Here is a 56728-nt window from a genome sequence, read left to right on the forward strand (position 1 = left end):
TCAGTCATGTGAAAGAAGTGACAATTACCAAACCACTCACATCTCAGAGTAGTAATACCCAAGGGGAGGTGAGATAGTATGGTCAAAGTAGCAACTAAGACACCAATTATCAGTCTCTTCTTGCTGATTTTATCGCTGGAAACATCTTTCATTCCTTCGATTGCTCTAAATCTTTCGGTAGTCGCATTTTGTATTCTCTTTATGCTCTATTACCGTCGATTTAAAGTATTGGCTTGGATGATTCTGCTTGCCATTTTGCCATCCTTTGCCAACTACTGGGCAGTTCAGTTACATGGAGATGCTTCGCAGGCAGTCATGCTTGGAACGAGGGCCTTTGTGACCGTTTGTATTGGTCTTGTTTTTGTTTCCTCTATTTCCCTAAAAGAGCTTCTCTTGTACTTGGCTCAAAAGGGGTTATCACGCTCTTGGGCCTATGCCTTGATTGTGGTATTCAATTCCTTCCCCCTTATTCAGCAAGAAATCAAGTCCCTCAAAGAAGCTTGTCTATTACGTGGTCAAGAACTGCATGTTTGGTCTCCCTTGATTTACAGCAAGGTTCTGATGACAGTCTTTAGGTGGCGTCATCTTTATCTGAGAGCTCTGTCAGCGCATGGATATGACGAACATGCACAGGTGGAGAATCGCTATCGGACTTTTTATATTGCTAAAAAAACAAAATTCATCTACCTGCTGTTCTTTTTATTGCTTCAAACCAGTCTATTTTTATAAAGGAGTTATTATGGAATTTACAGATATTGCGATGGAATTATCCAAGGAAGCTTGGCAGGCTTCCTTTCATCATCCCTTTGTTTTACAGTTGCAAGAGGGAAATTTAGACCCGTCCATCTTTCGCTATTACTTGATTCAGGATGCCTACTATTTGAAGGCCTTCTCAGAAGCCTATCACCTCTTGGCTGATAAGACTTCAAACCAAGAGATGAAAAGACTCTTGAAACAAAATGCTCAGAGTTTAGTGGAAGGTGAGTTATTTATCCGCCAACAATTTTTCAAGGAATTGGAAATCAGCGACCAGGAAATGGAGCAACATCTAATCGCTCCAACCTGCTATCATTATATCTCTCACATTTATCGTCAATTTGAAGAAGCAAATCTAGCCATTGCTTTTGCGAGCTTGCTGCCTTGTCCTTGGTTATACCATGATATAGGCAAATCACTTAATCTTAAACCATCACCAAATCCTCTCTACCAACAATGGATTGAAACTTATATTACGGATGAGTTGGAGCAGCAGATCAGAGAGGAGGGAGCGCTAGTCAATCAACTCTATCGCGAAAGTGATGAGACAGACAAGAAAAAAATGCTAGATGCCTTCCACATCAGTGTTCATATGGAAGCTAAGTTTTGGGAAATGGCCTACCAACACCAGACATGGAAGAGCGATTTACAGTCTTTAGAAACAGGAGAAGAATAGAAACATGAGAAAGCACCAATTACAGGTTCACAAATTAACCATTTTATCCATGATGATTGCCCTTGATGTAGTCCTTACTCCTATCTTTCGGATTGAGGGAATGGCACCGATGTCCAGTGTAGTCAATATTCTAGCAGGAATCATGATGGGACCTGTTTATGCCTTGGCTATGGCTACAGTGACAGCCTTTATCCGTATGACGACTCAAGGGATTCCGCCTTTAGCTCTCACAGGAGCGACTTTTGGAGCCCTTCTAGCAGGTCTCTTTTATAAGTATGGTCGAAAATTTTACTTTTCTGCCTTGGGAGAAATTTTGGGAACAGGTATCATTGGTTCTATTGTCTCCTATCCTGTTATGGTACTCTTTACAGGATCGGCCGCTAAGCTTAGCTGGTTTATCTACACTCCTCGATTTTTCGGAGCAACCTTGATTGGTACAGCGATTTCCTTTATTGCCTTTCGATTTTTAATCAAGCAGGAATTCTTTAAAAAAGTGCAGGGATATTTCTTTGATGAAAGGATAGACTGATGCAGGAATTGACAAATCCTTTTCCTATAGGCTCTAGTTCCCTCATTCACTGTATTACCAATGAGATTTCTTGTGAGATGCTAGCAAATGGGATTTTGGCTCTGGGATGTAAACCTGTCATGGCAGATGATCCCCGTGAGGTTCTTGATTTTACCAAACAGAGCCAGGCTCTCTTCATCAATTTGGGGCATTTGTCAGCTGAGAAGGAAAAAGCAATCCGTATAGCAGCTTCTTATGCAGCTCAACTTTCTCTCCCAATGGTGGTAGATGCGGTTGGCATAACGGCTTCAGTCATTCGTAAGAGCTTAGTTAAAGACATTTTAGACTATAGACCTACGGTCCTTAAAGGAAATATGTCGGAAATCCGGAGTCTTGTTGGCTTAAAACACCACGGCGTTGGGGTCGATGCGAGTGCTAAAGATCAAGAAACTGAGGATTTACTTCAAGTCTTGAAAGACTGGTGTCAGACCTATCCTGGTATGTCATTCTTAGTTACTGGCCCTAAGGACCTCATCGTTTCGAAGAGTCAGGTCGCTGTACTGGGAAATGGCTGTACAGAATTAGACTGGATAACAGGAACAGGAGATTTAGTTGGAGCTTTAACAGCTGTTTTTCTCAGCCAGGGAAAAACTGCCTTTGAAGCTTCTTGCCTAGCGGTTTCTTATCTCAATATCTCTGCTGAGAGAATAGTTGTTCAAGGAATGGGATTGGAAGATTTTCGATACCAAGTACTCAATCAGCTTTCGCTCCTCAAAAGAGATGAAAACTGGCTAGATGCTATCAAAGGAGATGTTTATGAACAGAGAGGCGCTTAGACTGTATCTGGTAACCAATCGCTACCAAGATTCCGTGGAAAGCTTTCTTGCAAAAGTTGAGACTGCCTGCCGTTCAGGTGTTACCATAGTCCAATTACGAGAAAAAAATCTCACAACCAATCAATATTATCAACTGGCGAAACAAGTCAAGGAAATAACAGATGCCTATCAGGTACCCTTGATAATCGATGATCGCTTGGATGTCTGTCTTGCGGTTGATGCTGCAGGTCTGCATATCGGCGACGATGAACTACCAGTTTCGGTTGCCAGACAAGTCTTGGGTCCTGAAAAAATCCTTGGTGTCACAGCTAAAACTGTAACAAGAGCCCTCGAGGCAGAAGAAGGAGGTGCGGATTACTTGGGGACAGGAGCCATTTTCCCGACTACGACCAAGGAAAATGCGCCTATCACCCTGATTTCAACCTTGAAAACAATTTGCCAAAGAGTCGCTATTCCAGTAGTTGCTATCGGAGGTTTGACGTCAGATAACATTGAACAGCTTATTGGTACTGGCATAGCTGGAGTAGCTGTAGTGCGTGATTTGATGCAGGCAGAAGATATAGAGGCAAAAACACAAGCTTTTTTGACAAAGTTGGATGACATTATTTTCTAATTAATACTCAATGAAAATCAAAGAGCAAACTAGGAAGCTAGTCACAGGTTGCTCAAAGCACAGCTTTGAGGTTGCAGATAAAGCTGACGTAGTTTGAAGAGATTTTCGAAGACTATAAAAACTCTCTAATTCCCTTAAAGTGGGAACTAGAGAGTTTTTTTAATCTTTAAAGCTTGTATGGTTGACTGGGCCAGAACCATGACCGAGTTGAGGGGCGTCTTGGATGGCTTTCGTGATAAAGGCCTTGGCTTTATCGACTGCTTGATAGAGGGTTTTCCCCTTGGCTAGTTCAGCCGTAATCACTGCAGCAAAGGTACATCCAGTACCATGTGTATGACAGGTTTGAATTCGTGGACTTTCCCAGACAAATTGGTCCTCCTTGGTAAAGAGGAAATCCTTGGCACCGCCTTCGAGATGCCCACCTTTGATGACCACAGACTGAGGACCAAATTCTTTTAAAATCAGGCGACCGGCACGCTGCATGTCTTCAGGATCATGGATTGAAAAACCAACAATTTCTTCTGCCTCAGGAAGATTCGGAGTGATAATACTTGCAAGTGGAAGCAGATTTGTTTTTAGGTAGCTTCTGGCACTGGTATCAATCAGGGTGTCACCGCTTGTTGCGACCATAACAGGGTCAAGGACGTAGGGACAATCTAGCTTTTTAAGATAGGGCTGGATGATTTCCATAATTTCAGTAGTTGCCAACATCCCAGTTTTTACAGCCTGAGGTGGGATATCCGAAAAGACACTCTCTAATTGGGCTTTCAACATTTGAGGAGAAACGTGTTCGATCAATTGAACGCCGCTGGTATTTTGAGCGACAAGACTTGTCACAACAGCCATTCCATAGACATCTCTAGCTTGGAATGACTTTAAATCTGCCATAATGCCAGCACCGCCACTAGGGTCAGTCCCTGCAATGGTCAAAGCAACGGGTAAATAAGTCATCTAAAACCTCCCAACCAACTGAAGTTTGTATTCTTAAGAACAAGCTGGTCTGTTTTAGAAAGGTAATAGAAGACTGCTAGTCCACATTATCATTTCCACTTCCATCAGCTAGCATTACCTAGATTGAGTCAAAGGGATCTAACAGTTGTTAATCTCAGCTTTACGCACCCCTAGTGGTTGTTTTCTTTTTTCTTTAGTATAGCATATTTTTATAGTTTATATAGTAAAAAATGACTGCAAATTGTTTTTCAAATGATTAAAATTCTATTTTTCGAAGAAAAGATTAATTTTATAATTGACAAATGTAGATTTTAAGAGTATACTGATAATTGTAATTGACAAATGTAGATTTTGGAGGTGTGCTAATGCAGATTTCAGATGCAGAATGGCAGGTCATGAAGATTATTTGGATGCAAGGAGAGCAGACTAGTTCAGATTTGATTAGGGTTCTGGCGGAGCGGTTCGACTGGTCCAAGTCGACCATTCAAACTCTTTTGGCTCGTTTGGTTGATAAAGAGTGTTTGACTCGGAAAAAAGAAGGCAAGTCCTTTGTCTATTCAGCCCTTTTAACTTTGGACCAAAGTCGAGATTTGCTTGTCCAAGATATCAAGGACAAGGTTTGTTCTCGTAGGATTAAGAACTTGTTAGCTGATTTGATTGCTGAATGTGATTTTACTCAGGCTGACTTGGAAGACTTGGAAGCTGTGATTTCTGAGAAGAAATCAAGCGCTGTAACAGAAGTAAGATGTAATTGTATGTAAAGGAGACGTCATGTTAAATAGTATTGTAACCATTGTTTGTATTGCCCTTATCGCCTTTATCTTGTTCTGGTTTTTCAAAAAGCCTGAAAAATCTGGACAAAAGGCCCAGCAAAAAAACGGCTACCAAGAGATTCGAGTGGAGGTCATGGGGGGCTATACGCCTGAGTTGATTATCCTCAAGAAATCAGTGCCAGCCCGCATTGTCTTTGACCGCAAAGATCCTTCACCATGTTTGGATCAGATCGTATTTCCAGACTTTGGTGTACATGCGGATCTGCCAATGGGGGAAGAGTATGTAGTGGAAATCACGCCTGAGCAGGCTGGAGAGTATGGTTTCTCTTGTGGCATGAATATGATGCACGGTAAGATGATTGTAGAATAGGAGAATGATATGACTGAAATTGTAAAAGCAAGTCTTGAAAATGGTGTTCAAAAAATCCGTATCACGGCAGACAAAGGCTACCATCCAGCCCACATTCAACTGCAAAAAGGGATTCCAGCTGAGATTACCTTTCATCGAGCAACTCCTTCAAACTGTTACAAGGAAATTCTGTTTGAAGAAGAAGGCATCTTGGAACCAATCGGCGTAGATGAGGAGAAAGTCATTCGTTTTACACCTCAAGAATTAGGTCAACATGAATTTTCTTGTGGTATGAAGATGCAAAAGGGAAGTTATACAGTTGTTGAGAAGACTCGAAAATCTCTATCACTTTTACAGCGTTTTTGGATTACTAGTATCTTTACTGTGCCTCTTGTAATCCTCATGATTGGGATGTCGACAGGAGGAATCAGTCACCAAGTCATGCGTTGGGGCACCTTTTTAGCCACAACACCGATTATGCTAGTAGCAGGTGGTCCTTATATCCAAAGTGCTTGGGCTAGTTTTAAAAAGCACAATGCCAACATGGATACCTTGGTTGCTCTGGGAACCCTAGTGGCCTATTTCTATAGCTTAGTTGCCCTCTTCGCTGGCCTCCCCGTTTACTTTGAAAGTGCTGCCTTTATCTTCTTCTTCGTTCTTATGGGAGCCGTTTTTGAGGAGAAAATGCGGAAAAATACTTCCCAAGCTGTGGAGAAATTACTTGACTTGCAGGCTAAAACTGCAGAAGTCTTGCGTGAGGATAACTATGTTCAAGTCCCTTTGGAGCAAGTCAAGGTAGGTGACCTGATTCGAGTGCGTCCCGGTGAAAAGATTGCGGTTGATGGTGTCGTAGTAGAAGGTATCTCTAGTATTGATGAGTCTATGGTGACAGGTGAGAGTCTGCCTGTGGACAAGACAGTTGGAGATACCGTCATTGGTTCAACCATCAATAATAGTGGAACACTTGTTTTTAGAGCAGAAAAAGTTGGTTCAGAGACTGTTTTGGCTCAGATTGTGGATTTTGTGAAGAAAGCTCAGACCAGTCGTGCGCCGATTCAGGACTTGACGGATAAGATTTCAGGGATTTTTGTCCCAGCAGTTGTCATTTTAGGGATTGTGACCTTTTGGGTTTGGTTCGTCTTGCTCAGGGATAGTGTAGTTGTGCTTGGAGCGAGCTTTGTGTCTTCGCTTCTCTATGGAGTAGCAGTTCTGATTATTGCCTGCCCTTGTGCATTGGGACTTGCAACACCGACAGCCCTTATGGTGGGGACAGGTCGCAGTGCCAAGATGGGAGTTCTCCTCAAAAATGGAACGGTTCTACAGGAAATCCAGAAAGTCCAAACCATTGTCTTTGATAAGACCGGAACTTTGACTGAAGGGAAACCTGTGGTCACAGATATCATCGGCGACGAAGTAGAAGTGCTTGGATTGGCAGCTTCCTTGGAAGAAGCTTCTCAACACCCACTGGCTGAAGCCGTTGTGAAACGAGCGAGTGAAGCTGGACTTGAGCTTCAAACTGTTGAAAATTTCCAAGCCTTGCACGGAAAAGGTGTCTCAGGGCAAATCAATGGAAAACAAGTTCTGCTTGGAAATGCTAAAATGCTGGATGGCATGAACATTTCTAGCACTTATCAAGAAAAACTAGAAGAACTGGAAAAAGAAGCTAAGACAGTTGTGTTCTTGGCTGTTGAGAATGAAATCAAAGGCTTGCTTGCTCTGCAAGATATTCCTAAGGAAAATGCTAAGCTTGCCATCAGTCAGTTGAAAAAACGAGGTCTTAAAACAGTCATGCTGACAGGAGACAATGCTGGTGTGGCGCGTGCTATTGCAGATCAAATCGGAATCGAAGAGGTCATTGCAGGTGTCTTGCCAGAAGAAAAAGCTCATGAAATCCATAAACTACAAGCGGCTGGCAAAGTAGCCTTTGTTGGGGACGGTATCAATGACGCTCCTGCGCTTAGTGTAGCAGATGTGGGGATTGCTATGGGAGCTGGAACGGATATCGCTATCGAGTCAGCAGATTTAGTGTTGACAACCAATAACCTCCTAGGCGTGGTTCGTGCCTTTGACATGAGTAAGAAAACCTTTAATCGAATTCTGCTCAATCTTTTCTGGGCCTTTATCTACAATGTCGCCGGAATTCCGATTGCAGCAGGAGTCTTTTCTGGTGTTGGACTGGCCCTCAATCCAGAACTGGCAGGTCTAGCTATGGCCTTTAGTTCTGTATCCGTTCTGACTAGTTCACTCTTACTAAACTTTAGTAAAATAGATTAAAAGCGGGCTTGCTCGCTTTTTATTATAAAACAGAAGCTAAAAACGTTTTCAAACTGTACTGTAATAGAGAATAAAAACTTCTGAGCAGATTCTTAGTAAAGTCAAAATAAATGTGATAAATTAGTATTGTAAAAATTTACTGAAACGTTTTCAAAAACTATATGAAACCTTTTTTAGTAGATTTAAAAATATTTGAAGGAGAGTTATCATTATGACTCAAGGGAAAATTACTGCATCTGCAGCAATGCTTAATGTATTGAAAACATGGGGCGTAGACACAATCTACGGTATCCCATCAGGAACACTCAGCTCATTGATGGATGCTTTGGCTGAAGACAAAGATATCCGTTTCTTGCAAGTTCGCCACGAAGAAACAGGTGCTCTTGCAGCGGTTATGCAAGCTAAATTCGGCGGCTCAATCGGGGTTGCAGTTGGTTCAGGTGGTCCAGGTGCGACTCACTTGATTAACGGTGTTTACGATGCAGCTATGGATAACACTCCATTCCTAGCAATCCTTGGATCACGTCCAGTTAACGAACTCAACATGGATGCTTTCCAAGAATTGAACCAAAACCCAATGTACAATGGTATCGCTGTATATAACAAACGTGTAGCTTACGCTGAGCAATTGCCAAAAGTAATTGACGAAGCTTGCCGTGCTGCAGTTTCTAAAAAAGGTCCAGCTGTTGTTGAAATCCCAGTAAACTTCGGTTTCCAAGAAATCGACGAAAACTCATACTATGGATCAGGTTCATACGAGCGTTCATTCATCGCTCCTGCTTTGAACGAAGTTGAAATCGATAAAGCTGTTGAAATCTTGAACAATGCTGAACGTCCAGTTATCTATGCTGGTTACGGTGGTGTGAAAGCTGGTGAAGTGATCACTGAATTGTCACGTAAAATCAAAGCACCAATCATCACAACTGGTAAAAACTTTGAAGCTTTCGAATGGAACTATGAAGGTTTGACAGGTTCTGCTTACCGTGTTGGTTGGAAACCAGCCAACGAAGTGGTCTTTGAAGCAGACACAGTTCTTTTCCTTGGTTCAAACTTCCCATTTGCTGAAGTTTACGAAGCATTCAAGAATACTGAAAAATTCATCCAAGTGGATATCGACCCTTACAAACTTGGTAAACGTCATGCCCTAGACGCTTCAATCCTTGGTGATGCAGGTCAAGCAGCTAAAGCTATCCTTGACAAAGTGAACCCAGTTGAATCTACTCCATGGTGGCGTGCAAACGTTAAGAACAACCAAAACTGGCGTGATTACATGAACAAAATCGAAGGTAAAACTGAGGGTGAATTGCAATTGTATCAAGTTTACAATGCAATCAACAAACATGCTGATCAAGACGCTATCTATTCAATCGACGTAGGTGACACTACTCAAACATCTACTCGTCACCTTCACATGACACCTAAGAACATGTGGCGTACATCTCCACTCTTTGCGACAATGGGTATTGCCCTTCCTGGTGGTATCGCTGCTAAGAAAGACAATCCAGATCGCCAAGTATGGAACATCATGGGTGACGGTGCATTCAACATGTGCTACCCAGACGTTATCACAAACGTTCAATACGACCTTCCAGTTATCAACGTTGTCTTCTCAAATGGTAAATATGCCTTCATCAAGGACAAATACGAAGACACAAACAAACACTTGTTTGGTTGTGACTTCCCTAATGCTGACTATGCAAAAATCGCTGAAGCTCAAGGAGCTGTTGGATTTACAGTTGACCGTATCGAAGACATCGATGCAGTTGTTGCAGAAGCTGTTAAATTGAGCAAAGAAGGTAAAACTGTTGTTATCGATGCTCGCATCACTGAACACCGTCCACTTCCAGTAGAAGTACTTGAATTGGATCCAAAACTTCACTCAGAAGAAGCAATCAAAGCTTTCAAGGAAAAATACGAAGCAGAAGAACTCGTACCATTCCGCCTCTTCTTGGAAGAAGAAGGGTTGCAATCACGCGCAATTAAATAATTCCTTCGTGGAACTTAAAAAGATCGGAGCAATCCGGTCTTTTTATGGAGGATAGTAAATGAATTTAAATCAATTAGATATTATCGTTTCCGATGTTCCCCAAGTCTGTGCTGACTTGGAGCGTATTTTGGATAAAAAATCCGATTATGTTGATGACAGTTTTGCTCAGTTTACGATTGGCAGTCACTGTCTGATGCTATCCCAAAATCATTTGATTCCTTTGGAAGATTTTCAGTCAGGAGTCATTCTTCATATCGAGGTTGAGGATGTAGACCAGAACTACAAACGGTTGAACGAGCTTGGTATCCAGGTTTTAAACGGTCCAACTGTAACCGATTGGGGAACAGAGTCCTTATTAGTTAAAGGTCCAGCTGGTCTAGTGCTTGATTTTTATCGTATGAAATAGGACATAGTAGAGTTTGATCGCCAACAAAAGTTATAGCATAAGAAGGGTTTTATTCACTATTTTTATAAAATCTTCTCCCTACTTTATAAGATGTGAAAAAGAGTTCAACTGGAACTCTTTTTTTGCTATAATGAGGGGAGAAAAATCAGATAGGAGATCGACATGTCAGAACCATTATTTTTACAATCAGTTATGCAAGAAAAAATTTGGGGTGGTACAAAGCTACGTGATGAGTTTGGATACGACATCCCAAGTGAAAAAATAGGGGAATACTGGGCCATCTCAGCTCATCCAAATGGAGTTTCAAAGGTGGTCAATGGTCGTTACGAGGGAACAGACCTAGCCACTTTGTATGCGGAACACCGTGAATTGTTTGGCAATCGTCCTGAGCCTGTATTTCCGCTTTTGACTAAGATTCTGGATGCCAACGACTGGCTCAGTGTTCAAGTTCATCCAGACGATGCTTACGGACTCGAGCATGAAGGCGAACTTGGAAAAACAGAATGCTGGTACATCATCGCTGCGGATGAAGGTTCAGAGATTATCTACGGTCACAATGCCAAGTCAAAAGAAGAACTCCGCCAGCAAATCGAGGACAAGAACTGGGATGCCTTGTTGACAAAAGTACCAGTTAAAGCTGGAGATTTCTTCTATGTGCCGAGTGGCACCATGCATGCTATTGGTGCAGGTATTTTAATCCTTGAAACACAACAATCTAGTGACACAACCTACCGTGTCTATGACTTTGACCGTAAGGATGATAATGGTAACTTGCGTGAACTTCACCTTGAAAAATCCATTGATGTCTTGAACATCGGCGAGCCTGCAAATAGCCGTCCTGTAACTGTTAAAGCAGATGATTTGCGTTCCACTCTCCTTGTATCCAATGATTTTTTTGCAGTTTACAAGTGGGAAATCACTGGAAAAGTTGATTTTGAGAAGACAGCTGATTACAGCTTATTCAGTGTCTTAGCTGGTCAAGGTCAACTGACTGTTGACGGAAAAAACTATCAAATCCAAAAAGGCAGCCACTTTATCCTACCAAGTGATGTTGAAGCTTGGACCTTGGAAGGACAAGATTTGGAATTGATTGTTAGCCATCCATAAAAAAGAAAGGGCCTGAGTTCATTACTCAAGTCCTTTTTGATTACATAAATTGGGCGATAAAGACCACGATGATGATGATTGGAATGATGAAACGAAGAAGGAAGAGCCAGACTTGGAACAGTCCCTGTTTCCATGCTCTTTCATCGAGATGGAGTTCCTCCATTGCAAGAGCCTTTTTAAAGATATAGCCTGTAAAAAGTGAAAGGCAGAGAGCTCCAAATGGCATGAGGAGATTGGAAACCAAGAAGTCCATAGCGTCAAAGAAGGTCTTCCCAAAGATGTGAACATCTGCCATGACACCGTAAGATAGGGCTGAAGGAATTCCAAAGACAAAGGTCAAAATTCCTAAAATCACACTCCATTTAGCACGCTTGCTGTTGTCCTGATTGGTGATATTGCCCACATTGATTTCCAGCATAACAACGGAAGAAGTGACTGTCGCAAAGAGGAAGAGCAAGAGGAAGAGGATGTAGAAAATGGTTCCAAAAGGCATCTTGTCAAAGAGTTGAGGCAAGACGATAAAGAGCAGGCTTGGTCCCCCTTCAGATTGGATATTGAAGGCTGACATAGCAGGGAAAATGGCTAGACCTGCCATGATGGACACCGAGATGTTCATTGCTACAATAGAAATTCCTGACTGGACTAGATTGGTTTTCTGATCCAAATAAGAAGCATATGTCAGCATGGCTGTAACCCCTAGTGAGAGGGCAAAGAAAGATTGTCCCAGAGCATAGAGGAGACCAGCACTGGTCAGTTTTGAAAAGTCTGGTTTGAGGAAGTAGAGAACGCCTTCCATGGCATTTGGCAAACTGAGAGAGCGTCCGATGATGACAACAAAGATGATAAAGAGTAGGGGCATCATGACCTTAGAAGCTCTTTCAATTCCTTTTTGAACCCCACGTGATACAATAAAGATATTCAATAAGATAAAGGCAGCTTGAGCTCCTAGTGCAATGGTTGGATTTGAAATGATTGAAGTAAATAGTTGCGCGTAATCACCCGTTCCACCAAGTTGGAACAATTTTCCAAACTCAATGCCTAGATAGACTAAAATCCAGCCGCCAATAACACTGTAGAAAGATAAGAGGATAAAGAGGGCAAAGGCACCAATCCAACCGATAAAGTTGTATTTGCTATTCTTTCCTAGTTTTCCAAAGGTTTTAATCCCAGAGACACCAGCGCTTCGGCCGAGGGCAAATTCAGCTAGCAAAAGGGGGAAACCTATTAAAATAGTGGAGATGAGAAAGACCAGTAAAAAGCCTCCTCCGCCATTAGCAGCAGTCATATAGGGGAATTTCCAAACTGCTCCAAGTCCGATGGCTGAACCAGCAGATGCTAGGATAAAGCCCAGTTTAGAACCCCATTGCGATTTTTCAGACATAGTTAAACTCCTAAAATTAATGTTACAAAAGAAAAAGCTACTGCCCTTGGCAAATAGCCGCACAAGTACTCAAGATGAGCCTTTCTTTTGCTTGATAGACTTGACTATCCTATCATGTTTTCTAAGGTCTGTCAAGAAAACCATTTTCAAGCTTTTAGCCCCTTCTCAAAAAGTTTAAAAATTTCGCAAAAACGCTTGACTCTGACCTAAGGTGAGGGGTTATACTATCAATGTAAGGAGGAAATCATGTACCATATAAAAGAAGCTGCGCAGCTTTCAGGTGTCTCTGTCAAGACCCTGCACCACTACGACAAGATAGGACTCTTGGTTCCCTTAAAGTCGGAAAACGGCTATCGAACATACAGCCAAGAGGATTTGGAACGCCTACAGGTCATTCTTTACTACAAATATCTAGGTTTTTCTTTAGAAAAAATAGCAGAGCTGTTAAAGGAAGATAGATCAGATTTATTGCCTCACTTGACTAGACAGTTGGACTATTTGACTCGAGAAAGGCAACATCTGGATACCTTGATTTCCACCTTGCAAAAAACCATTCAAGAACAAAAAGGAGAAAGAGAAATGAGCATTCAAGAGAAATTCGCAGGATTTAACTATCAAGACCATCAAAAATACCACCAAGAGGCGGTAGAGAAGTATGGACAAGATGTGATGGACCAAGCGCTCGAGCGCCAAAAAGGTCACGAAGACGAAGCTACGGCTGCCTTCAATCAAGTCTTTCGAGCCTTGGCACAAAATCTTCAAGCTGGTTTGCCTGCAACAGCAACTGAAAACCAAGAGCAAGCAGCCAAGCTCTTGCAAGCCATCCGTACTTATGGATTTGATTGTACTATTGAAGTATTCGGTTATATCGGTAAAGGCTACGTTTATAACCCAGAGTTTAAGGAAAACATTGACAAATTTGGACCTGGAACAGCCCAGTACACATCAGATGTGATCGCTCATTATGTCCAAACTCAGACAAAATAAAATCGGAGGAGTATTCTTCCGATTTTTACTAAATTAAAGCACTACTTGCTTAATAATTTTTCTACTACATTTAGTTTTCGCATTGTCAAATCTACATTAAAAAGCTTTTCAAGATAGTTGGTACTGAGCTTTTTTCGTTTTGCAGTTCTAGGGAGATAGAGGTAAAGACAATGGTTACCGATACAAATTTCTTCTTCACCGTAATCAATTTTCAATTTTTCTAAAGGGAGACTTTGAATAGATTCTTGATAAAAAATCACATGTATACGGTCATAAAGATAGTGTTCTCCAAACGGGTTTTCTTGGACAATTTTTTTAAAATCACTTTTGTTCTTGATAACCATTTTTAAGTCGGCCCCAATTTTTTCCTTTATCAGAGTATGAACACATTCTCGTATTTCTTCTAAATCTAAATCACTTTCAAGAATGATATTCCCACTTTGAATATAGGTTCGAACGTGTTGAAAACCAGCTTCTGTTAAAATATCTACCAAATAAGACATTTTCGGGATAGCATTTTTTCCATTAGGAGTAACACCTCTTAGTAAAATAATATGTTCCAAAGGACTTCCTTTCTTATTTTGTATTTTAGTCATTCAATTATTTATATATTTGATTTGAGCCTGCCACCCAACCGGTACAGAGGGCTGAAGTGATATTAAAGCCACCCGTGTGGGCATTGATATCCATGACTTCGCCAGCAAAGTGAAGGCCAGGTACCAGCTTACTTTCAAGGGTTTTAGGGTTGATTTCCTTAAGACTGACACCACCCTTGGTAACAAAGGATTTGGCGAGAGACATTTTACCAGTCACAGGGATTTTGAGGGTCTTAATAGACTGGAGAAGTTGTTCTTGTTCCTTTTCACTCAACTGTTTGACTTTGTCAGGATAGCCTTGAACAAAAAAATCTGCCAAGCGTTCTGGAAGCAAAGTTTTTAAGGCATTTTTCAAGGATTTTTCCCGATTTTCTTCTAGAAATGTAGTCAAGTCATTTTCAGAAAGATGAGGCAAGACATCCAGTGAAAGGATTTCACCACCCTTGACAAAACTAGACATACGTAGGGCAGCAGGGCCAGACAAACCAAAGTGGGTAAAGAGCAAATCGTGAGTGATGACATGCTTACCATAGCTTAGGGTCACATCGTCCAGCGAAATACCCTGCAAGACCTTGTGTGGAAAATCTGTCAACAAAGGACTCTCAGCGGCCTCAAGTTCGGTGATGGTGTGCTTAAAATGACGGGCAATCTCGTGACCAAACCCAGTTGAACCAGTCGAAGGATAGGATTTCCCACCTGTTGTGACAATGAGTTTCTCACAAGTGAAGGTTTGGTCTGCGGACTTAAGGACAAACTGGTCGTCTATCTTTTTAACCGAAACAATCTCCGTTTGAGTAGCAACTCGACCACCGAGTTCAGTGATTTTCTTTTCCAAGGCCTCGATAATGGTCCGAGACTTGTCACTAGCAGGAAAGACGCGTCCGTGGTCTTCGACCTTAAGTTTAACACCATTTTCTGTAAAAAAATTAATGATATCATGGTTATCAAATTGGGAGAAGACACTGTAGAGAAAGCGCCCATTTCCAGGGATGCCAGCTAGTAGGTCATCTAGAGTTCCGTTGTTGGTTACATTGCAACGTCCCCCGCCAGTACCAGCTAATTTTTTTCCAAGTTTCCGATTTTTTTCGATGAGGAGGGTTTTCTGTCCATAAAAGCTACTGGAAATCGTAGCCATCATACCAGCAGGACCTCCACCAATGACGATAGTATCAAAATGTTTCATAGCTCTATTGTACCACAAAAAAACAAGAGATGAAGTCACCTCTTGTCAAGAATGCAATTAATCAATTTCATACCCCATCAGCAAACCACCATCTTCTGCATAAAAACTGCAGAGACCAGATGTTGGGAGAATTTTAATATCCGCCTGTGGGAAATTTTCGCGGATTCGCTCTGAGAGCTGTTGGCAACATTTCTCGTTATTGCGTTGGGCCATGACAATACGACCACCAGCATATCCAGCTTTAATGATTTCATCATAGGCAGCTTGAACTGATTTCTTTGGTCCTCGTGCTTTTTGTAGCAATTCGAGAGTTCCAGTTTCACTAGCTTCTCCGACCATACGGATATTGAGAAGGCCAACGACCGTACCGATAAGCTTGCTCAAACGGCCGTTCTTCACCAAGTTATCGACTTTAGCTAGGACAAAAAGTAACTTGGTTTTTTCTTGATAGGCAGTGATAGATTCAACCACTTCTTCAAAAGATAAGCCCTGGTCGATCAAGTCATTCACTTTTTCTACGAGCAAGTCAACTTCCCCACCAGCAGACAAACTATCAATTATATGAATTTTAGTATCAGGATGTTCTTCCAGATAAATATTTTTTGCTAGTTGAGCACTATTGTGGCTTCCAGAAAGAGTACCAGTGATGGTTACTATGAAAATGTTTTTGGCTCCTTCAAATGCTCGCAAATAATCATCTGGGCTTGGACAAGCTGATTTTGAAGCTTCTGCAGTTGCATACATGGTTTCCATCATTTGGTCAATGTCAAGACTGGCATCATCAACAAAGACCTGATCAGCTACTTGAATGGTTAAGGGCACACTTACAAAGGTCGTGTCAATAGCTGGTCTTGCCAGCTGACGATAATCACAACCAGAGTCAGCAATAATCTTCCAAGTCATAGAAATTCTCCATCTTTGTCAGTTATACATTGACAAAGGTTCTGTCTTTTTTTACAATTATATCATGAAAGCCCTTGAAACAAAAGCCTCATCCGTCTGTTGTGACAAGTAGAAAGAAAATGTTATGTCTGAACGTAGAATCTCTGAAAAGTCTCTTGAAAATCTCAGAAAATCAAACCAAGAATCCAATTTATTAACTAGAGAAGCCATCGAAACAGCCCTCTTGCAGCTCTTGGAAAAAAAGGACTTGACCAAGATTAGTATTTCTGAATTGGTCAAACGTGCAGGCGTTTCTCGTGCAGCCTTTTACCGTAATTATGATTCCAAAGAGGAGATTTTAGAAAGCGTCTTTAAACGAACTGTCCACAACATTATGGAACAGTTGCATCATTATGATTTAAAGACAGACCTTTATCTGGTCTGGGTTCACCTTTTCCGAGAAGCAAGAAAGGAAGCCAGAGTGATTCAATTGGCCTTAGATTACCATCTGGAAAAAATCTTTGTCCAAGCCATGCAGGAGTTTCTGGAAAAATACCATGGAAAATCAAAAGGTGTCAGCTCTTATCTTCATTCCTTCTGGAGTTCAGCCATCGTCTCAGTCCTTTTAAAATGGATCAAGGATGGCATGAAGGTACCTGCTGAAAAGATTGCAGATTTACGGTTACCATTTTTTAAAAAATAGAGAAAAAGGAGAAGAGATATGACTGAAAAAAGACTGGCCTGGGATGAGTATTTTGCAGCCCAAGCATTACTAATTGCCAATCGTTCCACTTGTAAACGTGCCAAAGTGGGCGCGATTCTGGTTAAGGATAATAAGGTAATTTCAACTGGTTACAATGGTTCAGTGTCAGGAACCGAGCATTGTATTGACCACGAATGTCTAGTCATTGAAGGACACTGTGTTCGCACCCTTCACGCTGAGGTCAATGCTATCCTTCAAGGTGCAGAACGTGGTGTTCCTAAAGGTTTCACAGCCTATGTAACCCATTTTCCTTGTCTGAATTGTACCAAACAATTATTGCAGGTCGGCTGCAAGCGCGTGGTTTATATCAACCAGTACAGAATGGACGACTACGCCCAATACCTTTATCAAGAAAAAGGAACAGAATTGACCCATCTACCACTTGAGACAGTACAGGCAGCTCTTAAAGAGGCAGATTTAATGTAAAAATTATCAAAAATAAATAGTTTGGAAAGATTTTTAAACCGTTTTTTGGTATAATAAGAAGAATAAATTGAAAGAAGGAATTCCAAAAATGGGAAAAATTGAAGTTATTAATCATCCACTGATTCAACACAAATTGTCAATCTTGCGTCGTACAGATACTTCTACAAAAGCTTTTCGTGAGCTAGTAGATGAGATTGCAATGTTGATGGGGTATGAAGTACTTCGTGATCTTCCACTAGAAGATGTGGAAATCGAAACACCAATCACAAAAACAGTTCAAAAACAATTGGCAGGTAAGAAATTGGCCATCGTTCCAATCTTGCGTGCAGGTATCGGGATGGTCGATGGGCTCTTGAGCTTGGTTCCAGCTGCTAAAGTTGGCCACATTGGTATGTACCGTGATGAAGAAACGCTTCAACCAGTTGAGTACTTGGTGAAATTACCTGAAGATATTGACCAACGTCAAATTTTTGTGGTAGACCCAATGTTGGCAACAGGTGGATCAGCAATCTTGGCTGTTGACTCTCTTAAAAAACGTGGTGCATCAAATATCAAATTTGTCTGCCTTGTATCTGCTCCAGAAGGTGTTAAAGCCCTTCAAGAAGCTCATCCAGATGTAGAAATCTTTACAGCAGCCTTGGATGAACGCTTGAACGAACACGGTTATATCGTTCCAGGTCTTGGAGATGCTGGAGACCGCTTGTTCGGTACGAAATAAGATCGAAAAGAAGAATGACTTGGAAAAGAAGCTCCAGTCACGAAAGGAGGTTGAATTTTTGTTTCTGTCTGATGAAAACAGAGCAAAAATTTGACCTTTTTTGACCAAGATATTATAATAGTCTTATCTTCAGTCATTTGACCAACAAAATTAAAACTCAAAAGGAGAAATAAATGATTCCTGTAGTTATTGAACAAACAAGCCGTGGAGAACGTTCTTACGATATTTACTCACGTCTTCTCAAAGACCGCATCATTATGCTGACAGGCCCAGTTGAAGACAATATGGCCAACTCTGTTATTGCCCAGTTGCTTTTCTTGGATGCCCAAGATAGTACAAAGGATATTTACCTTTATGTAAATACACCTGGTGGTTCCGTTTCAGCTGGTTTGGCAATCGTTGATACCATGAACTTTATCAAGGCAGATGTCCAAACCATTGTTATGGGAATGGCAGCATCTATGGGGACGGTCATTGCATCAAGTGGAGCAAAAGGCAAACGTTTCATGCTTCCAAATGCAGAGTATATGATCCACCAACCAATGGGTGGTACAGGTGGAGGTACTCAGCAAACCGATATGGCGATCGCTGCAGAACACTTGCTTAAAACTCGTAATACCTTGGAAAAAATCTTGGCTGAAAATTCAGGTCAGTCAATCGAAAAAGTTCACGCAGATGCAGAACGCGATAACTGGATGAGTGCCCAAGAAACACTTGAATATGGCTTTATTGATGAAATCATGGCCAACAATTCATTGAATTAATGATGAAAGAAGGCAAACTCGACTGGGTTTGCTTTTTTTGGTATAATAGGGAGAGATTTCTTAGAAAGAGGATTTATCATGTTTGAAAAAGTCAAACGATCTGGCTTGATTATCTATCTTTACTATAATCGTGATGCCAAAAAATTGCAGGATTATGGAGATATTACCTATCATTCCAAGAAACATCGTTACTTACAACTCTATGTTCCAACTCAAGAAATGGAGCAATTGGTCGGGCGCTTGGGCAAGGAAAAGTTTATAAAAAAAGTCAGGGTTTGTCATATCCAAGAGCTGGAAACACCTTTTGTGGGCAATCTTCATCGAGAGGAAAACGTTATCATCGAAAAAGTTCAAGAAAAGTGTTGACAATTTTCTGATAATTCGGTATATTCTTAACATGCTATTTAAGAAATAAGGAGACAAAAAAAGATGAAGAAAAAATTTGCCCTATCGTTTGTGGCGCTTGCAAGTGTAGCACTTCTTGCAGCCTGTGGAGAAGTGAAGTCTGGAGCGTCAAACGCTGCTGGTAACTCAGTAGATGAAAAGACAATCAAAATCGGATTTAACTTTGAAGAAACTGGTGCCGTAGCAGCTTACGGTACATCTGAACAAAAAGGTGCCCAACTTGCTGTTGATGAAATCAATGCAGCAGGTGGTATCGACGGAAAACAAATCGAAGTAGTTGATAAAGATAATAAATCTGAAACTGCTGAGGCGGCTTCAGTAACAACTAACCTAGTAACCCAATCTAAGGTATCAGCAATCGTAGGACCTGCGACATCTGGTGCAACTGCAGCTGCGGTAGCGAACGCTACAAAAGCAGGTGTTCCATTGATTTCGCCAAGTGCGACTCAAGATGGATTGACTAAAGGTCAAGATTACCTCTTTATCGGAACATTCCAAGATAGCTTCCAAGGAAAAATTATCTCAAACTATGTTACTGAAAAATTAAACGCTAAGAAAGTTGTTCTTTACACTGACAATGCCAGCGACTATGCTAAAGGTATTGCTAAAGCCTTCCGTGAAGCTTACAAAGGTGAAATCGTTGCAGATGAAACTTTCGTAGCAGGTGACACAGACTTTCAAGCAGCCCTTACAAAAATGAAAGGGAAAGACTTTGATGCTATCATCGTCCCTGGTTACTACACTGAAGCTGGTAAAATTGTAAACCAAGCGCGTGGTATGGGAATTGATAAACCAATCGTTGGTGGTGATGGATTCAACGGTGAAGAGTTTGTACAACAAGCAACTGCTGAAAAAGCATCAAACATCTACTTTATCTCAGGCTTCTCAACTACTGTAGAAGTTTCAGCTAAAGCAAAAGCTTTCCTTGATGCTTACCGTGCTAAGTACAACGAAGAGCCTTCAACATTTGCAGCCTTGGCTTATGACTCAGTTCACCTTGTAGCAAACGCAGCAAAAGGTGCTAAAAACTCAGGTGAAATCAAGGATAACCTTGCTAAAACAAAAGATTTTGAAGGTGTAACTGGTCAAACAAGCTTCGATGCAGACCACAACACAGTCAAAACTGCTTACATGATGACCATGAACAATGGTAAGGTTGAAGCAGCAGAAGTTGTAAAACCATAATAGAAAAATGTTGAAATAGGGAATGAGCCTCTGACTCACTCCCTGTTTCGGTGTTTAAGAACCTATCAAAAAGTGAGGGGAAACCCTCAAAATTATAAATAGAAAGAGTGAATCTTATGCTCCAACAACTAGTAAATGGTTTGATTCTAGGTAGTGTTTATGCGCTGTTAGCCCTAGGATATACCATGGTTTACGGAATTATCAAGCTCATCAACTTCGCCCACGGTGATATTTATATGATGGGAGCCTTTATCGGTTATTTCTTGATTAATTCTTTCCAAATGAATTTCTTTGTAGCGCTTATTGTAGCTATGTTAGCGACAGCCATTCTTGGTGTCGTGATTGAGTTCCTTGCTTACCGACCTTTGCGTCACTCTACTCGTATTGCTGTTTTGATTACAGCTATTGGGGTTTCTTTCCTATTGGAATATGGGATGGTCTATCTGGTTGGTGCTAATACCCGTGCCTTCCCTCAAGCGATTCAAACAGTTCGCTATGATTTGGGACCAGTTAGCCTAACAAACGTGCAGTTAATGATTTTGGCCATTTCCTTGATTTTGATGATTTTGTTACAAGTCATTGTCCAAAAGACTAAGATGGGGAAAGCCATGCGTGCAGTATCCGTAGATAGCGATGCAGCGCAATTGATGGGGATCAATGTAAACCGTACTATCAGCTTTACCTTCGCTTTGGGGTCAGCTCTTGCGGGTGCGGCTGGTGTTCTGATTGCCCTTTATTATAACTCTCTTGAGCCTTTGATGGGGGTTACTCCAGGTCTTAAGTCTTTCGTTGCCGCAGTACTTGGTGGTATCGGAATTATTCCTGGTGCGGCTCTTGGTGGCTTTGTGATTGGTCTATTGGAAACCTTTGCGACAGCCTTTGGAATGTCAGACTTCCGTGATGCCATTGTTTATGGAATCCTGTTGTTGATCTTGATTGTCCGCCCAGCAGGTATTCTTGGTAAAAATGTGAAAGAGAAGGTGTAAACGATGAAAGAAAATTTAAAAGTTAATATTCTATGGTTACTCCTTTTGTTAGCTGGCTATGGCTTGATTAGTGTATTGGTTTCAGTTGGAGTACTAAACCTATTCTATGTACAGATTTTACAACAAATTGGAATTAATATTATTCTGGCTGTTGGTCTCAACTTAATCGTTGGTTTTTCAGGACAATTTTCACTTGGGCATGCTGGTTTCATGGCGATTGGTGCCTATGCCGCTGCTATTATTGGTTCTAAATCACCAACCTACGGTGCCTTCTTTGGAGCCATGCTTGTAGGGGCTTTACTTTCAGGAGCAGTTGCCTTGCTTGTCGGAATTCCAACCTTACGCTTGAAGGGGGATTATCTTGCGGTAGCGACTCTTGGGGTTTCTGAAATTATCCGTATCTTTATCATCAATGGTGGAAGCCTTACAAACGGTGCGGCAGGTATCTTGGGAATTCCAAACTTTACAACTTGGCAAATGGTTTACTTCTTTGTCGTGATTACAACCATTGCAACCTTGAACTTCTTGCGTAGTCCAATTGGTCGTTCAACCCTATCCGTTCGTGAGGATGAAATCGCTGCTGAGTCAGTTGGGGTTAATACGACTAAAATTAAAATCATCGCCTTTGTCTTTGGTGCTATTACTGCAAGTATTGCAGGGTCACTTCAGGCAGGATTTATCGGGTCTGTTGTACCGAAAGATTACACATTCATTAACTCAATCAACGTATTGATTATTGTTGTATTTGGTGGACTTGGTTCCATTACAGGTGCCATCGTTTCAGCTATTGTTCTTGGAATTTTGAATATGCTTCTCCAAGATGTTGCCAGCGTGCGTATGATTATTTACGCTTTGGCCTTGGTATTGGTAATGATTTTCAGACCAGGTGGACTCCTTGGAACATGGGAATTGAGCCTATCACGTTTCTTTAAAAAATCTAAGAAGGAGGAACAAAACTAATGGCATTACTTGAAGTAAAACAGTTAACCAAACATTTTGGCGGTCTAACAGCTGTTGGAGATGTGACTCTTGAATTGAACGAAGGGGAACTGGTTGGACTAATCGGTCCAAATGGAGCTGGGAAAACAACCCTTTTCAACCTCTTGACGGGTGTTTATGAACCAAGCGAGGGAACAGTAACACTAGATGGTCATCTTTTGAATGGAAAGTCACCATATAAGATTGCTTCTTTGGGACTTGGACGTACATTCCAAAATATCCGTCTCTTTAAAGATTTAACAGTTTTGGACAATGTTTTGATTGCTTTTGGCAATCATCACAAACAACATGTTTTTGCTAGTTTTTTGCGCTTACCAGCTTTTTACAAGAGTGAAAAAGAATTAAAAGCTAAAGCTTTGGAATTGCTTAAAATCTTTGATTTAGATGGTGATGCAGAAACTCTTGCTAAAAATCTTGCCTACGGACAACAACGTCGTTTGGAAATTGTTCGTGCCCTTGCTACGGAACCTAAAATTCTCTTTTTAGATGAACCAGCAGCAGGTATGAATCCACAGGAAACAGCAGAATTGACTGAGTTAATTCGTCGTATCAAAGATGAATTTAAGATTACGATCATGCTGATTGAACACGATATGAATCTGGTCATGGAAGTAACAGAACGTATCTACGTACTTGAATATGGTCGTTTGATTGCTCAGGGAACTCCAGACGAAATTAAGACCAATAAACGCGTTATCGAAGCTTATCTAGGAGGTGAAGCCTAATGTCTATGTTAAAAGTTGATAATCTTTCTGTGCATTACGGTATGATCCAAGCAGTCCGTGATGTAAGCTTTGAAGTGAATGAAGGAGAAGTCGTTTCCCTTATCGGTGCCAATGGTGCAGGTAAGACAACCATTCTCCGTACCTTGTCTGGTTTGGTTAGACCGAGTTCAGGAAAGATTGAATTTTTAGGTCAAGAAATCCAAAAAATGCCAGCTCAAAAAATCGTGGCAGGTGGTCTTTCACAAGTTCCAGAAGGACGCCACGTCTTCCCTGGCTTGACTGTTATGGAAAATCTAGAAATGGGAGCTTTCTTAAAGAAAAATCGTGAAGAAAATCAAGCTAACTTGAAGAAAGTTTTCTCACGCTTCCCACGTCTTGAAGAACGCAAGAACCAAGATGCAGCTACTCTTTCAGGGGGGGAACAACAAATGCTTGCCATGGGACGCGCTCTTATGTCAACACCAAAACTTCTTCTTTTAGATGAACCATCAATGGGACTTGCCCCAATCTTTATCCAAGAAATTTTTGATATCATTCAAGACATCCAGAAACAAGGAACAACCGTCCTCTTGATTGAACAAAATGCCAATAAAGCACTTGCAATCTCTGACCGAGGATACGTACTGGAAACAGGAAAAATCGTTCTATCAGGAACAGGAAAAGAACTCGCCTCATCAGAAGAAGTCAGAAAAGCATATCTAGGTGGCTAAAACAATCCAGTGGATTGTTTTAGTCGGCAGATGAAAATTACGAAGTAATCATCATTTCCAGTAGATTATTTTAGTTGACATATTTAGATTGCAAACAAATCTACATCTACACTGAAAGATGAATTTCTAATAATTGAAAAAATCGAATGAAACGTTTCCTATCTTCATTCACAGAGCTCGATTTCAGAGCTCTTTTTGCTAGCTTATTCATACTTTTCTGAATTTTGAAAAAGAAATGTAAGCGTTTGATTGATTTACAAAAAGATTGTATAATAGGGATGAGAATAGAAAAGGAGAAGTCTCATGGCAGTTAAAGATTTTATGACCCGCAAGGTAGTATATATTAGTCCAGATACAACAGTATCTCATGCAGCAGATTTGATGAGAGAGCAAGGGTTGCACCGCTTGCCTGTTATCGAAAATGATCAATTAGTTGGTTTGGTAACTGAAGGAACCATTGCCCAAGCTAGTCCATCAAAAGCAACCAGTCTTTCTATCTATGAGATGAATTATCTTCTAAATAAGACAAAAGTAAAAGATGTGATGATTCGCGATGTTGTCACTGTTTCAGGCTATGCGAGTCTAGAGGATGCAACTTATTTGATGTTGAAAAACAAGATTGGTATTCTTCCTGTCGTAGATAATCATCAAGTCTATGGGGTTATTACGGACCGTGACGTTTTCCAAGCCTTTCTTGAAATTGCTGGTTATGGCGAAGAAGGGATTCGTGTACGCTTTGTTACAGAAAACGAAGTTGGCGTTCTTGGAAAGATTGTTTCTTTGATTGTAGAAGAAAATTTGAATATCTCGCATACAGTCAATATTCCGCGTAAAGATGGTAAGGTGATTATCGAAGTTCAAATCGATGGATCAATTGATTTACCAGCTTTGAAAGAAAAATTTGAATCAGAGAATATTCAAGTAGAAGAGATTACTCGTACTTCAGCAAAAATTTTGTAAGAAGGGAAGCCGAAAGGCTTCTTTTTACGTGTAATAAGGGAGTAGAGCAAAAGATGGAAAGAAATGATAGATTATGGTATAATAAAACGATATAAAAAAGGAGTATTTATGGACATTTCAGAAATTCGTCAGAAAATTGACGCAAATCGTGAAAAATTAGCTTCTTTCAGGGGGTCTCTTTGACCTCGAGGGTCTAGAGGAAGAGATTGCCATCTTGGAAAACAAGATGACAGAACCTGATTTTTGGAACGATAATATCGCGGCCCAAAAAACGTCGCAAGAATTAAATGAATTAAAAAACACCTATAACACCTTCCACAAAATGGAAGAGTTGCAGGATGAAGTCGAAATTTTATTAGACTTTTTAGCTGAAGATGAGTCGGTTCATGAAGAATTGGTAACGCAGTTATCCGAACTTGATAAGATGATGACCAGTTACGAGATGACCTTGCTCTTGTCAGAACCTTATGACCATAATAATGCCATCTTGGAAATCCATCCAGGATCCGGTGGTACTGAGGCTCAGGACTGGGGTGATATGTTGCTTCGTATGTACACTCGCTATGGAAATGCTAAAGGCTTTAAAGTGGAAGTATTGGATTACCAAGCAGGAGATGAAGCTGGTATCAAGTCAGTAACCCTATCATTTGAAGGGCCCAATGCCTATGGTCTTCTCAAGTCAGAAATGGGTGTACACCGTTTGGTGCGAATCTCGCCATTTGACTCTGCCAAACGTCGCCATACCTCTTTCACATCGGTGGAAGTAATGCCAGAATTGGATGATACCATTGAAGTGGAAATCCGTGAAGATGATATCAAGATGGATACCTTCCGTTCAGGTGGTGCTGGTGGACAAAACGTCAATAAGGTTTCAACTGGAGTACGTTTGACACACATTCCTACGGGAACTGTTGTTCAGTCAACGGTAGATCGTACCCAGTATGGAAATAGAGATCGTGCCATGAAGATGTTGCAGGCTAAGCTCTATCAAATGGAGCAGGAGAAGAAAGCTGCGGAAGTCGATTCCCTCAAGGGTGAGAAAAAGGAAATCACATGGGGAAGTCAAATTCGTTCTTATGTTTTCACGCCATATACTATGGTAAAAGACCATCGAACTAACTTTGAAGTTGCACAAGTAGATAAGGTTATGGATGGAGACCTAGATGGTTTTATTGATGCCTATCTCAAGTGGAGAATCAGCTAAGATAGAAAGGAACTCACATGTCAATTATTGAAATGAGAGATGTCGTCAAAAAATACGACAACGGAACGACTGCCCTACGTGGTGTTTCGGTAAGCGTTCAACCAGGGGAATTTGTTTACATCGTAGGACCTTCAGGAGCTGGGAAATCAACCTTTATTCGTTCTTTGTATCGCGAAGTAAAAATCGAAAAAGGAAGCTTATCTGTTGCTGGTTTTAATCTGGTTAAAATTAAAAAGAAAGATGTTCCTCTCCTACGTCGTAGTGTTGGGGTTGTCTTCCAAGATTATAAACTGTTACCAAAGAAAACCGTTTATGAAAATATTGCTTATGCAATGGAGGTAATTGGAGAAAGTCGCCGTAATATCAAAAAACGTGTTATGGAAGTCTTAGACTTGGTTGGATTGAAGCATAAGGTTCGTTCTTTCCCAAATGAACTTTCAGGGGGAGAACAGCAACGGATTGCAATTGCACGTGCCATTGTAAACAATCCAAAAGTATTGATTGCGGACGAACCAACAGGAAACTTGGACCCAGATAATTCATGGGAAATTATGAACTTGCTGGAACGCATCAATCTCCAAGGTACAACTGTCTTGATGGCTACCCACAACAGTCAGATTGTAAATACCTTGCGCCACCGTGTCATTGCCATTGAAAATGGCCGTGTCGTTCGTGACGAAGCTAAAGGAGAATATGGATACGATGATTAGTAGATTTTTTCGTCATTTATTTGAATCGTTAAAAAGTTTGAAACGAAATGGCTGGATGACAGTAGCTGCTGTTAGTTCAGTTATGATTACTTTGACCTTGGTTGCAATATTTGCATCTGTTATCTTTAATACGGCTAAACTAGCTACAGATATCGAAAATAATGTCCGAGTAATGGTATACATTCGTAAGGACGTAGCTGATAATAGTGAGACGATTGAAAAAGAAGGTCAAACTGTTACAAATAACGACTACCATAAGGTATATGATGCTTTGAAAGGTATGTCAACCGTTAAAAGTGTTACGTTTTCAAGTAAAGAAGAACAATATGAAAAGTTGACAGAAACAATGGGGGACAACTGGAAAATCTTTGAAGGCGATGCCAATCCTCTTTATGATGCATATATCGTTGATACAAATACACCCAGTGATGTAAAGACAGTAGCAGAAGAAGCTAAAAAAATCGAAGGTGTATCAGAAGTTCAAGATGGTGGTGCTAATACAGAACGCTTGTTTAAGTTAGCCTCATTTATTCGTGTCTGGGGACTAGTTATCGCTGGATTATTGATTTTCATTGCGGTGTTCTTGATTTCTAATACTATACGTATCACCATCATTTCACGAAGCCGTGAAATTCAAATCATGCGTTTAGTAGGTGCTAAGAATGGCTATATCCGCGGACCTTTCTTGCTTGAAGGTGCCTTCATTGGTTTGCTTGGAGCAACACTTCCATCAGTTCTGGTATTTATTGTCTATAAAATGGTTTACCAATCGGTTAATAAGTCATTGGTTGGTCAGAACCTTTCAATGATATCACCAGAAGTATTCAGTCCACTGATGATTGCCTTATTATTTGTGATTGGAATTTTTATCGGTTCAATCGGATCAGGAATTTCAATGCGCCGATTCCTGAAAATCTAAAATAGAAGTATATTTGAGGAGATTTTAATATCTCCTTTTTTACTACAAAAATTTTAGAAAAAAGTCTACTTTTTTTTATAAAAGCCTTTACAAAAAAAATTAAAGTGGTATAATTGAATTATAGAAAGTGCAAACGTTTTCGTAAAACGTTTGCCTAAATAAAAATAAAGGAGATTTGAATGATGAAAGATACATTCAAAAATGTCTTGTCTTTCGAGTTTTGGCAAAAATTCGGTAAGGCTTTGATGGTGGTTATCGCGGTTATGCCGGCTGCTGGTTTGATGATTTCAATCGGTAAGTCACTTGTGATGATCAACCCTAACTTTGCCCCACTCGTTACTACTGGTGGTGTACTAGAGCAAATCGGTTGGGGAGTCATCGTTAACCTTCATATCTTGTTTGCCCTCGCTATTGGAGGAAGCTGGGCTAAGGAACGCGCTGGTGGTGCGTTTGCGGCAGGTCTTGCCTTTGTCCTAATCAATCGTATCACTGGTACAATCTTTGGCGTATCAGGAGATATGTTGAAAAATCCAGAAGCTATGGTAACAACTCTCTTTGGTGGATCAATCAAAGTTGCTGATTACTTCATTAGTGTTATGGAAGCTCCAGCACTTAACATGGGTGTCTTCGTAGGGATTATTTCTGGTTTTATTGGAGCAACTGCTTACAACAAATACTACAACTTCCGTAAGCTTCCTGATGCACTTTCATTCTTTAACGGAAAACGTTTTGTACCGTTTGTAGTTATTCTTCGTTCAGTAATTGCTGCAATCGTACTTTCAGCTTTCTGGCCACTTGTGCAAACTGGTATCAATAGCTTTGGTATCTGGATTGCTAACTCACAAGAAACTGCTCCAATCCTTGCACCATTCTTGTATGGTACATTGGAACGCTTGCTCTTGCCATTTGGTCTTCACCACATGTTGACTATCCCAATGAACTACACAGCTCTTGGTGGTACTTATGAAGTCTTAACTGGTGCAGCAAAAGGTAGCCAAGTATTTGGTCAAGATCCACTTTGGCTTGCATGGGTAACAGACCTTGTTAACCTTAAAGGTACAGATGCAAGTCACTACCAACAATTGTTAGATACTGTTCACCCAGCTCGTTTCAAAGTTGGACAAATGATCGGTTCGTTCGGTATCTTGATGGGTGTGATTGTGGCTATCTACCGTAATGTCGATGCTGATAAGAAACATCAATATAAAGGTATGATGATTGCGACAGCTCTTGCAACATTCTTGACAGGGGTTACTGAACCAATCGAATACATGTTCATGTTTGTAGCAACACCTATGTACCTTGTTTACTCACTTGTTCAAGGTGCGGCCTTCGCTATGTCTGATGTAGTAAACCTACGTATGCACTCATTCGGTTCAATCGAGTTCTTGACTCGTACACCTATTGCGATTAGCGCTGGTATTGGTATGGATATTGTTAACTTTATCTGGGTAACTGTTCTCTTTGCCGTAATCATGTACTTTATCGCAAACTTCATGATTCAAAAATTCAACTACGCAACTCCAGGACGTAACGGAAACTACGAAACTGCTGAAGGTTCAGAAGAAGCTAGCAGTGAAGTGAAAGTTGCAGCAGGTTCTCAAGCTGTAAACATTATCAACCTTCTTGGTGGACGTGCAAACATCGTTGATGTTGATGCATGTATGACTCGTCTTCGTGTAACTGTAAAAGATGCTGACAAAGTCGGTGATGCAGAACAATGGAAAGCAGAAGGAGCTATGGGTCTTGTCATGAAAGGACAAGGAGTTCAAGCTATCTACGGTCCAAAAGCAGACGTATTGAAATCTGATATCCAAGATATCCTTGATTCAGGTGAAATCATTCCTGAAACTCTTCCAAGTCAAATGACAGAAGCACAACAAAACACTGTACACTACAAAGGTGTAACAGAGGAAGTTTACTCAGTAGCTGACGGTCAAGTTGTTGCTTTGGAACAAGTAAAAGATCCAGTATTTGCTCAAAAAATGATGGGTGACGGATTTGCTGTAGAACCTGCAAATGGAAACATTGTATCTCCAGTTTCAGGTACTGTATCAAGCATCTTCCCTACAAAACATGCTCTTGGTCTTGTGACTGAAGCAGGTCTTGAAGTACTTGTTCACATTGGTTTGGACACAGTAAGTCTTGAAGGAAAACCATTTACTGTTCATGTAGCTGAAGGACAAAAAGTTGCAGCAGGTGATCTTCTTGTCACAGCTGACTTGGATGCTATCCGTGCAGCAGGTCGTGAAACTTCTACAGTAGTTGTCTTCACAAATGCTGAAGCTATTAAATCAGTTAAATTAGAACAAACAGGTTCTCTTGCAGCTAAAACAGCAGTTGCTAAAGTAGAATTGTAATACACTTGAGGTTGGAAGCTGTTTTCCAACCTCTTGTTTTGGGAGAAAAGCATGAAATTTTTAACACTCAATACTCATAGCTGGATGGAAAAAGAAGCCGAGGAAAAATTCCAGCTCTTGCTTGAAGATATTCTTGATAAAGACTATGATTTGATATGTTTCCAAGAAATCAATCAGGAGATTACTTCGCCAGAGGTGGAGGTTAATGACCTTTATCAAGCTTTGCCAGCTGCTGAGCCTATTCATCATGATCACTATGTTAGACTCTTGGTTGAAAAGTTGTCAGAGCAAGGGAAAGATTACTACTGGACTTGGGCCTATAACCATATTGGTTATGACCGCTACCATGAAGGTGTGGCTATCTTGTCTAAAACACCTATTGAAGCAAGAGAAATTTTGGTTTCAGATGTGGATGATCCAACAGACTATCATACTCGCCGTGTCGCCCTGGCTGAAACTGTAGTCGATGGTAATGAACTTGCAGTTGCCAGTGTCCATCTTTCTTGGTGGGATAAAGGTTTCCAAGAAGAATGGGCACGATTTGAGGCTGTCTTGAAAGAATTGAACAAGCCACTTTTGCTGGCTGGAGATTTCAATAACCCAGCTGGTCAGGAAGGTTACAAAGCTATTTTAGCTAGCCCATTAGGTTTACAAGACGCATTTGAAGTTGCTCAAGATAAAAGTGGTAGCTATACTGTTCCACCAGAAATTGATGGCTGGAAGGGGAACACAGAACCCCTTCGAATCGACTATGTTTTTATTACCAAAGAGTTAGCGGTGGAAAATTTACATGTCGTATTTGATGGCAACAAGAGTCCACAAGTTAGTGATCACTATGGCTTGAATGCTATTTTAAACTGGAAATAATGACTGAAAAGAGGTTGGAATTATAACATTCCAGCCTTTTTCTGACTAGAAAAGCTACTGAAAGTAAGCTCTATAAGTGAGACTACTGAAATGGAATAAAATATGGTATAATTGATAGGATAGATAGAATCGAGGATATTATGTCATTTACGAAATTTCAATTTAAAAAATATATTAGTGAAGCCTTGGAGGAGTTGAAATTTACAACTCCAACAGAGGTGCAAGACAAGTTGATTCCTATTGTTTTGGCAGGTCGTGACCTAGTCGGTGAATCAAAAACAGGTTCGGGTAAGACTCATACTTTCCTATTGCCGATTTTCCAGCAATTAGATGAAGCCAGCGATAGTGTTCAAGCAGTCATTACTGCACCGAGCCGTGAATTAGCTACTCAAATTTACCAAGCAGCCCGTCAGATTGCAGCCCACTCAGAGGTAGAAATTCGTGTGGTTAATTATGTGGGTGGTACAGATAAGGCTCGCCAGATTGACAAATTGGCAAGTAACCAGCCTCATATTGTTATCGGAACGCCTGGCCGTATTTATGACTTAGTTAAGTCTGGTGACCTAGCTATTCACAAGGCTAAGACCTTTGTGGTCGATGAGGCAGATATGACCTTGGATATGGGATTCTTGGAAACTGTTGATAAGATTGCTGGAAGCCTTCCAAAAGACTTGCAATTCATGGTCTTCTCAGCGACTATTCCACAAAAACTGCAACCATTCTTGAAAAAATACTTATCAAATCCTGTTATGGAGAAAATCAAGACCAAAACGGTCATTTCTGATACCATTGATAATTGGTTGATTTCGACCAAGGGCCGAGATAAGAATGCTCAAATTTACCAGTTGACTCAGTTGATGCAACCGTATTTGGCAATGATTTTTGTTAACACTAAAACGCGTGCTGATGAATTGCATTCATATCTGACTGCTCAAGGCTTGAAGGTTGCAAAAATCCATGGGGATATTGCCCCTCGTGAGCGCAAACGTATCATGAACCAGGTGAAAAATCTGGATTTTGAGTATATTGTCGCAACAGATTTGGCGGCGCGTGGAATTGATATTGAAGGTGTCAGCCATGTCATCAATGATGCTATTCCGCAAGATTTGTCTTTCTTTGTGCACCGTGTTGGTCGAACTGGGCGTAATGGCCTACCAGGTACAGCTATTACCCTTTATCAGCCAAGTGATGACTCGGATATCCGTGAGTTGGAGAAATTGGGAATCAAGTTTACTCCTAAGATGGTCAAAGACGGGGAATTTCAAGATACTTATGACCGTGATCGTCGTGCCAACCGTGAGAAAAAACAAGATAAACTTGATATCGAAATGATTGGTTTGGTTAAAAAGAAAAAGAAAAAAGTCAAACCAGGTTATAAGAAAAAAATTAAATGGGCGGTTGATGAAAAACGTCGCAAGACCAAGCGTGCTGAAAATCGTGCTCGCGGTCGTGCAGAGCGTAAAGCAAAACGCCAAACATTTTAATAGAAAAAGTTGGAGTACTGAGCTCCAATTTTTTTATTTATGAGAACGAACTATCTAAATAGAAACACTACATTAAAGACTGCAAATTGCGCTAAAAAATGGTATAATGATAAAGTTATATAGTCCCGATAAGATGGTAGGTATTTATCACTAAGAGTTTTCCCATCAGTACTTTGTAATTCGCAAAGAATGACGGCTCTAAAGTAGTCGCTCGTCATTTTACGGTTGTCGCTATAGGGCGGTCACCCTATGCGCCTTACTAGCTTCAGAAATAAAAAAGTATCGTTTTTATTTCTTACGCGTTGTAACTCTTAGAAAATGAAAATACCTATCAGTACTTTGTAACTCTATAACACTATTTTTAAGGGGGGACATTTTTATGTCAGAACGTAAATTATTCACGTCTGAATCTGTATCTGAGGGGCATCCAGATAAGATTGCAGACCAAATCTCAGATGCGATTTTGGATGCTATTTTAGCCAAGGATCCAGAGGCGCACGTTGCTGCGGAGACAGCTGTATATACTGGTTCCGTCCACGTTTTTGGTGAAATTTCTACAAATGCCTATGTGGATATTAACCGTGTGGTTCGTGATACCATTGCAGAGATTGGGTATACTAATACTGAGTATGGATTTTCTGCTGAGACGGTGGGAGTCCATCCGTCACTTGTTGAGCAGTCACCAGATATCGCCCAAGGTGTTAACGAAGCCTTGGAGGTTCGTGGGAATGTAGACCAAGATCCACTTGATTTGATTGGTGCTGGAGACCAAGGTCTCATGTTTGGCTTTGCAGTGGATGAAACAGAAGAGCTCATGCCATTGCCGATTTCACTCAGTCATAAGTTGGTTCGTCGTTTGGCAGAACTTCGCAAGTCTGGTGAAATCAGCTATCTTCGTCCTGATGCTAAATCACAAGTTACAGTTGAGTATGATGAAAATGACCGTCCAGTACGTGTGGACACAGTCGTGATTTCAACTCAGCACGATCCAGAAGTCAGCAACGAACAAATTCACAATGATGTCATTAACAAGGTTATCAAAGAGGTTATTCCAGCCTCTTACTTGGATGAGCAAACAAAATTCTTCATCAATCCTACTGGTCGTTTTGTAATCGGTGGACCTCAAGGGGACTCAGGTTTGACTGGTCGTAAGATTATCGTAGATACTTATGGTGGCTACTCTCGTCACGGTGGTGGTGCTTTCTCTGGTAAAGATGCGACTAAGGTAGACCGTTCTGCGTCATATGCGGCTCGCTATATTGCCAAGAATATCGTTGCAGCAGGTCTTGCTAAGAAAGCAGAAGTGCAATTGGCCTATGCTATCGGTGTTGCTCAACCCGTCTCTGTTCGTATCGATACCTTTGGTACAGGAATAGTAGCTGAAAGCAAGCTTGAAAAAGCAGCCCGTCGAATCTTTGACCTTCGCCCTGCAGGAATTATCCAAATGCTGGACCTCAAGCGTCCAATTTACCGTCAAACAGCGGCTTATGGACACATGGGACGTACAGATATTGACCTTCCATGGGAACGTTTGGACAAGGTAGATGCTTTGAAAGAAGCAGTAAAATAAGATTTTAAGAGGGAGTTCCCCTCTTTTTAATATACTATTTCCTCTAAAATAATTGAAATTATAGCCTGAATTTGATATGATATCTCTATGGATAAAAGTAGAGCAAAACGTGTTGAGCACGATAAAAAGAGAATCGGTTTAATAGCCCTGGTAGCTATCTTTTCGGTAAGTATTTGCGTCCTTGGTTCAATGATTGGATACAAAGTATATACAAAGCAAAGTTTTGAACAAAGAATTGAATCTCTCAAAAAAGAGAAAGATGATCAATTAAGTGAGGGAAATCAGAAAGATCATTTTCGTAAGGGACAAGCAGAAGTAATTGCCTATTATCCTCTCCAAGGGGAGCAAGTGATTTCATCTGTAAAAGAAATCATGACACAGGATATTAAGGAAAATCTGGAAGACAAGGAAAATCTGGTTTTTTATTATACGGAGAAACAGGATTCGACTTTAAAAGGGATTGTCAACCGAAGTGTGATGAAACAAGTCTATGATTTAACTTCGTCAAAAGTTGAAGAGACTGAAAAAACTAGTCTGGCAAAAGTACATTTGACAGAAGATGGTAAACCTTTTACACTTAATCAATTATTTTCAGATGCTAGTAAAGCCAAAGAGCAGTTGTTAAAAGAAATCACCTCTTTCTTACAGGATAAGAAATTGGAGCAAGAAAAGATTGATCAAGTTGTTAAAGGCTTCTCTGACCAAGACTTGTCTGCATGGAACTTTGATTATAAGGATAGCCAAATGATTTTTTATCCGAGTCAGGCAGTGGAAAATTTAGATGAGATTGCCTTGCCAGTATCTAGTTTCTTTGAAGTTATTCAGTCCTCTTATTTATTAGATAAGGATGCAGAGCTATATAAGGCTTATTATGAAAAGAAAAATCGTAAAGTAGTGGCCTTGACTTTTGATGATGGACCAAATCCTACGACGACAAATCAAGCATTAGATACTCTTTCCAAGTATGGTATCAAGGCAACTTTCTTTGTTTTAGGTAAGAATGTTTCTGGTAATGAAGAGATTTTGAAACGCATGAAATCGGATGGACATATCATTGGAAACCATAGTTGGAGTCATCCAGTGCTTTCAAAACTTTCCCTTGATGAAGCTAAAAAACAAATTACTGATACTGAGGATGCGCTAACTAAAGTGTTGGGTTCTAGTTCCAAACTCATGCGTCCGCCTTATGGAGCCATTACAGACGACATTCGCAATAGCTTAGATTTGAGCTTTATTATGTGGGATGTAGATAGTCTGGACTGGAAGAGTAAAAATGAAGCATCTATTTTGACAGAAATTCAGCGTGAAGTCAAGAATGGTTCTATTATTCTCATGCATGATATCCATGCTGAAACAGTGAATGCTTTACCAAAGGTCATTGACTATTTGAAAGGTCAGGGTTATGACTTTGTGACAATTCCAGATTTGTTAGACTCTCGTCTTAAAGCTCATCAGCTCTATTACGACCGCAATCAATAATACACAAAATCTAAAGAGAAAAGTTTTCCTTGAAAATTTGGCTCTTTGGATTTTCTTCTCATAGAAAGGAAAAATAATGAAATCTTATACTTTAAACAATGGTGTTACAATTCCAGTACTGGGATTTGGAACCTGGAAAGCTGAAAATGGAGAGATTGCCTATCAAGCTGTACTAGAGGCTTTAAAGGCAGGCTATCGCCATATCGATACGGCAGCTATTTATAAAAATGAAGAAAGCGTTGGTCGTGCCATTCAAGATAGTGGCGTTCCGCGTGAGGAAATTTTTGTAACCAGTAAATTGTGGAATACAAATCATAGCTATGAGCAATCTCGTCAGGCTTTTGAAGAGTCTTTAGAGAAGCTGGGCTTGGAATATTTGGATTTGTATTTGATTCATTGGCCAAATCCAAAACCGCTCAGAGAAAATGACCAATGGAAAATCCGAAATGCAGAAGTTTGGAGAGCGATGGAAGACCTCTATCAAGAAGGCAAAATCCGTGCTATTGGAGTTAGTAATTTCCTTCCCCATCATTTGGATGCCTTGCTTGAAACAGCAAAAATTCTTCCAGCGGTCAATCAAATCCGCTTGGCGCCAGGTGTGTATCAAGAGGAAGTCGTAGATTACTGTCGAGAAAAAGGAATTTTATTGGAAGCTTGGGGACCTTTTGGTCAGGGAGAACTGTTTGATAGCAAGCAAGTGCAAGAAATAGCGCTAAATCACGGAAAATCGGTTGCTCAAATAGCCTTGGCCTGGAGCTTGGCAGAAGGATTTTTACCGCTTCCGAAATCTGTCACAGCATCTCGTATTCAGGCTAATCTTGATTGCTTTGGAATTGAATTGAGTCATGAGGAACGTGAAACCTTAAAAACAATTGCTGTTCAGTCTGGTGCTCCACGAGTTGATGATATGGATTTCTAGAAAATCATAAAAAGAATTGTACATTGTTCCAATTTTTGATATAATAGTCAGCAGGAAAGAAAGTCTTATGGCGTTCTTCAAGCGAGCTTGGGATAGTGGGAGCCAAGTAGGGCAAAATAAAGAACTGGCGCTTTCTGTAGTATTTTCAAAAACAATGAAGTAATAAATTAGGGTGGAACCGCGTTTCTGACGCCCCTAGTCGCAAGGCTTGGGTGTTGAAATTCGGTTCTTTTTGAATTCGTCTAATGCCTAAGTAGAAAGGAGCATAATGCTTAAAGGATCTTGTTTATGTAAAGCAGTGACCTACACTCTAGATGAGGAATTATCGGAATTAGTTTTTTGTCATTGCTCATTTTGTCGGAAAGCAACTGCGTCTGCCTATACAGTTAATGCTAAAGTTAGCAGTGAAAAGCTAGTATTGCATGGAAAAGAAAAGCTTGTTTCCTATAGTTCTTCTCCAGGAAAACAGCGTTATTACTGCCAGAACTGTCATAGTCAAATTTTCACTGTTCAAGAAAATATACCAGAAGTCTGTGCTTTGAAATTAGGTACAATAGATGAATGCGATCAGAATTTACAAACTGTTCCTAAACGTCATATTTTTCAGGACCCAGCCTTTTCTTGGTTGCTTGATAAATAAACCTAAGAAGATAATATAATTTAAAGGAGTAAACAATGTCTAAAAAATTAACATTTCAAGAAATTATTTTGACTTTGCAACAATTTTGGAATGACCAAGGTTGTATGCTTATGCAGGCTTATGATAATGAAAAAGGTGCGGGGACAATGAGTCCTTACACTTTCCTTCGTGCTATCGGACCTGAGCCATGGAATGCAGCGTATGCAGAGCCATCACGTCGTCCTGCTGACGGTCGTTACGGAGAAAATCCTAACCGTCTTTACCAACACCACCAATTCCAAGTGGTTATGAAGCCTTCTCCATCAAACATCCAAGAACTTTACCTTGAGTCTTTGGAAAAATTGGGAATCAATCCTTTGGAACACGATATTCGTTTTGTTGAGGATAACTGGGAAAACCCATCAACTGGTTCAGCTGGTCTTGGTTGGGAAGTTTGGCTTGATGGAATGGAAATCACTCAATTTACTTATTTCCAACAAGTTGGTGGATTGGCAACTGGCCCTGTGACTGCGGAAGTGACCTATGGTTTGGAACGCTTAGCTTCTTACATTCAAGAAGTAGATTCTGTCTATGATATTGAGTGGGCTGATGGTGTAAAATACGGAGAAATCTTTATCCAGCCTGAGTACGAGCATTCAAAATATTCATTTGAAATTTCGGACCAAGAAATGTTGCTTGAAAACTTTGATAAGTTTGAAAAAGAAGCTGGTCGCGCTTTGGAAGAAGGCTTGGTTCACCCCGCCTATGACTATGTTCTCAAATGTTCACACACCTTTAACCTGCTTGACGCGCGTGGTGCCGTATCTGTAACAGAGCGCGCAGGCTATATCGCTCGTATCCGTAACTTGGCCCGTGTCGTAGCTAAAACCTTTGTCGCAGAACGCAAACGCCTAGGCTACCCGCTTTTGGATGAAGCAACACGAGCTAAACTCCTAGCAGAAGACGCAGAATAAAGAAAGTGACAAATTACGAAAATGGGCGAACAGTGTGAGCCCTGAACCAGTTGCCGCAGTGATGAAGGTATCCTTAGTGAAGCTAAGGATACTAGGCAAAATTGGAGACTTTTGGCTCCAATTTTAGCAATGAAACAATGAAGTTGGTTGCTTGCGTGCCAATCACATAAGGCAAACTGGAAAATAAAAAGATATTTTTCGGAGAAAAAACATGACAAAAAACTTATTAGTAGAACTCGGTCTTGAAGAATTACCAGCCTATGTTGTCACACCAAGTGAAAAACAACTAGGCGAAAAAATGGCAGCCTTCCTCAAGGAAAACCGCCTGTCTTTTGAAGCTGTTCAAACCTTCTCAACACCACGTCGTTTAGCTGTTCGTGTAACTGGTCTTGCAGACAAACAGTCTGATTTGACAGAAGATTTTAAGGGGCCAGCAAAGAAAATTGCCTTGGATAGTGATGGAAATTTCACCAAAGCAGCTCAAGGATTTGTCCGAGGAAAAGGCTTGACTGTTGAAGATATCGAATTTCGTGAAATTAAGGGTGAAGAATATGTCTATGTTACCAAGGAAGAAATTGGTCAAGCAGTTGAAGCCATTGTTCCTGGTGTTGTAGATGTCTTGAAGTCCTTGACTTTCCCTGTCAGCATGCACTGGGCTAACAACACCTTTGAATATATCCGCCCTGTTCACACTTTAACTGTTCTTTTAGATGAAGAAGAGTTTGATTTGGATTTCCTTGATATCAAGGGAGATCGTGTCAGCCGTGGTCATCGTTTCTTGGGACAAGAAACTAAGATTCAGTCAGCATTGAGCTACGAAGAAGACCTTCGTAAGCAGTTTGTAATCGCGGATCCTCGTGAACGTGAGCAAATGATTGTTGACCAAATCAAAGCAATCGAAACTGAGCATGGTGTACGTATCGAAATTGATGCTGATTTGCTTAATGAAGTCTTGAACTTGGTTGAATACCCAACTGCCTTTATGGGAAGTTTTGATGCCAAATACCTTGAAGTTCCAGAAGAAGTTTTGGTGACTTCAATGAAAGAACACCAACGTTACTTTGTTGTTCGTGATCAAGACGGTAAACTATTGCCAAACTTCATTTCTGTTCGTAACGGAAACGCAGAGTATTTGGAAAATGTCATTAAAGGAAATGAAAAAGTCTTAGTAGCTCGCTTAGAAGACGGTGAATTCTTCTGGCGTGAAGACCAAAAATTGGTGATTTCAGATCTTGTTGAAAAATTAAACAATGTCACCTTCCATGAGAAGATTGGTTCCCTTCGTGAACACATGATTCGTACGGGGCAGATTGCTATTCTCTTGGCAGAAAAAGCTGGTTTGTCAGCGGATGAAACGATTGACTTAGCTCGTGCAGCAGCCATTTACAAGTTTGACTTGTTGACAGGTATGGTTGGCGAATTTGACGAGCTCCAAGGAATTATGGGTGAGAAATATGCCCTTCTTGCTGGTGAAACTCCAGCGGTGGCAGCTGCTATTCGTGAACACTACATGCCTACTTCAGCTGAAGGAGAACTTCCAGAGAGCAAGGTTGGAGCCATTCTAGCCATTGCAGACAAATTGGATACGATTTTGAGTTTCTTCTCAGTAGGCTTGATTCCATCAGGTTCTAATGACCCTTATGCCCTTCGTCGTGCGACCCAAGGTGTTGTTCGTATCTTGGATGCCTTTGGTTGGCACATTGCTATGGACGAGCTGATAGATAGCCTTTATGCATTGAAATTTGATAGCTTGACTTATGAAAATAAGGCAGAGGTTATGGATTTTATCAAGGCTCGTGTTGATAAGATGATGGGTTCTACTCCAAAAGATATCAAGGAAGCCGTTCTTGCAGGATCAAACTTTGTTGTGGCGGATATGTTGGAAGCAGCAAGTGCTCTCGTAGAAGCAAGCAAGGAAGAAGACTTCAAACCATCTGTTGAATCACTTTCTCGTGCCTTTAACTTGGCTGAAAAGGTAGAAGGAGTTGCAACAGTTGATTCAGCACTTTTTGAAAATGACCAAGAAAAAGCTTTGGCGGAAGCAGTAGAAACACTCGTTTTATCAGGTTCTGCAAGTCAGCAATTGAAACAACTCTTTGCGCTTAGCCCAGTCATTGATGCATTCTTTGAGAATACCATGGTTATGGCTGAAAATGAAGCAGTCCGTCAAAATCGTTTGGCAATCTTGTCTCATTTAACTCAAAAAGCAGCTAAACTTGCACGTTTTAACCAAATCAATACCAAATAAAATCTGTTAAACGGATTAAATCTTATCATAAAGGAGAGAAACATGGATCCTAAAAAAATTGATCGTATCAACGAGCTTGCTAAAAAGAAAAAAGCAGAAGGCTTGACACCAGAAGAAAAAGTGGAACAAGCTAAACTACGTGAGGAGTACATCGAAGGTTATCGTCGCTCTGTTCGTCACCACATTGAGGGAATCAAAATTGTGGACGAAGAAGGAAACGATGTTACACCAGAAAAACTACGCCAAGTTCAACGTGAAAAAGGATTACATGGTCGTAGTCTCGATGATCCAAACTCATAATAAGCATTCTCTCTTTTAACAAAGATAGATGAAATAATAAGTAAAAGACTAGCAGACAAAAACTGCTAGTCTTTTTTTTGATAAAAAAGGAACCAAGATGGTTCCTAAAATGATTAGTTACTTGCTCCAGATGTAGCGTCAGCGCCACCACCGTGACCACCGGCATCACCTGAATCAGAAGCTCCAGATGTAGCATCTGCATCGCCGTGACCATGTCCGCCAGCAGGAGCTGCAGCATTTCCACCGACTAAACGTTGACCAGTTGTATTGAGGTACCAATCAAGCCATGGTTGGAAATTAAAGATAATCTCATTAATTCCAGCATATGAACCATCTGGGTAGTACATTGCTTGGTAATTATGGGTATTAATAACACCTTCAGGTGTTCCTGGCACAATTGTACGGACATATTCTTGATCCCCGTTACGCAATACGCCGACAACCCATTCAACGTTTTTCATTCTAGAATCTGGCAATGTACCGTGTACTGTTCCTAATCTATTTCCTGATTGAGCACGTACACGTTTACCAAACATTGTATCTGGGTCTTGGTGTGCGTTATTAAAGTACAAAAATTGATTGTTATCATCTGCAAATGTCAATTCAAATGGCATTGCTTTCAAGAACATGTCAATTTGGTTAACTGTCAAGATACCGTGGTCTAATTTAACGTAAGTATCTCCAGAAACAGCTCCAACAAGTTCAGCAGCTTTTTCTACCCATTCAGGATCATCTGGATCAACACCTTGGATGGTAGTTGCAATTGAATTTGTACAATATAAATCTTCTGGCTCAATTGGTTTTGGTTTTTTCAATTTTGAAACGACTCCCACGTATTTTACAAAGTTGTCTAAACATGTTTCAAGGAAATTAACAGTTCCTTCATTTGTGATATTTCCATTAACATCAAAAGCTTCTTTAGCTTTACCAAGAAGGAATTCATTTCCTGGAAGTGTGTAGGCATTGACACCTGGAGCGTCAAGAATCTTACGAAGGTGAACTTGGGCACGTGAAGTACCTTGGTCATAGTAAGAAGCACCCACAATCATGACTGGTTTGTTTTCAAATGGATGAACTTCATATGAAAGCCATTCAAGAACAGATTTTAGGGAAGCTGAGATTGTGTGGTTGTGCTCAGGCGTAGCAATGATAACACCATCAGCACGAGTAATTCTGTTATACAAAAGACGTAATTGGAAACTTTCATCCCATTTTTCGTCCTGGTTAAACATTGGAACTTCGTCAATTTCAAGGACTTCTAATTCAAATTTGAGTTTGAAGTGACGACGGATGAATTCCAAGAGTTTACGGTTATATGATTGATCGTAGTTTGATCCTACAAGTCCAACAAATTTCATTCTTTTTGGTCTCCTATCTTACAAATTTTCCCAGTCAAAGTCTTCTGCATCTTTGCGAAGTAATTCTTGTGCATTGCGCAATTTTTCTGTGATTTTTACAAAGATACGGTAGTCGTCAAAAGTAGCATCCAGTTTTTTGATCACATCAAGATCTACTAGGTCTCCACTTGGGTTGAAAGCTTGAAGAGAATGTGAAAGCAAGAATTCATCTGGAAGGACACTTGCTTTAATTTCTGGGGCATTCAAGATTTGGCGAAGTTGTAATTGGGCACGTGATGAACCAAGCGTACCGTAAGAAGCACCTGTAATCATGATTGGTTTGTTCAAAAGTGGGTAAATACCGTATGACAACCAAGCTAGAGCGCTCATCAAAACTGCAGGAATAGAGTGGTCATACTCAGGAGTGCCGATAATAACGCCATCTGCCTCTTCAATTTTAGCAGCAATTTCTAAAATTTCAACAGGTACTTGCTTGTCAGCTGGTTTGTTGAAGACAGGGATATCCTTGATTTCAACAAGTTCAATTTCAGCTTTTTCAGCAAAGTGTTTTTGCATGTATTGAAGCAATTGACGGTTTGTAGAACGTTTTGAATTTGTTCCAACAATAGCAATAAGTTTTAACATGAGATTTCCTTTCTCTTTTTACATAATACGATTTTAAAACTCCATTGAAACATCTATTTCTATAGAGTAGGAATTCCTGAAGAACAGCTTAGGTGACCTTCCTTATCGATGAGGATAGCTTCGATGCCCTCCAAACTTTCGACTTGCCAGAGGATAGAAGCAGGTCTTTCTCCAAATAAACGAGTTGTCCATATTTCACCATCAACTGATTTATCAGAGATGATTGTGAGACTTGCTAGTTTCGTTTCAACAGGATATCCTGTTTGACTGTCAAAAATATGATGGTAATCTTTTCCATCGACTGTCAGGTGACGTTCATAAATGCCTGAAGTCACGACAGATTTATTGACAACAGGGATGGTCATTAAGTGATTTCCCCTCGGATTGGCTGGGTCTTTAATCCCGATTTGCCAAGGCTGATTTCCTCTTGCCTGATTTTTTCCAATAGTCAGGATATTCCCTCCCAGATTGATCAAGGCAGATGTCACTCCCTCTTCTCTCAGAAATTGGGCAACCTTATCCGCACTATAACCCTTGGCTAAACAACCAAGATCGATTTTCATTCCTTTTTGTTTTAAAAACACAGTGGAAGTGGAAGAATCTAACTCGATAGAATGAGGATTGATTAAAGGAAGTACTGATTCAATTTCTTGAGGCTGGGCAACTTTGGCATCTGAAAAACCGATACGCCAGGTTTGAATCAAGGGACCAATGCTGATGTTGAGATGACTAGAGGGCGCTAGGCTATGCTCTAATCCAAGTGAAATCAATTCAAACAAATCAGGATGAACTTTGACTGGAGCTATTCCAGCTTGATAATTGATTTCCATCAACTCCGATTCTTGACTATTGGCATTGAAGCGGTATTCAAGCTCTTTGAGCAAATCAAAGGATTTTTGGAGCAAGCTATCGGCTCGCTCATCTACTAATGAAATAGTGATAGTAGTCCCCATTAGCCGTTCGGAATGTGAACTAAGAGGCAAGCTACCAACTCCTTTCTCTTATGAAAAGAAGGTTGAAACATTGTAAATTTATATTAAATTTAACCCCTTACATTTTCTTTCCATGATACTAGCATACCATAAAGTCAGCGTTTTCACAAATAAAATTTGTAAACTTGTCAAGAAATATGCTCAGAAAATAAAGAGTAATTGTAAGAAAGGCTGATAAAATACAGATTATTTACATTTTTTTACAAAAAAATCGGGAAAATTAGCTAAACTCTTGTAAACGCTAACAGTAAATGTTATACTAGAAAGGTAAATTTAAAATTGAAGGTAGGAATTTTTCTATGAGTAAAATCGTTGTAGTTGGTGCTAACCACGCTGGTACAGCATGTATTAATACTATGTTGGATAATTTTGGAAATGAGAACGAAATTGTTGTATTCGACCAAAACTCTAACATCTCTTTCCTAGGATGTGGAATGGCCCTTTGGATCGGTGAACAAATTGACGGTGCTGAAGGCTTGTTCTATTCTGATAAAGAAAAATTGGAAGCTAAAGGTGCTAAGGTATACATGAATTCACCAGTTCTTTCAATCGACTATGATAACAAAGTAGTTACAGCAGAAGTTGAAGGGAAAGAGCACAAAGAATCATACGATAAATTGATTTTCGCTACAGGTTCTACACCAATCTTGCCACCAATCGAAGGTGTTGAAATTGTTAAAGGAAACCGTGAATTTAAAGCAACTCTTGAAAATGTACAATTCGTTAAATTGTACCAAAATGCTGAAGAAGTGATTCATAAATTGGCTGACAAGAGCCAACACCTTGACCGTATCGCCGTTGTTGGTGGTGGATACATCGGTGTTGAACTTGCTGAAGCTTTTGAGCGTCTTGGAAAAGAAGTTGTCCTTGTTGACATCGTAGATACTGTCTTGAACGGATACTACGACAAAGACTTCACTCAAATGATGGCGAAGAACTTGGAAGACCACAACATCCGCTTGGCGCTTGGTCAAACTGTTAAAGCAATTGAGGGTGACGGTAAAGTTGAACGCTTGATTACTGATAAAGAAACTTTCGATGTGGATATGGTTATCCTTGCAGTTGGTTTCCGTCCAAACACAGCCCTTGCTGATGGAAAAATTGAACTCTTCCGTAACGGTGCCTTCCTTGTAGACAAGAAACAAGAAACATCTATCCCAGGCGTTTACGCAGTAGGTGACTGTGCGACTGTTTATGACAACGCTCGTAAAGACACTAGCTACATCGCTCTTGCTTCAAATGCTGTTCGTACTGGTATCGTTGGTGCATACAACGCTTGTGGACATGAATTGGAAGGAATTGGTGTTCAAGGTTCAAATGGTATCTCAATCTACGGTCTTCACATGGTTTCAACTGGTTTGACTCTTGAAAAAGCTAAAGCTGCTGGTTACAACGCAACTGAAACAGGCTTTAACGATCTTCAAAAACCAGAATTTATGAAGCATGACAACCATGAAGTTGCCATCAAGATTGTCTTTGACAAAGATAGCCGTGAAATTCTTGGTGCACAAATGGTTTCACACGATTCTGCAATCAGCATGGGAATCCACATGTTCTCACTTGCTATCCAAGAGCATGTAACAATTGATAAATTGGCATTGACAGACCTATTCTTCTTGCCACACTTTAACAAACCATATAACTACATCACAATGGCTGCACTTACAGCTGAAAAATAAAATTTGATGAACTATCTGTCCTTAAGTTAAGGTCAGATAGTTTTTTAATCAATGTGTACCCATACAATTACATTATTTTTATCTTGTGATTCCTTCTAATCTAACTTAAAATGAAATGGTAGCTACCAATACAAATGATGAGGATAAAGAAATGACTGAAAATCGTTATGAACTAAATAAAAACTTGGCGCAGATGCTCAAGGGTGGGGTTATCATGGACGTTCAGAACCCTGAACAAGCCCGTATTGCAGAGGCTGCTGGTGCGGCAGCTGTGATGGCCTTGGAACGAATTCCGGCTGATATCCGTGCGGCTGGTGGGGTTTCCCGTATGAGTGATCCAAAGATGATTAAGGAAATCCAAGAAGCGGTTAGCATTCCAGTAATGGCCAAGGTCAGAATCGGGCACTTTGTTGAAGCTCAGATTTTAGAGGCTATTGAAATTGACTATATCGATGAGAGTGAAGTTTTATCTCCAGCTGACGACCGTTTCCATGTGGATAAGAAAGAATTCCAAGTTCCTTTTGTCTGTGGAGCTAAGGATTTGGGCGAAGCCTTGCGTCGTATCGCTGAAGGTGCTTCTATGATTCGTACCAAAGGAGAACCGGGTACGGGGGATATCGTCCAAGCTGTTCGTCATATGCGTATGATGAATCAGGAAATTCGCCGCATTCAAAACCTACGTGAGGACGAACTTTATGTTGCTGCTAAGGACTTACAAGTCCCTGTAGAATTGGTTCAATACGTCCATGAGCATGGAAAATTGCCAGTTGTAAACTTTGCTGCTGGAGGTGTTGCAACACCAGCAGATGCCGCGCTGATGATGCAATTAGGGGCAGAAGGTGTATTTGTCGGTTCAGGTATTTTCAAGTCAGGAGATCCTGTTAAACGAGCGAGTGCCATTGTCAAAGCGGTAACCAATTTCCGAAATCCTCAGATCCTAGCTCAAATCTCTGAAGATCTAGGAGAAGCCATGGTGGGTATTAATGAAAATGAAATCCAAATTCTCATGGCTGAGCGAGGGAAATAGATGAAAATTGGAATATTGGCCTTGCAAGGTGCCTTTGCAGAACATGCAAAAGTGCTAGATCAATTAGGTGTCGAGAGTGTTGAAATCAGAAATCTAGATGATTTTCAGAAACATCAGAGTGATTTGTCGGGATTGATATTACCTGGTGGAGAATCTACAACCATGGGCAAGCTCTTACGTGAGCAGGACATGCTGATTCCCATTCGAGAAGCCATTCTATCTGGCTTACCAGTGTTTGGGACCTGTGCAGGTTTAATTTTGCTGGCTAAGGAAATTACTTCTCAGGAAGAGAGTCATCTAGGAACTATGGATATGGTAGTCGAGCGCAATGCCTATGGGCGCCAACTAGGAAGTTTCTATACGGAAGCAGAATGTAAGGGAGTTGGCAAGATTCCGATGACCTTTATTCGCGGGCCGATTATCAGTAGTGTTGGAGAAGATGTAGAAATTCTAGCAACAGTTGACAATCAAATCGTTGCAGCCCAAGAAAAAAATATGTTGGTAACTTCTTTTCATCCAGAGTTGACGGATGATGTGCGCTTGCATCAGTATTTTATCAATATGTGCAAACAAAAAAGTTGAGACTGAATTTCTCAACTTTTTTACATGTAATAAACAATTGCGATGTATTGGAGGGCAGATGCAGCTAGGATAAAGAGGTGCCAAATCATGTGGAAATAAGGTTTTTTCTTGGCGTAAAATCCAGCCCCAACTGTATAACAGAGTCCGCCAGTTACCATGAGACTCCAGAAAATGGGCGTTGTTTGACTGATAATGGCAGGAATGATAGCTAAAACCAACCAGCCCATAATCAGGTAAAGAGCAAGGCTAAATTTCTCATTGACTTTTTTAGCAAAGATTTTATAGAGAATACCAAAGATGGTCGTTCCCCATTGGATGGCAATAATCAGATAGCCAAACCGGTTATTCATTAAGGTCAAGACGACGGGCGTGTATGAGCCTGCAATAGCAACATAAATCATAGAATGGTCAATGATTCGCAAGACATATTTGTGGGTCGAACCATAGGCCATAGAGTGATAAATGGTGGATGATAGAAACATGAGAAAGAGACTAATAACGAAAATGGAAACGCCGATAGATGATAAAAAACCGTGTGCTTCATAACTATAGGTGGATGAAATAGGGAGTAAGATGAGCATGATAACGGCCCCCACAGCATGGGTCACGCTATTAGCAATTTCCTCTCCAAAACTGAGTTGTTTGCTGAGTTTAAGACTAGTGTTCATTGGATTACCTCCTCTTGAGTATGATGGATTAAGTCTAGAGTTTGATGATAGAGTTTAACAGTTTGGCAGCTGGTTTGGATGATGGGGTTAGCTGGGTCCATTCCTTGGTTCATGTAGTTTACAAAAGCATCGTAGAGTTGGTCTGAACTTGCTTGACTTTGTAGAGTATTAAGTGTCTGTGCTATTTCTTGAATAGAGAATACTGACTTGAGGGTTGTGATAGCAATCAGACGGGCAATCTGTTGGCGTTGGTATTTTTTCTTGTCAGGCTTTGTCAGGTAACCATGTTTCACATAATTATTGACCATAGATGCTGTTAGGCCCTTGTCTTTATCAGGAGAGATAGGGGCGCAGACCTGATTGACATAGAGTAAAACCTGGTCCAGATAGAGGTCAATGTTTGGAATTTCTGCCCATTTTGGGTAGGAAAAGGTAGTTTTCATTTTCAACTCCTTTTTATCTAGTTTTAATAACTAGATTATAAAATAACAAAAACAGAAAGTCAAGTTTTAACTGCTTGTAGAAAGACTTAAATTATGCTATGATGGGAGAAACTAGTCAGAAATGAGGAGAAAAGATGGAAATTCGTTTAGCTTTTCCAAATGAAGTAGATGCCATCATGCAGGTGATGGAGGATGCTAAAAAATGTTTAGCAGATGCTGGTAGTGACCAGTGGCAAAATGGTTATCCAAATGCTGATATTATTATTGAGGATATTATCTCAGGTCAAGCTTACGTAGCCTTGGAAGAGGGAGAACTACTAGCTTATGCATCTGTGACCAAGAGTCCAGAGGCAGCCTATGAAGCCATTTATGAAGGCAACTGGCAAGCTGGGGAGTCAGAGTACCTAGTCTTTCACCGTATTGCTGTGGCAGCAGATGTCCAGGGACAGGGAGTTGCTCAAACCTTTTTAGAGGGCTTGATTGAAGGTTTTGACTATCTAGATTTTCGCTCAGATACGCATGTTGCAAACAAGGTCATGCAGCATATCTTTGAAAAACTAGGTTTTAAACAGGTTGGTAAGGTTCCAGTTGATGGCGAACGCTTGGCCTATCAAAAATTGAAGAAATAATGCAAAAGATGTACGTAAAAATCCTCTACTTTTCGCCAATAGGAACCTTGTCTTTGGTTGCCGACGAGCAATATCTGTATGGAATTTGGGTTCAGGAGCAGAAGCATTTTGAGAGGGGACTAGGAGATGAGCCGATAGAAGCAGTTGTTAGTCATCCCATTTTAGATCCAGTTATTGCTTGCTTAGATGCTTACTTTAAAGGCAAGCCTCAGGATTTATCCGACTTGCCTTTGGCTCCAATCGGAACTGATTTTGAAAAGCGAGTTTGGTACTATTTACAGAGAATTCCTTATGGCCAGACAGTGACCTATGGACAAATAGCCCAAGACCTGCAAGTGGCTTCTGCTCAAGCAATTGGTGGAGCAGTGGGGCGCAATCCTTGGTCTATCCTAGTACCTTGTCATCGTGTGCTAGGAGCAGGCAAGCGTCTGACAGGGTATGCTGCAGGAGTGGAAAAGAAAGCTTGGCTCTTGGAGCATGAAGGTGCAGATTTTAAAGATATAAAATAGAGAGTGAAAGACATGTTAGAATTTATCGAATACCCAAAATGTTCAACTTGTAAAAAAGCAAAACAAGAATTAAACCAACTCGGTGTGGACTACAAAGCTGTTCACATCGTAGAAGAAACACCCAGCCAAGAAGTCATTTTAAATTGGCTAGAGACCTCAGGGTTCGAGCTAAAGCAATTTTTCAACACCAGTGGAATCAAATACCGTGAATTAGGATTGAAAGATAAGGTAGGAAGTTTATCGAACCAAGAAGCGGCTGAGTTGCTAGCAAGTGACGGTATGTTGTTAAAACGGCCCATTTTAGTAGAAAATGGAACTGTTAAGCAAATCGGTTATCGAAAACCTTATGAAGAATTGGGATTGAAATAGTTTTTATCTATCTCTTTGATAGATAAAATATATAACCTCCCTGTTTCAAAGTATGATAAACTAGTAGGTAGACAAAGTCTGTATCTGACCGTAGCAAATAATTTCATTGACGGCAGAAGTATGGTAGAATGAATCATTATCAGGAGAGGATGTTTTTATGAATGTTACAATGATTTTAGCATCAGATTGGTACCAAAACTTGATGCAATTGATTCCGGATGGCAAACTTTTTAGTCTGCGTTCGGTCTTTGATGGAATTCCGAGAATTGTCCAACAACTTCCAATAACGATTATGTTGACCATTGGTGGTGCTCTTTTTGGCTTGGTTTTGGCACTTCTTTTTGCCATTGTGAAAATCAATCGTGTCAAGATTTTATATCCCTTGCAGGCCTTCTTTGTTAGCTTCCTAAAAGGGACACCGATTTTGGTGCAACTCATGTTGACCTACTACGGAATCCCTTTGGCCTTGAAAGCCCTCAATCAGCAATGGGGAACTGGTCTCAATATCAATGCTATTCCAGCGGCTGTTTTTGCGATTGTCGCCTTTGCATTTAATGAGGCAGCTTATGCGAGTGAAACCATTCGTGCAGCCATTCTCTCAGTCAATCCTGGTGAGATTGAGGCGGCACGAAGTCTGGGTATGACCCGAGCGCAAGTTTATCGTCGCGTAATTATTCCAAATGCAGCAGTTGTGGCAACTCCAACTTTAATCAATTCCCTAATCGGTTTGACCAAGGGAACTTCCCTAGCATTTAGTGCGGGTGTTGTGGAAGTCTTTGCCCAAGCTCAGATTCTAGGTGGAGCTGATTATCGTTACTTTGAGCGATTCATCTCCGTTGCCCTTGTTTATTGGGTAGTCAATATCGGAATTGAAAGCCTAGGTCGTTTTATCGAGAGAAAAATGGCTATTTCTGCACCTGATACAGTGCAAACAGATGCGAAAGGAGACCTTCGTTAATGATTAAGATTTCGAATTTAAGCAAATCCTTTTCAGGACAGACTGTCTTGGATCATCTGGACTTGGATATTCAAAAAGGGGAAGTTGTAGCCTTGATTGGTTCTTCAGGAGCTGGAAAATCAACTTTTCTTCGCAGTCTCAATTATCTTGAAACACCTGACAGTGGCTCTATTCAGATTGATGATTTCTCAGTTGATTTTTCTAAAATCACTCAAGAAGAAATCCTTGCCCTTCGTCGTAAGTTGTCTATGGTTTTTCAGCAGTTTAATTTGTTTGAACGCCGCACAGCACTTGATAATGTGAAAGAAGGCTTGGTTGTGGTCAAGAAATTATCTGACCAAGAAGCGACTAAGATTGCCAAGGAAGAGTTGGCTAAAGTTGGGCTTTCTGACCGTGAAAAACATTACCCTCGCCATTTATCAGGTGGACAAAAGCAACGGGTTGCCTTGGCGCGTGCGCTTGCTATGAAACCAGATGTCTTACTCTTAGATGAACCAACTTCAGCTCTTGACCCAGAATTGGTTGGTGAAGTAGAAAAATCTATTGCAGATGCTGCTAAGTCAGGACAGACTATGATTTTGGTCAGTCACGATATGTCCTTTGTAGCCCAAGTGGCTGATAAGATTCTCTTCCTAGATAAGGGGAAAATCATTGAGTCTGGAACTCCGGATGAGATTATCCACCATCCTAAAGAAGAGCGGACAAAAGAATTCTTCGCTAGTTACAAACGGACTTATATTTGATATAATAGATAAAGAAAAACTCAGTTAGCTGGACTAGCTGAGTTTACTCTTTAAAAAAGATAGAAATGAGAGAAACATGCTACTGCAACTATTTTCTTTATATTTCGAGAGTTTGATCTTGACTACCATCCTCGTCCTGATTTTTTTAGGGATTTGGATTGGACTGAGAGCCATGTCGGGAGTTGATAAGACAGCCAAGGCTCGCCAAGCCCATCTCTATGATATGATTATGATTGGAGTCTTGGTTGTTCCAGTATTATCCTTTGCGGTTATGAGTTTAATTCTTGTTTTCAAAGCATAATCCTTGCGTGATTGACAAGAAAGAGTTAGAATAAAGATAGTTACAACAAGAAAGAAGGAAACTATATGTACGATACTATTATTATCGGTGCTGGACCTGCAGGGATGACTGCAGCCTTGTATGCTGCTCGAAGCAATCTGAAAGTAGCCTTGATTGAAGGTGGTCTGCCAGGTGGTCAGATGAATAATACATCTGATATTGAAAATTACCCAGGATACGCTAATATTAGTGGGCCAGAATTGGCAGAAAAAATGTTTGAACCGCTTGAAAATCTTGGTGTTGAGCACATTTATGGTTATGTTGAAAATGTCGAAGACCATGGTGATTTTAAGAAAGTGATGACTGATGACCAAACTTATGAAACACGTACAGTTATCGTAGCAACTGGTTCTAAACACCGTCCTTTGGGAGTACCTGGAGAAGAAGAACTGAACAGTCGTGGTGTTTCTTATTGTGCCGTTTGTGATGGTGCTTTCTTCCGTGACCAAGATTTATTGGTAGTTGGTGGTGGAGATTCAGCTGTTGAAGAAGCCCTCTTCTTGACTCGTTTTGCCAAGACTGTTACCATTGTTCACCGTCGTGACCAACTTCGTGCCCAAAAAGTTTTACAAGACCGCGCCTTTGCGAATGAGAAAATCAGCTTTATCTGGGATTCTGTAGTGAAGGAAATCAAGGGTGAAAACCGAGTAGAATCTGTCGTATTTGAAAATGTGAAAACAGGTCAAGTGACAGAGCAGGCCTTCGGTGGTGTCTTTATCTATGTTGGTTTGGACCCTCTTAGCGATTTTGTTAAAGGATTGAATATCCAAGATCAGGCAGGATGGATTGTGACAGATAATCACATGAAAACTGCAGTTGACGGTATCTTTGCAGTTGGAGATGTTCGCTTGAAAGACCTTCGACAAGTAACAACAGCAGTTGGAGATGGAGCTATCGCTGGTCAAGAAGCTTACAAGTTTATCACCGAACATAGTTAATCATAAAAAAAGTTTCCAATCAGATGACTGGAAACTTTTTTATAGTCTATTTCGGAAAACTTCGTACATGAGGATGGCTGCAGCAACACTGGCATTAAGACTTTGAACATGTCCATTCATCGGAATGGTAATCATTTCATCGACTTGTTTTTTAATGTTGCTAGAGATGCCTTTTCCTTCATTTCCGATGATGAGGGCGATTTTCCCTTTTGTATTCCACTTGTGGCAAGGAGTACCGTTCATATCCGTTCCAAAGGTCCAGAAACCTTCATCCTTGAGTTTATCTAGAGTTTGGCTCAGATTAGTCACACGGGCAATTGGAACGTGTTCAATAGCACCTGTGGCCGTTTTGGCAACGACAGGAGTAACTCCGACAGCACGGTGCTTGGGAATGATGACACCTGAAACGTTGGTCGCATCAGCTGTTCTCAAGATGGAACCTAGATTATGAGGGTCAGTTAACCCATCCAGAATCAATAGAAGTGGATTTTCTTCTTGGCGTGTTTTGGCAAGGATTTGGTCCAGTTCGCTATAGGCAAATTCGGATACTCGTAGAACGAAACCTTGGTGGACAGCACCTTCAGTCATCTCAGAGAGGGATTTTTTTGAAGTCCAAGAAATGGATACTTTTTTTTCTGTAGCCAGTTCCTTGACTTTCTCAACATTCTTACCTCGGAGATCTTCTTGGAGGTAAAGTTTGTTCCCTGTGTTTGCAAGGAGGGCTTCGGTAACGGCGTGGACGCCATAGACAATATCATTTGTTTTCATGCCTCTATTATAACACAAAACCCCGTCTTGCAACGGGATTTTATTTATTCAAGAATCAGTAGACCATCTTTAACTTCAAATGGGTCTTTTTCATTGATACGATCGTAAAACATGATTCCGTTGATGTGGTCAATTTCATGCTGAACAACGATGGAGTTGTAGCCTTTGAGCTTGATACGGTGTTTTTCGCCGTCCTTGTCAAAGTAGTCAACAGTAACGCGAGCATGGCGAACAACATAGCCAGGCACATTGCGGTCAACAGAGAGGCAACCTTCTCCTTCGCCAAGAGCAGCGTCTTGAACAGAGTGAGAGACGATTTTTGGATTGTACATAATGGCTTGTAAGTCGTAGGCTTCCTGCGGAGTTTCACCTTCTTCAACAATGTTTGGTACCAAAACAGCGATAATACGTTTTGAGATATCTAATTGAGGAGCAGCAAGTCCAACACCACCTCGGAGCCCCATCTTTTCAGCCATGACAGGATCTTGGGAATGTTTGAGGAATTGCATCATCTTTTCACCGAGAATGATTTCCTGGTCAGACAAGGGGAAAGTGACTTCCTCAGCAACCGCGCGTAGAGTTGGATTTCCCTCGCGGATAATATCTTTCATATCAATTAAGTGAGCAGCTTTTGTAATACGTTCTATTGCAGACATTTTCTCTCCTTTCATTACCTCTACATGATATCACAAAATGACAAGGATTGAAAGTATTACAGCCTTTAGGATTTATAGAAAATAGATAGGAAGTTCAATTCAATTGTGAAAGAAATACTTATCTGTGATATAATAAAAAGAAAAGGCTTGCATTAGAAAGTAGGGAGAATGAAGATGCAAAGAAGACAAGATAGACATAAACGTGGACCAGTTTTTCATTTTGTGAGAGGCTTTGTAAACTTTTTTAGGAGTTATCGCAAGTGGAGCAATAAGGGATTTGTGGCGATACTCTTGCTAGCAGTTGCTTTATCAATGGGCTTGGTCTTGTTGTTTGAAAGCTTCCAAGGAATCCCCTTAACCAGTCAAAAAAAGGATGCCATTTCTCAAGAAGCAAATAAGACCAATCAAAATACTAAAGATCAGGAAGAGGAAAAAACTGCTAGAATTATGGCCAATGGGGACCTCCTTTATCATATTCCTATTTATCGTTCGGCTTTAAAAGAAGATGGGACCTATGATTTTCATGAGAATTTTGATTATGTGAAACCATGGCTCAAACAAGCAGACCTAATTATAGGTGATTTTGAAGGTACTGTGAACAAGGACCACTATTTGGCAGGTTATCCTCTATTTAATGCACCTGGTGAAGTTATGGATGCCATCAAGGATGCCGGTTATCAAGTGCTAGACTTGGCGCATAACCATATCCTAGATTCACAAATAGAAGGTGTGGTTTCAACAGCAGATGCTATTGAGAAGGCAGGAATGACACCTATTGGAGTGTATACGCATGAGTCACGTGATCAAGCTCCACTGGTTATCAAGGAAGTGAACGGCATCAAGGTTGCACTTTTAGCCTATTCTTATGGTTTTAATGGAATTGAGCAAAGTATTTCTCAAGAAGACTATAACCGCTATCTTTCAGACCTAAATGAAGACAAGATGAAGGCTGAAATTGAACGAGCAGAGAAGGAAGCAGATATCACCATTATCATGCCTCAGATGGGTGTGGAGTATCGCTTGGAACCAACTGAAGAACAAAAGGCTCTTTATCACAAGATGATCGATTGGGGAGCGGATATTATCTTTGGAGGGCACCCTCACGTAGTTGAACCATCTGAAACGGTTGAAAAAGATGGGGACAAGAAACTCATTATCTATTCAATGGGGAACTTCATTTCCAATCAACGAATTGAAACCATGCAAGATGAAGAGAATGCTAAGTGGACAGAGCGCGGCGTGCTCATGGATGTGACTATTAAGAAAAAAGCCGGTAAGACGACAATCGAAACTGCAAAAGCGCATCCTTCTTGGGTAAACCGTACACCAAAAGGAACCTATTCTCCAGAAGGTTATCCACTCTTCCTTTACCAAACCTATATCTTAGAAGATTTTATCGAGGGTGGTAGTCATCGTGACCAGTTAGATGAAGCGACTAAGGAACGAATTGATACAGCCTATAAAGAAATGAACGAACATGTGGGATTGAAGTGGGATTAGCTTGAATCCAGAGGGAAGTAAATGACGATTAAGGTAATTGCAACAGATATGGACGGGACCTTGCTGGATGCTAGAGGCCAGCTTGATCTCCCACGCTTGGAAAAGATTTTAGATCAGTTGGATCAAAGGGGTATTCGTTTTGTCATTGCGACTGGGAATGAAATTCACCGTATGAGACAACTGCTGGAGCACTTGGTCGATCGAGTGGTTTTGGTTGTTGCCAATGGAGCTCGTATTTTTGAAAACAATGAACTGCTTCAGGCTCAGACTTGGGATGATGCCATTGTCGATAAGGCTTTGACTCATTTCCAGGGTCGAGCGTGTCAGGACCAGTTTGTTGTGACGGCTATGAAGGGTGGTTTCGTCAAAGAAGGTACGATTTTTACAGATCTTGAAAGTTTTATGACTCCAGAAATGATTGAAAAATTCTACCAACGGATGCAATTTGTGGACGAATTAACCTCTGACCTCTTTGGTGGTGTGCTCAAGATGAGTATGGTTGTTGGTGAGGAACGTATGAGTTCGGTCTTGGAAGAAATCAATGACCTCTTTGATGGCCGTGTTCGTGCTGTATCCAGTGGCTATGGTTGCATTGATATCCTTCAAGCTGGAATTCATAAAGCATGGGGCTTGGAAGAATTACTCAAGCGCTGGGACTTGACCTCCCAACAAATCATGGCTTTTGGTGACAGTGAAAATGATGTTGAAATGCTTGAAATGGCTGGAATTGCCTATGCGATGGAAAATGCTGATGATAAGGCCAAAGCTGTGGCGACGGCTCTAGCGCCAGTCAACAGCCAAGGCGGAGTTTATCAAGTCTTGGAAAACTGGTTAGAAAAAGGAGAATGAAGTGGCAGTACAGTTATTAGAAAATTGGTTACTAAAGGAACAAGAAAAAATTCAAACCAAGTATCGTCACTTAAATCAGGTTTCTGTTGTAGAGCCAGATATTCTTTTTATTGGGGATTCCATTGTCGAATATTATCCTCTGCAGGAACTATTTGGGACTTCAAAGACGATTGTCAATCGAGGTATTCGAGGTTATCAGACAGGGCTGTTACTAGAGAATCTAGATGCGCATCTGTACGGTGGAGCAGTAGATAAAATTGTCCTTTTGATTGGGACAAATGATATCGGAAAAGATGTTCCAGTGAATGAGGCTCTCAATAATCTCGAAGCTATCATACAATCCATTGCCCGCGATTATCCATTGACTGAGATTAAATTGCTTTCTATTTTGCCAGTCAATGAGGGAGAGGAGTACAAGCAGACAGTCTATATCCGCACGAATGAAAAAATTCAGAAATGGAATCAAGCCTATCAAGAGCTTGCTTCTGCCTATATGCAGGTAGAATTTGTGCCAGTTTTTGATAGTTTGATAGACCA

At 40.6% G+C, this 56728-nt stretch carries 62 protein-coding genes and 1 riboswitch (2 of these 63 only partly in view); of the genes, 50 read left to right on the forward strand and 12 right to left on the reverse strand.

Going from position 1 to position 56728, the window contains the following annotated elements; translation table 11 throughout:
* The 6 genes in view from FQT24_RS00720 to thiE are tightly spaced (at most 10 nt apart) and all read left to right on the forward strand, a layout consistent with a single transcriptional unit that may run on beyond the window.
* On the forward strand, positions 1-77 hold the 3' end of the coding sequence (locus FQT24_RS00720) for an ATP-binding cassette domain-containing protein (RefSeq protein ID WP_143951881.1). Its footprint begins 1309 nt before the window's first position; the window shows 77 of its 1386 coding nt (coding positions 1310-1386); its start codon lies beyond the left edge, outside the window; it ends in the stop codon at positions 75-77.
* Position 78: 1 nt separating this feature from the next.
* A complete protein-coding gene (locus tag FQT24_RS00725; protein WP_143951882.1) occupies positions 79-729 on the forward strand; it encodes an energy-coupling factor transporter transmembrane component T in 651 nt (216 codons plus the stop codon).
* A 10-nt stretch (positions 730-739) separates the two neighbouring features.
* Complete coding sequence (tenA, locus tag FQT24_RS00730; protein WP_143951883.1) at positions 740-1432, forward strand: thiaminase II; 693 nt, start codon at positions 740-742, stop codon at positions 1430-1432.
* Positions 1433-1436: 4 nt separating this feature from the next.
* Positions 1437-1961: an energy coupling factor transporter S component ThiW gene (thiW, locus tag FQT24_RS00735; protein ID WP_001225552.1), complete on the forward strand. Its 525-nt coding sequence runs from the start codon at positions 1437-1439 to the stop codon at positions 1959-1961.
* Positions 1961-2776: a hydroxyethylthiazole kinase gene (locus FQT24_RS00740; protein WP_143951884.1), complete on the forward strand. Its 816-nt coding sequence runs from the start codon at positions 1961-1963 to the stop codon at positions 2774-2776. Before thiW ends, FQT24_RS00740 begins: the two co-directional genes overlap by 1 nt.
* Positions 2757-3389 (forward strand): thiamine phosphate synthase, encoded by a 633-nt coding sequence (gene thiE, locus FQT24_RS00745; protein ID WP_143951885.1) that lies wholly within the window; start codon positions 2757-2759, stop codon positions 3387-3389. The genes FQT24_RS00740 and thiE overlap by 20 nt, the downstream gene beginning before the upstream one ends.
* A 159-nt stretch (positions 3390-3548) precedes the next feature.
* Here the strand turns inward: thiE and thiD are convergent, their stop codons facing one another.
* Positions 3549-4340 carry a bifunctional hydroxymethylpyrimidine kinase/phosphomethylpyrimidine kinase gene (thiD, locus tag FQT24_RS00750; RefSeq protein WP_143951886.1) on the reverse strand — a complete coding sequence of 264 codons (792 nt, stop codon included), beginning with the start codon at positions 4338-4340 and terminating at the stop codon, positions 3549-3551.
* A gap of 83 nt (positions 4341-4423) precedes the next feature.
* A riboswitch (TPP riboswitch) is annotated at positions 4424-4522 on the reverse strand.
* A 183-nt stretch (positions 4523-4705) separates the two neighbouring features.
* Between thiD and FQT24_RS00755 the strand changes: the two genes are divergently transcribed.
* The 6 genes from FQT24_RS00755 to manA all read left to right on the forward strand — a co-directional run bounded on the left by FQT24_RS00755 (position 4706) and on the right by manA (position 11236).
* A complete protein-coding gene (locus tag FQT24_RS00755; protein WP_143951887.1) occupies positions 4706-5101 on the forward strand; it encodes a CopY/TcrY family copper transport repressor in 396 nt (131 codons plus the stop codon).
* Between the two features lie 10 nt (positions 5102-5111).
* On the forward strand, positions 5112-5483 hold the full coding sequence (locus FQT24_RS00760; RefSeq protein WP_000935077.1) for a cupredoxin domain-containing protein: 372 nt from the start codon (positions 5112-5114) through the stop codon (positions 5481-5483).
* A 9-nt stretch (positions 5484-5492) separates the two neighbouring features.
* Positions 5493-7736: a heavy metal translocating P-type ATPase gene (locus FQT24_RS00765; protein WP_143951888.1), complete on the forward strand. Its 2244-nt coding sequence runs from the start codon at positions 5493-5495 to the stop codon at positions 7734-7736.
* 211 nt (positions 7737-7947) lie between these two features.
* Entirely contained in the window at positions 7948-9723 is a 1776-nt protein-coding gene (gene spxB, locus FQT24_RS00770) for a pyruvate oxidase (protein WP_049524631.1), read from the forward strand.
* A 58-nt stretch (positions 9724-9781) separates the two neighbouring features.
* Positions 9782-10129, forward strand: coding sequence for a VOC family protein (locus FQT24_RS00775; protein WP_143951889.1), 348 nt, complete (start codon positions 9782-9784; stop codon positions 10127-10129).
* A gap of 162 nt (positions 10130-10291) precedes the next feature.
* Positions 10292-11236: a mannose-6-phosphate isomerase, class I gene (gene manA, locus FQT24_RS00780; RefSeq protein ID WP_143951890.1), complete on the forward strand. Its 945-nt coding sequence runs from the start codon at positions 10292-10294 to the stop codon at positions 11234-11236.
* Between the two features lie 40 nt (positions 11237-11276).
* Here the strand turns inward: manA and FQT24_RS00785 are convergent, their stop codons facing one another.
* Positions 11277-12617, reverse strand: a complete 1341-nt coding sequence (locus tag FQT24_RS00785; protein WP_143953002.1) for a sodium-dependent transporter — start codon at positions 12615-12617, stop codon at positions 11277-11279.
* Between the two features lie 246 nt (positions 12618-12863).
* Here FQT24_RS00785 and FQT24_RS00790 point away from each other — a divergent pair, with 246 nt between their 5' ends.
* A complete protein-coding gene (locus FQT24_RS00790; RefSeq protein WP_143951891.1) occupies positions 12864-13604 on the forward strand; it encodes a MerR family transcriptional regulator in 741 nt (246 codons plus the stop codon).
* A 41-nt stretch (positions 13605-13645) separates the two neighbouring features.
* Here the strand turns inward: FQT24_RS00790 and FQT24_RS00795 are convergent, their stop codons facing one another.
* From FQT24_RS00795 to FQT24_RS00805, 3 genes are read right to left on the reverse strand one after another with little or no spacing between them, the layout of a single operon-like run.
* Complete coding sequence (locus FQT24_RS00795) at positions 13646-14167, reverse strand: DUF1697 domain-containing protein (protein WP_143953003.1); 522 nt, start codon at positions 14165-14167, stop codon at positions 13646-13648.
* A gap of 37 nt (positions 14168-14204) precedes the next feature.
* A complete protein-coding gene (locus tag FQT24_RS00800) occupies positions 14205-15383 on the reverse strand; it encodes an aminoacetone oxidase (RefSeq protein ID WP_064276978.1) in 1179 nt (392 codons plus the stop codon).
* Between the two features lie 57 nt (positions 15384-15440).
* Positions 15441-16286 carry a DegV family protein gene (locus tag FQT24_RS00805; RefSeq protein ID WP_143951892.1) on the reverse strand — a complete coding sequence of 282 codons (846 nt, stop codon included), beginning with the start codon at positions 16284-16286 and terminating at the stop codon, positions 15441-15443.
* Positions 16287-16410: 124 nt separating this feature from the next.
* Between FQT24_RS00805 and FQT24_RS00810 the strand changes: the two genes are divergently transcribed.
* The 24 genes from FQT24_RS00810 to FQT24_RS00940 all read left to right on the forward strand — a co-directional run bounded on the left by FQT24_RS00810 (position 16411) and on the right by FQT24_RS00940 (position 40559).
* The gene (locus FQT24_RS00810) at positions 16411-16968 is read left to right on the forward strand and encodes a TetR/AcrR family transcriptional regulator (protein WP_000004136.1); all 558 of its coding nucleotides are present in this window, start codon (positions 16411-16413) and stop codon (positions 16966-16968) included.
* A gap of 18 nt (positions 16969-16986) precedes the next feature.
* Positions 16987-17454 (forward strand): deoxycytidylate deaminase, encoded by a 468-nt coding sequence (locus tag FQT24_RS00815; RefSeq protein WP_000136973.1) that lies wholly within the window; start codon positions 16987-16989, stop codon positions 17452-17454.
* 88 nt (positions 17455-17542) lie between these two features.
* Positions 17543-18172: a uracil phosphoribosyltransferase gene (gene upp / locus FQT24_RS00820; protein ID WP_000515974.1), complete on the forward strand. Its 630-nt coding sequence runs from the start codon at positions 17543-17545 to the stop codon at positions 18170-18172.
* A 173-nt stretch (positions 18173-18345) separates the two neighbouring features.
* On the forward strand, positions 18346-18936 hold the full coding sequence (clpP, locus tag FQT24_RS00825) for an ATP-dependent Clp protease proteolytic subunit ClpP (protein WP_000613475.1): 591 nt from the start codon (positions 18346-18348) through the stop codon (positions 18934-18936).
* A gap of 78 nt (positions 18937-19014) precedes the next feature.
* Positions 19015-19302, forward strand: a complete 288-nt coding sequence (locus tag FQT24_RS00835) for a YlbG family protein (RefSeq protein ID WP_084926910.1) — start codon at positions 19015-19017, stop codon at positions 19300-19302.
* 63 nt (positions 19303-19365) lie between these two features.
* Positions 19366-20526, forward strand: a complete 1161-nt coding sequence (locus FQT24_RS00840) for an ABC transporter substrate-binding protein (protein ID WP_020903477.1) — start codon at positions 19366-19368, stop codon at positions 20524-20526.
* 116 nt (positions 20527-20642) lie between these two features.
* Positions 20643-21512, forward strand: coding sequence for a branched-chain amino acid ABC transporter permease (locus FQT24_RS00845; protein ID WP_000941427.1), 870 nt, complete (start codon positions 20643-20645; stop codon positions 21510-21512).
* Positions 21513-21515: 3 nt separating this feature from the next.
* Positions 21516-22472 (forward strand): branched-chain amino acid ABC transporter permease, encoded by a 957-nt coding sequence (locus FQT24_RS00850; protein WP_000662290.1) that lies wholly within the window; start codon positions 21516-21518, stop codon positions 22470-22472.
* A complete protein-coding gene (locus tag FQT24_RS00855) occupies positions 22472-23236 on the forward strand; it encodes an ABC transporter ATP-binding protein (protein ID WP_001185997.1) in 765 nt (254 codons plus the stop codon). Before FQT24_RS00850 ends, FQT24_RS00855 begins: the two co-directional genes overlap by 1 nt.
* Positions 23236-23946, forward strand: a complete 711-nt coding sequence (locus tag FQT24_RS00860) for an ABC transporter ATP-binding protein (RefSeq protein WP_000062200.1) — start codon at positions 23236-23238, stop codon at positions 23944-23946. Before FQT24_RS00855 ends, FQT24_RS00860 begins: the two co-directional genes overlap by 1 nt.
* 303 nt (positions 23947-24249) lie before the next feature.
* Positions 24250-24906: a CBS domain-containing protein gene (locus FQT24_RS00865; RefSeq protein WP_140224010.1), complete on the forward strand. Its 657-nt coding sequence runs from the start codon at positions 24250-24252 to the stop codon at positions 24904-24906.
* A gap of 108 nt (positions 24907-25014) precedes the next feature.
* A protein-coding gene (gene prfB, locus FQT24_RS00875) for a peptide chain release factor 2 (RefSeq protein WP_140224011.1) occupies positions 25015-26110 on the forward strand; the annotation gives its coding sequence in 2 pieces (ribosomal slippage) (positions 25015-25086 and positions 25088-26110; 1095 coding nt in all).
* Between the two features lie 17 nt (positions 26111-26127).
* Positions 26128-26820 (forward strand): cell division ATP-binding protein FtsE, encoded by a 693-nt coding sequence (ftsE, locus tag FQT24_RS00880; protein WP_000022269.1) that lies wholly within the window; start codon positions 26128-26130, stop codon positions 26818-26820.
* Positions 26813-27739 (forward strand): permease-like cell division protein FtsX, encoded by a 927-nt coding sequence (gene ftsX / locus FQT24_RS00885; protein WP_000625545.1) that lies wholly within the window; start codon positions 26813-26815, stop codon positions 27737-27739. The genes ftsE and ftsX overlap by 8 nt, the downstream gene beginning before the upstream one ends.
* Positions 27740-27918: 179 nt before the next feature.
* Positions 27919-30099, forward strand: a complete 2181-nt coding sequence (locus FQT24_RS00890) for a PTS transporter subunit IIBC (RefSeq protein WP_084819648.1) — start codon at positions 27919-27921, stop codon at positions 30097-30099.
* Positions 30100-30150: 51 nt separating this feature from the next.
* Positions 30151-30966 carry an endonuclease/exonuclease/phosphatase family protein gene (locus tag FQT24_RS00895; RefSeq protein WP_143951893.1) on the forward strand — a complete coding sequence of 272 codons (816 nt, stop codon included), beginning with the start codon at positions 30151-30153 and terminating at the stop codon, positions 30964-30966.
* A 140-nt stretch (positions 30967-31106) separates the two neighbouring features.
* Complete coding sequence (locus tag FQT24_RS00900; RefSeq protein ID WP_033689026.1) at positions 31107-32450, forward strand: DEAD/DEAH box helicase; 1344 nt, start codon at positions 31107-31109, stop codon at positions 32448-32450.
* Positions 32451-32829: 379 nt separating this feature from the next.
* On the forward strand, positions 32830-34020 hold the full coding sequence (gene metK, locus FQT24_RS00910; protein ID WP_143951894.1) for a methionine adenosyltransferase: 1191 nt from the start codon (positions 32830-32832) through the stop codon (positions 34018-34020).
* 87 nt (positions 34021-34107) lie between these two features.
* A complete protein-coding gene (gene pgdA / locus FQT24_RS00915) occupies positions 34108-35499 on the forward strand; it encodes a peptidoglycan-N-acetylglucosamine deacetylase PgdA (RefSeq protein ID WP_143951895.1) in 1392 nt (463 codons plus the stop codon).
* A 76-nt stretch (positions 35500-35575) separates the two neighbouring features.
* Positions 35576-36418, forward strand: coding sequence for an aldo/keto reductase (locus FQT24_RS00920; RefSeq protein ID WP_143951896.1), 843 nt, complete (start codon positions 35576-35578; stop codon positions 36416-36418).
* Between the two features lie 268 nt (positions 36419-36686).
* Positions 36687-37058 (forward strand): GFA family protein, encoded by a 372-nt coding sequence (locus FQT24_RS00925; protein WP_000912012.1) that lies wholly within the window; start codon positions 36687-36689, stop codon positions 37056-37058.
* Positions 37059-37093: 35 nt separating this feature from the next.
* On the forward strand, positions 37094-38011 hold the full coding sequence (gene glyQ / locus FQT24_RS00930) for a glycine--tRNA ligase subunit alpha (RefSeq protein ID WP_143951897.1): 918 nt from the start codon (positions 37094-37096) through the stop codon (positions 38009-38011).
* Between the two features lie 211 nt (positions 38012-38222).
* On the forward strand, positions 38223-40259 hold the full coding sequence (gene glyS / locus FQT24_RS00935) for a glycine--tRNA ligase subunit beta (RefSeq protein ID WP_143951898.1): 2037 nt from the start codon (positions 38223-38225) through the stop codon (positions 40257-40259).
* Between the two features lie 42 nt (positions 40260-40301).
* Positions 40302-40559 carry a DUF896 family protein gene (locus tag FQT24_RS00940; protein WP_023934295.1) on the forward strand — a complete coding sequence of 86 codons (258 nt, stop codon included), beginning with the start codon at positions 40302-40304 and terminating at the stop codon, positions 40557-40559.
* A gap of 113 nt (positions 40560-40672) precedes the next feature.
* Here the strand turns inward: FQT24_RS00940 and FQT24_RS00945 are convergent, their stop codons facing one another.
* Genes FQT24_RS00945 through FQT24_RS00955 form a run of 3 tightly spaced genes read right to left on the reverse strand, consistent with a single transcriptional unit; the run spans position 40673 to position 43524 of the window.
* On the reverse strand, positions 40673-41917 hold the full coding sequence (locus tag FQT24_RS00945) for an NAD(P)H-dependent oxidoreductase (RefSeq protein WP_115904764.1): 1245 nt from the start codon (positions 41915-41917) through the stop codon (positions 40673-40675).
* Between the two features lie 18 nt (positions 41918-41935).
* The gene (locus tag FQT24_RS00950) at positions 41936-42541 is read right to left on the reverse strand and encodes an NADPH-dependent FMN reductase (RefSeq protein ID WP_000915954.1); all 606 of its coding nucleotides are present in this window, start codon (positions 42539-42541) and stop codon (positions 41936-41938) included.
* Between the two features lie 59 nt (positions 42542-42600).
* On the reverse strand, positions 42601-43524 hold the full coding sequence (locus FQT24_RS00955) for an FAD:protein FMN transferase (protein WP_143951899.1): 924 nt from the start codon (positions 43522-43524) through the stop codon (positions 42601-42603).
* A gap of 308 nt (positions 43525-43832) precedes the next feature.
* Here FQT24_RS00955 and nox point away from each other — a divergent pair, with 308 nt between their 5' ends.
* The 3 genes from nox (at position 43833) to pdxT (ending at position 46821) form a co-directional block, all read left to right on the forward strand.
* Positions 43833-45212, forward strand: a complete 1380-nt coding sequence (nox, locus tag FQT24_RS00960) for a H2O-forming NADH oxidase (protein WP_143951900.1) — start codon at positions 43833-43835, stop codon at positions 45210-45212.
* Between the two features lie 151 nt (positions 45213-45363).
* The gene (gene pdxS, locus FQT24_RS00965; RefSeq protein WP_000138517.1) at positions 45364-46239 is read left to right on the forward strand and encodes a pyridoxal 5'-phosphate synthase lyase subunit PdxS; all 876 of its coding nucleotides are present in this window, start codon (positions 45364-45366) and stop codon (positions 46237-46239) included.
* A complete protein-coding gene (gene pdxT, locus FQT24_RS00970) occupies positions 46240-46821 on the forward strand; it encodes a pyridoxal 5'-phosphate synthase glutaminase subunit PdxT (protein WP_143951901.1) in 582 nt (193 codons plus the stop codon).
* 20 nt (positions 46822-46841) lie between these two features.
* Here the strand turns inward: pdxT and trhA are convergent, their stop codons facing one another.
* Both trhA and FQT24_RS00980 read right to left on the reverse strand, forming a co-directional pair.
* Entirely contained in the window at positions 46842-47489 is a 648-nt protein-coding gene (gene trhA, locus FQT24_RS00975; protein ID WP_143951902.1) for a PAQR family membrane homeostasis protein TrhA, read from the reverse strand.
* Positions 47486-47932, reverse strand: a complete 447-nt coding sequence (locus FQT24_RS00980) for a DUF1836 domain-containing protein (RefSeq protein ID WP_143951903.1) — start codon at positions 47930-47932, stop codon at positions 47486-47488. The genes trhA and FQT24_RS00980 overlap by 4 nt, the downstream gene beginning before the upstream one ends.
* Positions 47933-48066: 134 nt before the next feature.
* Here FQT24_RS00980 and FQT24_RS00985 point away from each other — a divergent pair, with 134 nt between their 5' ends.
* The 7 genes from FQT24_RS00985 to trxB all read left to right on the forward strand — a co-directional run bounded on the left by FQT24_RS00985 (position 48067) and on the right by trxB (position 52418).
* A complete protein-coding gene (locus tag FQT24_RS00985) occupies positions 48067-48561 on the forward strand; it encodes a GNAT family N-acetyltransferase (RefSeq protein ID WP_143951904.1) in 495 nt (164 codons plus the stop codon).
* Complete coding sequence (locus tag FQT24_RS00990; RefSeq protein WP_143951905.1) at positions 48561-49070, forward strand: methylated-DNA--[protein]-cysteine S-methyltransferase; 510 nt, start codon at positions 48561-48563, stop codon at positions 49068-49070. Before FQT24_RS00985 ends, FQT24_RS00990 begins: the two co-directional genes overlap by 1 nt.
* Before the next feature lie 12 nt (positions 49071-49082).
* Positions 49083-49439: an arsenate reductase family protein gene (locus FQT24_RS00995; protein WP_000889092.1), complete on the forward strand. Its 357-nt coding sequence runs from the start codon at positions 49083-49085 to the stop codon at positions 49437-49439.
* 157 nt (positions 49440-49596) lie between these two features.
* The gene (locus FQT24_RS01000; protein ID WP_143951906.1) at positions 49597-50397 is read left to right on the forward strand and encodes an amino acid ABC transporter permease; all 801 of its coding nucleotides are present in this window, start codon (positions 49597-49599) and stop codon (positions 50395-50397) included.
* The gene (locus FQT24_RS01005) at positions 50397-51140 is read left to right on the forward strand and encodes an amino acid ABC transporter ATP-binding protein (RefSeq protein WP_143951907.1); all 744 of its coding nucleotides are present in this window, start codon (positions 50397-50399) and stop codon (positions 51138-51140) included. Before FQT24_RS01000 ends, FQT24_RS01005 begins: the two co-directional genes overlap by 1 nt.
* Before the next feature lie 76 nt (positions 51141-51216).
* Positions 51217-51441 (forward strand): DUF4059 family protein, encoded by a 225-nt coding sequence (locus FQT24_RS01010; RefSeq protein WP_000926599.1) that lies wholly within the window; start codon positions 51217-51219, stop codon positions 51439-51441.
* A gap of 65 nt (positions 51442-51506) precedes the next feature.
* Positions 51507-52418 (forward strand): thioredoxin-disulfide reductase, encoded by a 912-nt coding sequence (gene trxB / locus FQT24_RS01015; RefSeq protein WP_143951908.1) that lies wholly within the window; start codon positions 51507-51509, stop codon positions 52416-52418.
* A 39-nt stretch (positions 52419-52457) separates the two neighbouring features.
* Here trxB and rlmB read toward each other — a convergent pair whose 3' ends face one another.
* Positions 52458-53186 (reverse strand): 23S rRNA (guanosine(2251)-2'-O)-methyltransferase RlmB, encoded by a 729-nt coding sequence (gene rlmB / locus FQT24_RS01020; protein WP_045611907.1) that lies wholly within the window; start codon positions 53184-53186, stop codon positions 52458-52460.
* 44 nt (positions 53187-53230) lie between these two features.
* The gene (gene def / locus FQT24_RS01025; protein ID WP_001272937.1) at positions 53231-53842 is read right to left on the reverse strand and encodes a peptide deformylase; all 612 of its coding nucleotides are present in this window, start codon (positions 53840-53842) and stop codon (positions 53231-53233) included.
* Positions 53843-54016: 174 nt separating this feature from the next.
* Between def and FQT24_RS01030 the strand changes: the two genes are divergently transcribed.
* The 3 genes in view from FQT24_RS01030 to FQT24_RS01040 are tightly spaced (at most 21 nt apart) and all read left to right on the forward strand, a layout consistent with a single transcriptional unit that may run on beyond the window.
* Positions 54017-55342: a CapA family protein gene (locus FQT24_RS01030; RefSeq protein WP_001189732.1), complete on the forward strand. Its 1326-nt coding sequence runs from the start codon at positions 54017-54019 to the stop codon at positions 55340-55342.
* A 21-nt stretch (positions 55343-55363) separates the two neighbouring features.
* Positions 55364-56191 carry an HAD family hydrolase gene (locus FQT24_RS01035; protein ID WP_143951909.1) on the forward strand — a complete coding sequence of 276 codons (828 nt, stop codon included), beginning with the start codon at positions 55364-55366 and terminating at the stop codon, positions 56189-56191.
* A gap of 1 nt (position 56192) precedes the next feature.
* Positions 56193-56728 carry the 5' portion of an SGNH/GDSL hydrolase family protein gene (locus FQT24_RS01040; RefSeq protein WP_143951910.1) on the forward strand. The gene runs 100 nt beyond the window's last position, so only the first 536 of its 636 coding nucleotides appear in the window; its start codon is at positions 56193-56195; the stop codon falls past the right edge of the window.

Source organism: Streptococcus mitis, assembly GCF_901542415.1.
Lineage (GTDB): Bacteria > Bacillota > Bacilli > Lactobacillales > Streptococcaceae > Streptococcus > Streptococcus mitis_BL.

What these genes read in the sequence shown, in the direction of transcription:
- FQT24_RS00725 (WP_143951882.1), top strand. Translation starts at nt 79, where the DNA reads ATGGTCAAAGTAGCAACTAAGACACCAATTATCAGTCTCTTCTTGCTG.
- tenA (WP_143951883.1), top strand. Translation starts at nt 740, where the DNA reads ATGGAATTTACAGATATTGCGATGGAATTATCCAAGGAAGCTTGGCAG.
- thiW (WP_001225552.1), top strand. Translation starts at nt 1,437, where the DNA reads ATGAGAAAGCACCAATTACAGGTTCACAAATTAACCATTTTATCCATG.
- FQT24_RS00740 (WP_143951884.1), top strand. Translation starts at nt 1,961, where the DNA reads ATGCAGGAATTGACAAATCCTTTTCCTATAGGCTCTAGTTCCCTCATT.
- thiE (WP_143951885.1), top strand. Translation starts at nt 2,757, where the DNA reads ATGAACAGAGAGGCGCTTAGACTGTATCTGGTAACCAATCGCTACCAA.
- thiD (WP_143951886.1), bottom strand. Translation starts at nt 4,340, where the DNA reads ATGACTTATTTACCCGTTGCTTTGACCATTGCAGGGACTGACCCTAGT.
- FQT24_RS00755 (WP_143951887.1), top strand. Translation starts at nt 4,706, where the DNA reads ATGCAGATTTCAGATGCAGAATGGCAGGTCATGAAGATTATTTGGATG.
- FQT24_RS00760 (WP_000935077.1), top strand. Translation starts at nt 5,112, where the DNA reads ATGTTAAATAGTATTGTAACCATTGTTTGTATTGCCCTTATCGCCTTT.
- FQT24_RS00765 (WP_143951888.1), top strand. Translation starts at nt 5,493, where the DNA reads ATGACTGAAATTGTAAAAGCAAGTCTTGAAAATGGTGTTCAAAAAATC.
- spxB (WP_049524631.1), top strand. Translation starts at nt 7,948, where the DNA reads ATGACTCAAGGGAAAATTACTGCATCTGCAGCAATGCTTAATGTATTG.
- FQT24_RS00775 (WP_143951889.1), top strand. Translation starts at nt 9,782, where the DNA reads ATGAATTTAAATCAATTAGATATTATCGTTTCCGATGTTCCCCAAGTC.
- manA (WP_143951890.1), top strand. Translation starts at nt 10,292, where the DNA reads ATGTCAGAACCATTATTTTTACAATCAGTTATGCAAGAAAAAATTTGG.
- FQT24_RS00785 (WP_143953002.1), bottom strand. Translation starts at nt 12,617, where the DNA reads ATGTCTGAAAAATCGCAATGGGGTTCTAAACTGGGCTTTATCCTAGCA.
- FQT24_RS00790 (WP_143951891.1), top strand. Translation starts at nt 12,864, where the DNA reads ATGTACCATATAAAAGAAGCTGCGCAGCTTTCAGGTGTCTCTGTCAAG.
- FQT24_RS00800 (WP_064276978.1), bottom strand. Translation starts at nt 15,383, where the DNA reads ATGAAACATTTTGATACTATCGTCATTGGTGGAGGTCCTGCTGGTATG.
- FQT24_RS00805 (WP_143951892.1), bottom strand. Translation starts at nt 16,286, where the DNA reads ATGACTTGGAAGATTATTGCTGACTCTGGTTGTGATTATCGTCAGCTG.
- FQT24_RS00810 (WP_000004136.1), top strand. Translation starts at nt 16,411, where the DNA reads ATGTCTGAACGTAGAATCTCTGAAAAGTCTCTTGAAAATCTCAGAAAA.
- FQT24_RS00815 (WP_000136973.1), top strand. Translation starts at nt 16,987, where the DNA reads ATGACTGAAAAAAGACTGGCCTGGGATGAGTATTTTGCAGCCCAAGCA.
- upp (WP_000515974.1), top strand. Translation starts at nt 17,543, where the DNA reads ATGGGAAAAATTGAAGTTATTAATCATCCACTGATTCAACACAAATTG.
- clpP (WP_000613475.1), top strand. Translation starts at nt 18,346, where the DNA reads ATGATTCCTGTAGTTATTGAACAAACAAGCCGTGGAGAACGTTCTTAC.
- FQT24_RS00835 (WP_084926910.1), top strand. Translation starts at nt 19,015, where the DNA reads ATGTTTGAAAAAGTCAAACGATCTGGCTTGATTATCTATCTTTACTAT.
- FQT24_RS00840 (WP_020903477.1), top strand. Translation starts at nt 19,366, where the DNA reads ATGAAGAAAAAATTTGCCCTATCGTTTGTGGCGCTTGCAAGTGTAGCA.
- FQT24_RS00845 (WP_000941427.1), top strand. Translation starts at nt 20,643, where the DNA reads ATGCTCCAACAACTAGTAAATGGTTTGATTCTAGGTAGTGTTTATGCG.
- FQT24_RS00850 (WP_000662290.1), top strand. Translation starts at nt 21,516, where the DNA reads ATGAAAGAAAATTTAAAAGTTAATATTCTATGGTTACTCCTTTTGTTA.
- FQT24_RS00855 (WP_001185997.1), top strand. Translation starts at nt 22,472, where the DNA reads ATGGCATTACTTGAAGTAAAACAGTTAACCAAACATTTTGGCGGTCTA.
- FQT24_RS00860 (WP_000062200.1), top strand. Translation starts at nt 23,236, where the DNA reads ATGTCTATGTTAAAAGTTGATAATCTTTCTGTGCATTACGGTATGATC.
- FQT24_RS00865 (WP_140224010.1), top strand. Translation starts at nt 24,250, where the DNA reads ATGGCAGTTAAAGATTTTATGACCCGCAAGGTAGTATATATTAGTCCA.
- ftsE (WP_000022269.1), top strand. Translation starts at nt 26,128, where the DNA reads ATGTCAATTATTGAAATGAGAGATGTCGTCAAAAAATACGACAACGGA.
- ftsX (WP_000625545.1), top strand. Translation starts at nt 26,813, where the DNA reads ATGATTAGTAGATTTTTTCGTCATTTATTTGAATCGTTAAAAAGTTTG.
- FQT24_RS00890 (WP_084819648.1), top strand. Translation starts at nt 27,919, where the DNA reads ATGATGAAAGATACATTCAAAAATGTCTTGTCTTTCGAGTTTTGGCAA.
- FQT24_RS00895 (WP_143951893.1), top strand. Translation starts at nt 30,151, where the DNA reads ATGAAATTTTTAACACTCAATACTCATAGCTGGATGGAAAAAGAAGCC.
- FQT24_RS00900 (WP_033689026.1), top strand. Translation starts at nt 31,107, where the DNA reads ATGTCATTTACGAAATTTCAATTTAAAAAATATATTAGTGAAGCCTTG.
- metK (WP_143951894.1), top strand. Translation starts at nt 32,830, where the DNA reads ATGTCAGAACGTAAATTATTCACGTCTGAATCTGTATCTGAGGGGCAT.
- pgdA (WP_143951895.1), top strand. Translation starts at nt 34,108, where the DNA reads ATGGATAAAAGTAGAGCAAAACGTGTTGAGCACGATAAAAAGAGAATC.
- FQT24_RS00920 (WP_143951896.1), top strand. Translation starts at nt 35,576, where the DNA reads ATGAAATCTTATACTTTAAACAATGGTGTTACAATTCCAGTACTGGGA.
- FQT24_RS00925 (WP_000912012.1), top strand. Translation starts at nt 36,687, where the DNA reads ATGCTTAAAGGATCTTGTTTATGTAAAGCAGTGACCTACACTCTAGAT.
- glyQ (WP_143951897.1), top strand. Translation starts at nt 37,094, where the DNA reads ATGTCTAAAAAATTAACATTTCAAGAAATTATTTTGACTTTGCAACAA.
- glyS (WP_143951898.1), top strand. Translation starts at nt 38,223, where the DNA reads ATGACAAAAAACTTATTAGTAGAACTCGGTCTTGAAGAATTACCAGCC.
- FQT24_RS00940 (WP_023934295.1), top strand. Translation starts at nt 40,302, where the DNA reads ATGGATCCTAAAAAAATTGATCGTATCAACGAGCTTGCTAAAAAGAAA.
- FQT24_RS00945 (WP_115904764.1), bottom strand. Translation starts at nt 41,917, where the DNA reads ATGAAATTTGTTGGACTTGTAGGATCAAACTACGATCAATCATATAAC.
- FQT24_RS00950 (WP_000915954.1), bottom strand. Translation starts at nt 42,541, where the DNA reads ATGTTAAAACTTATTGCTATTGTTGGAACAAATTCAAAACGTTCTACA.
- nox (WP_143951900.1), top strand. Translation starts at nt 43,833, where the DNA reads ATGAGTAAAATCGTTGTAGTTGGTGCTAACCACGCTGGTACAGCATGT.
- pdxS (WP_000138517.1), top strand. Translation starts at nt 45,364, where the DNA reads ATGACTGAAAATCGTTATGAACTAAATAAAAACTTGGCGCAGATGCTC.
- pdxT (WP_143951901.1), top strand. Translation starts at nt 46,240, where the DNA reads ATGAAAATTGGAATATTGGCCTTGCAAGGTGCCTTTGCAGAACATGCA.
- trhA (WP_143951902.1), bottom strand. Translation starts at nt 47,489, where the DNA reads ATGAACACTAGTCTTAAACTCAGCAAACAACTCAGTTTTGGAGAGGAA.
- FQT24_RS00980 (WP_143951903.1), bottom strand. Translation starts at nt 47,932, where the DNA reads ATGAAAACTACCTTTTCCTACCCAAAATGGGCAGAAATTCCAAACATT.
- FQT24_RS00985 (WP_143951904.1), top strand. Translation starts at nt 48,067, where the DNA reads ATGGAAATTCGTTTAGCTTTTCCAAATGAAGTAGATGCCATCATGCAG.
- FQT24_RS00990 (WP_143951905.1), top strand. Translation starts at nt 48,561, where the DNA reads ATGCAAAAGATGTACGTAAAAATCCTCTACTTTTCGCCAATAGGAACC.
- FQT24_RS00995 (WP_000889092.1), top strand. Translation starts at nt 49,083, where the DNA reads ATGTTAGAATTTATCGAATACCCAAAATGTTCAACTTGTAAAAAAGCA.
- FQT24_RS01000 (WP_143951906.1), top strand. Translation starts at nt 49,597, where the DNA reads ATGAATGTTACAATGATTTTAGCATCAGATTGGTACCAAAACTTGATG.
- FQT24_RS01005 (WP_143951907.1), top strand. Translation starts at nt 50,397, where the DNA reads ATGATTAAGATTTCGAATTTAAGCAAATCCTTTTCAGGACAGACTGTC.
- FQT24_RS01010 (WP_000926599.1), top strand. Translation starts at nt 51,217, where the DNA reads ATGCTACTGCAACTATTTTCTTTATATTTCGAGAGTTTGATCTTGACT.
- trxB (WP_143951908.1), top strand. Translation starts at nt 51,507, where the DNA reads ATGTACGATACTATTATTATCGGTGCTGGACCTGCAGGGATGACTGCA.
- rlmB (WP_045611907.1), bottom strand. Translation starts at nt 53,186, where the DNA reads ATGAAAACAAATGATATTGTCTATGGCGTCCACGCCGTTACCGAAGCC.
- def (WP_001272937.1), bottom strand. Translation starts at nt 53,842, where the DNA reads ATGTCTGCAATAGAACGTATTACAAAAGCTGCTCACTTAATTGATATG.
- FQT24_RS01030 (WP_001189732.1), top strand. Translation starts at nt 54,017, where the DNA reads ATGCAAAGAAGACAAGATAGACATAAACGTGGACCAGTTTTTCATTTT.
- FQT24_RS01035 (WP_143951909.1), top strand. Translation starts at nt 55,364, where the DNA reads ATGACGATTAAGGTAATTGCAACAGATATGGACGGGACCTTGCTGGAT.